57 protein-coding genes and 2 tRNA genes (1 of these 59 running past the window's edge) are annotated in these 57,671 nt (G+C 38.2%); 44 read left to right on the top strand and 15 right to left on the bottom strand.

Annotated features, from left to right (window positions below):
* The 4 genes from EJ994_RS00280 to EJ994_RS00265 form a co-directional block, all read right to left on the bottom strand.
* A protein-coding gene (locus tag EJ994_RS00280) for an efflux RND transporter periplasmic adaptor subunit (protein ID WP_126590697.1) crosses the window boundary here: on the bottom strand, positions 1-178 show its start. Its footprint begins 1,568 nt before the window's first position; 178 of the gene's 1,746 nt are visible here — the first part of the coding sequence; the start codon lies at positions 176-178; the stop codon falls past the left edge of the window.
* Entirely contained in the window at positions 168-3,848 is a 3,681-nt protein-coding gene (locus EJ994_RS00275; RefSeq protein WP_126590696.1) for an efflux RND transporter permease subunit, read from the bottom strand. The genes EJ994_RS00280 and EJ994_RS00275 overlap by 11 nt, the downstream gene beginning before the upstream one ends.
* A 181-nt stretch (positions 3,849-4,029) precedes the next feature.
* Positions 4,030-4,104, bottom strand: a tRNA-Val gene (locus EJ994_RS00270).
* A gap of 97 nt (positions 4,105-4,201) precedes the next feature.
* Positions 4,202-5,086, bottom strand: coding sequence for a dienelactone hydrolase family protein (locus EJ994_RS00265; RefSeq protein ID WP_126590695.1), 885 nt, complete (start codon positions 5,084-5,086; stop codon positions 4,202-4,204).
* 363 nt (positions 5,087-5,449) lie between these two features.
* Between EJ994_RS00265 and EJ994_RS00260 the strand changes: the two genes are divergently transcribed.
* A complete protein-coding gene (locus EJ994_RS00260; protein WP_126590694.1) occupies positions 5,450-6,481 on the top strand; it encodes an NAD-dependent epimerase/dehydratase family protein in 1,032 nt (343 codons plus the stop codon).
* Between the two features lie 212 nt (positions 6,482-6,693).
* On the opposite strand, the gene EJ994_RS17380 is transcribed toward EJ994_RS00260, so the two are convergent.
* A tRNA-Val gene (locus EJ994_RS17380) sits at positions 6,694-6,768 on the bottom strand.
* Between the two features lie 120 nt (positions 6,769-6,888).
* Between EJ994_RS17380 and EJ994_RS00255 the strand changes: the two genes are divergently transcribed.
* Entirely contained in the window at positions 6,889-8,115 is a 1,227-nt protein-coding gene (locus tag EJ994_RS00255; protein ID WP_126590693.1) for a site-specific integrase, read from the top strand.
* 249 nt (positions 8,116-8,364) lie between these two features.
* On the opposite strand, the gene EJ994_RS00250 is transcribed toward EJ994_RS00255, so the two are convergent.
* From EJ994_RS00250 to EJ994_RS00235, 3 genes are all read right to left on the bottom strand, one after another.
* Positions 8,365-10,677 (bottom strand): relaxase/mobilization nuclease domain-containing protein, encoded by a 2,313-nt coding sequence (locus EJ994_RS00250; protein ID WP_126590692.1) that lies wholly within the window; start codon positions 10,675-10,677, stop codon positions 8,365-8,367.
* Positions 10,674-11,060 (bottom strand): plasmid mobilization protein, encoded by a 387-nt coding sequence (locus EJ994_RS00245; protein ID WP_126590691.1) that lies wholly within the window; start codon positions 11,058-11,060, stop codon positions 10,674-10,676. Before EJ994_RS00245 ends, EJ994_RS00250 begins: the two co-directional genes overlap by 4 nt.
* Positions 11,061-12,052: 992 nt before the next feature.
* Positions 12,053-12,430 (bottom strand): hypothetical protein, encoded by a 378-nt coding sequence (locus EJ994_RS00235; protein WP_126590690.1) that lies wholly within the window; start codon positions 12,428-12,430, stop codon positions 12,053-12,055.
* Positions 12,431-12,522: 92 nt separating this feature from the next.
* Here EJ994_RS00235 and xerA point away from each other — a divergent pair, with 92 nt between their 5' ends.
* From xerA to EJ994_RS17375, 11 genes are all read left to right on the top strand, one after another.
* On the top strand, positions 12,523-13,650 hold the full coding sequence (xerA, locus tag EJ994_RS00230; protein ID WP_126590689.1) for a site-specific tyrosine recombinase/integron integrase: 1,128 nt from the start codon (positions 12,523-12,525) through the stop codon (positions 13,648-13,650).
* A 59-nt stretch (positions 13,651-13,709) separates the two neighbouring features.
* Positions 13,710-14,363 (top strand): hypothetical protein, encoded by a 654-nt coding sequence (locus tag EJ994_RS00225; protein WP_126590688.1) that lies wholly within the window; start codon positions 13,710-13,712, stop codon positions 14,361-14,363.
* A gap of 233 nt (positions 14,364-14,596) precedes the next feature.
* Entirely contained in the window at positions 14,597-15,109 is a 513-nt protein-coding gene (locus tag EJ994_RS00220; protein ID WP_164721411.1) for a hypothetical protein, read from the top strand.
* 570 nt (positions 15,110-15,679) lie between these two features.
* The gene (locus EJ994_RS00215; protein ID WP_126590686.1) at positions 15,680-16,207 is read left to right on the top strand and encodes a hypothetical protein; all 528 of its coding nucleotides are present in this window, start codon (positions 15,680-15,682) and stop codon (positions 16,205-16,207) included.
* A 194-nt stretch (positions 16,208-16,401) separates the two neighbouring features.
* Complete coding sequence (locus tag EJ994_RS00210; RefSeq protein WP_126590685.1) at positions 16,402-16,923, top strand: hypothetical protein; 522 nt, start codon at positions 16,402-16,404, stop codon at positions 16,921-16,923.
* Between the two features lie 207 nt (positions 16,924-17,130).
* Entirely contained in the window at positions 17,131-17,787 is a 657-nt protein-coding gene (locus EJ994_RS00205; RefSeq protein WP_126590684.1) for a hypothetical protein, read from the top strand.
* Between the two features lie 68 nt (positions 17,788-17,855).
* Positions 17,856-18,479 carry a hypothetical protein gene (locus EJ994_RS00200; RefSeq protein ID WP_126590683.1) on the top strand — a complete coding sequence of 208 codons (624 nt, stop codon included), beginning with the start codon at positions 17,856-17,858 and terminating at the stop codon, positions 18,477-18,479.
* A gap of 235 nt (positions 18,480-18,714) precedes the next feature.
* Complete coding sequence (locus EJ994_RS00195) at positions 18,715-20,256, top strand: IS1182 family transposase (protein ID WP_126590668.1); 1,542 nt, start codon at positions 18,715-18,717, stop codon at positions 20,254-20,256.
* 53 nt (positions 20,257-20,309) lie between these two features.
* Positions 20,310-21,119 carry a hypothetical protein gene (locus EJ994_RS00190; RefSeq protein ID WP_126590682.1) on the top strand — a complete coding sequence of 270 codons (810 nt, stop codon included), beginning with the start codon at positions 20,310-20,312 and terminating at the stop codon, positions 21,117-21,119.
* Positions 21,120-21,320: 201 nt separating this feature from the next.
* Positions 21,321-22,514 (top strand): SIR2 family protein, encoded by a 1,194-nt coding sequence (locus tag EJ994_RS00185; RefSeq protein WP_126590681.1) that lies wholly within the window; start codon positions 21,321-21,323, stop codon positions 22,512-22,514.
* Between the two features lie 536 nt (positions 22,515-23,050).
* Positions 23,051-23,227 (top strand): hypothetical protein, encoded by a 177-nt coding sequence (locus EJ994_RS17375; protein WP_164721410.1) that lies wholly within the window; start codon positions 23,051-23,053, stop codon positions 23,225-23,227.
* A 753-nt stretch (positions 23,228-23,980) separates the two neighbouring features.
* Here the strand turns inward: EJ994_RS17375 and EJ994_RS17370 are convergent.
* Complete coding sequence (locus tag EJ994_RS17370) at positions 23,981-24,154, bottom strand: hypothetical protein (protein ID WP_164721409.1); 174 nt, start codon at positions 24,152-24,154, stop codon at positions 23,981-23,983.
* A 156-nt stretch (positions 24,155-24,310) separates the two neighbouring features.
* Here EJ994_RS17370 and EJ994_RS00175 point away from each other — a divergent pair, with 156 nt between their 5' ends.
* From EJ994_RS00175 to EJ994_RS00155, 5 genes are all read left to right on the top strand, one after another.
* Positions 24,311-24,991, top strand: coding sequence for an ATP-binding cassette domain-containing protein (locus EJ994_RS00175; RefSeq protein ID WP_126590679.1), 681 nt, complete (start codon positions 24,311-24,313; stop codon positions 24,989-24,991).
* Between the two features lie 221 nt (positions 24,992-25,212).
* Positions 25,213-25,614, top strand: a complete 402-nt coding sequence (locus EJ994_RS00170; protein WP_126590678.1) for a hypothetical protein — start codon at positions 25,213-25,215, stop codon at positions 25,612-25,614.
* 6 nt (positions 25,615-25,620) lie between these two features.
* The gene (locus EJ994_RS00165; RefSeq protein ID WP_126590677.1) at positions 25,621-26,088 is read left to right on the top strand and encodes an RDD family protein; all 468 of its coding nucleotides are present in this window, start codon (positions 25,621-25,623) and stop codon (positions 26,086-26,088) included.
* 175 nt (positions 26,089-26,263) lie between these two features.
* A complete protein-coding gene (locus tag EJ994_RS00160; protein ID WP_126590676.1) occupies positions 26,264-26,797 on the top strand; it encodes a hypothetical protein in 534 nt (177 codons plus the stop codon).
* A gap of 232 nt (positions 26,798-27,029) precedes the next feature.
* Positions 27,030-27,860, top strand: coding sequence for an HNH endonuclease (locus EJ994_RS00155; RefSeq protein WP_126590675.1), 831 nt, complete (start codon positions 27,030-27,032; stop codon positions 27,858-27,860).
* Between the two features lie 5 nt (positions 27,861-27,865).
* On the opposite strand, the gene EJ994_RS00150 is transcribed toward EJ994_RS00155, so the two are convergent.
* Positions 27,866-28,060: a hypothetical protein gene (locus EJ994_RS00150; RefSeq protein ID WP_126590674.1), complete on the bottom strand. Its 195-nt coding sequence runs from the start codon at positions 28,058-28,060 to the stop codon at positions 27,866-27,868.
* Between the two features lie 185 nt (positions 28,061-28,245).
* On the opposite strand from EJ994_RS00150, the gene EJ994_RS00145 reads away from it, so the two are divergent.
* The 9 genes from EJ994_RS00145 (at position 28,246) to EJ994_RS00105 (ending at position 36,160) form a co-directional block, all read left to right on the top strand.
* Positions 28,246-28,461 carry a helix-turn-helix transcriptional regulator gene (locus tag EJ994_RS00145; RefSeq protein ID WP_126590673.1) on the top strand — a complete coding sequence of 72 codons (216 nt, stop codon included), beginning with the start codon at positions 28,246-28,248 and terminating at the stop codon, positions 28,459-28,461.
* A 79-nt stretch (positions 28,462-28,540) separates the two neighbouring features.
* Complete coding sequence (locus tag EJ994_RS00140) at positions 28,541-29,050, top strand: ATP-binding protein (protein ID WP_164721408.1); 510 nt, start codon at positions 28,541-28,543, stop codon at positions 29,048-29,050.
* Positions 29,050-30,537, top strand: a complete 1,488-nt coding sequence (locus tag EJ994_RS00135) for a PIN domain-containing protein (RefSeq protein WP_126590671.1) — start codon at positions 29,050-29,052, stop codon at positions 30,535-30,537. Before EJ994_RS00140 ends, EJ994_RS00135 begins: the two co-directional genes overlap by 1 nt.
* Positions 30,534-30,905, top strand: a complete 372-nt coding sequence (locus EJ994_RS00130) for an ASCH domain-containing protein (protein WP_126590670.1) — start codon at positions 30,534-30,536, stop codon at positions 30,903-30,905. The genes EJ994_RS00135 and EJ994_RS00130 overlap by 4 nt, the downstream gene beginning before the upstream one ends.
* Positions 30,906-31,004: 99 nt before the next feature.
* The gene (locus EJ994_RS00125) at positions 31,005-31,538 is read left to right on the top strand and encodes a hypothetical protein (protein ID WP_126590669.1); all 534 of its coding nucleotides are present in this window, start codon (positions 31,005-31,007) and stop codon (positions 31,536-31,538) included.
* A gap of 233 nt (positions 31,539-31,771) precedes the next feature.
* Complete coding sequence (locus EJ994_RS00120; protein ID WP_126590668.1) at positions 31,772-33,313, top strand: IS1182 family transposase; 1,542 nt, start codon at positions 31,772-31,774, stop codon at positions 33,311-33,313.
* A complete protein-coding gene (locus EJ994_RS00115) occupies positions 33,270-33,875 on the top strand; it encodes a hypothetical protein (RefSeq protein WP_126590667.1) in 606 nt (201 codons plus the stop codon). The genes EJ994_RS00120 and EJ994_RS00115 overlap by 44 nt, the downstream gene beginning before the upstream one ends.
* 902 nt (positions 33,876-34,777) lie before the next feature.
* Positions 34,778-35,242 (top strand): hypothetical protein, encoded by a 465-nt coding sequence (locus EJ994_RS00110; protein ID WP_126590666.1) that lies wholly within the window; start codon positions 34,778-34,780, stop codon positions 35,240-35,242.
* 66 nt (positions 35,243-35,308) lie between these two features.
* Positions 35,309-36,160: a hypothetical protein gene (locus tag EJ994_RS00105; RefSeq protein ID WP_126590665.1), complete on the top strand. Its 852-nt coding sequence runs from the start codon at positions 35,309-35,311 to the stop codon at positions 36,158-36,160.
* Positions 36,161-36,215: 55 nt separating this feature from the next.
* Here the strand turns inward: EJ994_RS00105 and EJ994_RS00100 are convergent, their stop codons facing one another.
* On the bottom strand, positions 36,216-37,787 hold the full coding sequence (locus EJ994_RS00100) for an IS1182 family transposase (protein ID WP_126590664.1): 1,572 nt from the start codon (positions 37,785-37,787) through the stop codon (positions 36,216-36,218).
* 216 nt (positions 37,788-38,003) lie between these two features.
* On the opposite strand from EJ994_RS00100, the gene EJ994_RS00095 reads away from it, so the two are divergent.
* From EJ994_RS00095 to EJ994_RS00085, 3 genes are all read left to right on the top strand, one after another.
* Complete coding sequence (locus EJ994_RS00095) at positions 38,004-38,831, top strand: hypothetical protein (RefSeq protein WP_126590663.1); 828 nt, start codon at positions 38,004-38,006, stop codon at positions 38,829-38,831.
* A gap of 232 nt (positions 38,832-39,063) precedes the next feature.
* Complete coding sequence (locus EJ994_RS00090) at positions 39,064-40,836, top strand: toxin C-terminal domain-containing protein (protein ID WP_126590662.1); 1,773 nt, start codon at positions 39,064-39,066, stop codon at positions 40,834-40,836.
* Entirely contained in the window at positions 40,836-41,336 is a 501-nt protein-coding gene (locus tag EJ994_RS00085; protein WP_126590658.1) for a hypothetical protein, read from the top strand. Before EJ994_RS00090 ends, EJ994_RS00085 begins: the two co-directional genes overlap by 1 nt.
* Before the next feature lie 47 nt (positions 41,337-41,383).
* On the opposite strand, the gene EJ994_RS00080 is transcribed toward EJ994_RS00085, so the two are convergent.
* Positions 41,384-41,749, bottom strand: coding sequence for a helix-turn-helix domain-containing protein (locus EJ994_RS00080; RefSeq protein ID WP_126590657.1), 366 nt, complete (start codon positions 41,747-41,749; stop codon positions 41,384-41,386).
* A 157-nt stretch (positions 41,750-41,906) separates the two neighbouring features.
* Here EJ994_RS00080 and EJ994_RS00075 point away from each other — a divergent pair, with 157 nt between their 5' ends.
* From EJ994_RS00075 to EJ994_RS00055, 5 genes are all read left to right on the top strand, one after another.
* Positions 41,907-43,427, top strand: coding sequence for a hypothetical protein (locus EJ994_RS00075; RefSeq protein ID WP_126590661.1), 1,521 nt, complete (start codon positions 41,907-41,909; stop codon positions 43,425-43,427).
* Between the two features lie 163 nt (positions 43,428-43,590).
* On the top strand, positions 43,591-44,511 hold the full coding sequence (locus EJ994_RS00070) for a tyrosine-type recombinase/integrase (RefSeq protein ID WP_126590660.1): 921 nt from the start codon (positions 43,591-43,593) through the stop codon (positions 44,509-44,511).
* Entirely contained in the window at positions 44,508-45,398 is an 891-nt protein-coding gene (locus EJ994_RS00065) for a tyrosine-type recombinase/integrase (protein WP_126590653.1), read from the top strand. Before EJ994_RS00070 ends, EJ994_RS00065 begins: the two co-directional genes overlap by 4 nt.
* 946 nt (positions 45,399-46,344) lie before the next feature.
* Positions 46,345-47,991 carry a toxin C-terminal domain-containing protein gene (locus EJ994_RS00060; protein ID WP_126590659.1) on the top strand — a complete coding sequence of 549 codons (1,647 nt, stop codon included), beginning with the start codon at positions 46,345-46,347 and terminating at the stop codon, positions 47,989-47,991.
* Complete coding sequence (locus EJ994_RS00055) at positions 47,991-48,491, top strand: hypothetical protein (RefSeq protein ID WP_126590658.1); 501 nt, start codon at positions 47,991-47,993, stop codon at positions 48,489-48,491. Before EJ994_RS00060 ends, EJ994_RS00055 begins: the two co-directional genes overlap by 1 nt.
* Before the next feature lie 47 nt (positions 48,492-48,538).
* On the opposite strand, the gene EJ994_RS00050 is transcribed toward EJ994_RS00055, so the two are convergent.
* Positions 48,539-48,904, bottom strand: coding sequence for a helix-turn-helix domain-containing protein (locus EJ994_RS00050; protein WP_126590657.1), 366 nt, complete (start codon positions 48,902-48,904; stop codon positions 48,539-48,541).
* Positions 48,905-49,061: 157 nt separating this feature from the next.
* Between EJ994_RS00050 and EJ994_RS00045 the strand changes: the two genes are divergently transcribed.
* The 6 genes from EJ994_RS00045 (at position 49,062) to EJ994_RS00020 (ending at position 55,135) form a co-directional block, all read left to right on the top strand.
* Positions 49,062-49,955: a hypothetical protein gene (locus EJ994_RS00045; protein ID WP_126590656.1), complete on the top strand. Its 894-nt coding sequence runs from the start codon at positions 49,062-49,064 to the stop codon at positions 49,953-49,955.
* The gene (locus EJ994_RS00040; protein WP_126590655.1) at positions 49,955-50,581 is read left to right on the top strand and encodes a hypothetical protein; all 627 of its coding nucleotides are present in this window, start codon (positions 49,955-49,957) and stop codon (positions 50,579-50,581) included. Before EJ994_RS00045 ends, EJ994_RS00040 begins: the two co-directional genes overlap by 1 nt.
* A gap of 163 nt (positions 50,582-50,744) precedes the next feature.
* Positions 50,745-51,569: a tyrosine-type recombinase/integrase gene (locus tag EJ994_RS00035; protein ID WP_126590654.1), complete on the top strand. Its 825-nt coding sequence runs from the start codon at positions 50,745-50,747 to the stop codon at positions 51,567-51,569.
* Between the two features lie 14 nt (positions 51,570-51,583).
* The gene (locus EJ994_RS17770; protein ID WP_410504188.1) at positions 51,584-51,664 is read left to right on the top strand and encodes a hypothetical protein; all 81 of its coding nucleotides are present in this window, start codon (positions 51,584-51,586) and stop codon (positions 51,662-51,664) included.
* Positions 51,661-52,551: a tyrosine-type recombinase/integrase gene (locus EJ994_RS00025; protein WP_126590653.1), complete on the top strand. Its 891-nt coding sequence runs from the start codon at positions 51,661-51,663 to the stop codon at positions 52,549-52,551. The genes EJ994_RS17770 and EJ994_RS00025 overlap by 4 nt, the downstream gene beginning before the upstream one ends.
* 946 nt (positions 52,552-53,497) lie before the next feature.
* Positions 53,498-55,135, top strand: a complete 1,638-nt coding sequence (locus EJ994_RS00020; protein ID WP_126590652.1) for an RHS repeat domain-containing protein — start codon at positions 53,498-53,500, stop codon at positions 55,133-55,135.
* Between the two features lie 599 nt (positions 55,136-55,734).
* Here the strand turns inward: EJ994_RS00020 and EJ994_RS00015 are convergent.
* Both EJ994_RS00015 and EJ994_RS17560 read right to left on the bottom strand, forming a co-directional pair.
* The gene (locus EJ994_RS00015; protein WP_241240818.1) at positions 55,735-55,983 is read right to left on the bottom strand and encodes an XRE family transcriptional regulator; all 249 of its coding nucleotides are present in this window, start codon (positions 55,981-55,983) and stop codon (positions 55,735-55,737) included.
* Positions 55,937-56,101 carry a helix-turn-helix domain-containing protein gene (locus EJ994_RS17560; RefSeq protein ID WP_241240817.1) on the bottom strand — a complete coding sequence of 55 codons (165 nt, stop codon included), beginning with the start codon at positions 56,099-56,101 and terminating at the stop codon, positions 55,937-55,939. Before EJ994_RS17560 ends, EJ994_RS00015 begins: the two co-directional genes overlap by 47 nt.
* A gap of 209 nt (positions 56,102-56,310) precedes the next feature.
* Between EJ994_RS17560 and EJ994_RS00010 the strand changes: the two genes are divergently transcribed.
* The 3 genes from EJ994_RS00010 to EJ994_RS17695 are packed head-to-tail and all read left to right on the top strand — an operon-like array spanning position 56,311 to position 57,201.
* Positions 56,311-56,658 (top strand): hypothetical protein, encoded by a 348-nt coding sequence (locus tag EJ994_RS00010; RefSeq protein ID WP_126590650.1) that lies wholly within the window; start codon positions 56,311-56,313, stop codon positions 56,656-56,658.
* Between the two features lie 34 nt (positions 56,659-56,692).
* Positions 56,693-57,040: a hypothetical protein gene (locus EJ994_RS00005; protein ID WP_126590649.1), complete on the top strand. Its 348-nt coding sequence runs from the start codon at positions 56,693-56,695 to the stop codon at positions 57,038-57,040.
* Positions 57,041-57,078: 38 nt separating this feature from the next.
* Entirely contained in the window at positions 57,079-57,201 is a 123-nt protein-coding gene (locus EJ994_RS17695) for a hypothetical protein (RefSeq protein ID WP_262707423.1), read from the top strand.
* Positions 57,202-57,671: the final 470 nt, after the last annotated feature.

Genomic DNA, 57,671 nt, shown 5'->3' with positions numbered 1-57,671 from the left:
GTGGATGCATTGAGCACGTATAGCTAGTTACTGCCAGTGTTTCTTGCGTACGATCATGGTACCTTTCTTCTGTTCCCGAATTAAAAAGAAAATAACCCAACAAAAGACCTATTAGGAGCACCACGGCGTAACCTCCATATTTTTTTAAACTACGTAACTCTAAAATTTTATCGCTCATTACGTTTTAGTTTTAACTCTTCTCTTAAACTATATAGCACGGGTACTATCAACAAAGATACCAAAGTAACCAACATTCCTCCAAAACTGGGAATTGCCATTGGAATCATAATATCCTTGCCTGCGCCTTTTGCCATTAAAATGGGCAGCAGGGCAAGTAAAGTTGTAGCAGTTGTCATTAGACATGGCGTTAGTCTTCTCTTTCCTGCTTCTAGTACCGATGCTCTTATAGTCGCAACATCTTTAGGTTTATTACGATTAAATGTCTGAGTAAGGTATGTCGCCATAACTACCCCGTCATCTGTGGCAATACCGAACAAAGCAATAAAACCTACCCAGATAGCTACGCTTAAGTTTATAGTCTGCATGTTGAACAAATCCCTAACATTTATGCTTCCTAAATCGATATTGAAAAACCAACTTTGACCATACAACCATATGAGTATAAAGCCTCCTGAAAAAGCAACCGCTACTCCCGTGAAAACCATAAACGAGATAGCAACAGACCTAAACTGAAGATACAGAATAAACAAGATAGCAAGTAAGACCAGTGGAATGACGAATGCCAGTGTTTTCTCCGCGTGCAACTGATTTTCATAAGTGCCCGAAAAACGATAACTCACCCCTTCTGGGACCACTAGTAATCCTTGTTCTATCTGATTTTTTAATTTTTCCTTCATATTAGACACGACATCAATCTCAGCGTAACCAGCCTTTTTATCGAAGAGCACGTAGCTCGTTAAAAACCCGTCTTCACTCTTAATAACCTGAGGTCCCTGTTCATATCTAATCGTAACAACTTCGTTAAGCAGGATTGAACCACCATTTTTCAAGGGCAAATATATATTCTCTAAATCTGAAGGATTTGCTCTTAGCTCCCTGGGATATCTTACCCGCACCCCAAAACGCTCCCTACCCTCAATGGTTTGAGTTAAAATTTTACCGCCAATACCAACTTCCAATACTTCCTGTATATCTTCAATTGATATACCAAACCTTGCCGCGGCTACTCTATCTACGTCTAAAAGCATATAAGGTTTACTGATGATCCTATCCGCAAAAACGGAAGCTTCATCAACACCCTCACTGTTCTTTAAATAACGTTCCAGTTGCAGTCCAAATTCTTCTATAACCTTAAGGTTAGGTCCATAGACTTTTATTCCCATTGGAGAGCGCATCCCCGTCTGTAGCATTACCAACCTTGTCTCAATAGGCTGCAGCTGGGGTGCAGAAGTAACTCCTGGTAGGCTTGAAGCATTGACGATAGCATTCCAAATGTCTTCTTTGTTCTTAATTTCGGGTCGCCAATTGCGATAAAAAGCTCCCTCATCATCCTCAATAAGTTCGTTTGCATTTATGCCTGAACCGGAAGCCACCTGACTTCCCCTTTTAGTTTGGAACAAGCCATCCTTGACCTTAAACGAAACTGGTTCGTTGTATTCATCAACAATATATTCCGGTTTGTAAATAATTACATTTTCATACATGGATAACGGAGCTGGATCAAGAGCGGAAGAAACTCTACCCGCCTTACCGACCACTGTTTCTACCTCAGGAAGAGCAGCAACGGCCATGTCTAACTGCTGCAACACACGCTTATTTTCAGTAACTCCGGAATGCGGCATCGACGTAGGCATCAACAAATAAGAACCTTCGTCTAGCTTTGGCATAAACTCCTCTCCAATGTTCTTGTAAACTAAAAAGCCTAAAAGTATCAATAGCGACGGTATACTTAAAAACAGGAGTTTATTTTCCAAAGCCCATTTCAATATAGATTCGTAATAGGCTCTAAAAAGAAGTAGCGCTCCAAGAATTATGAGACAAGTAAGAATTATGAACACTACGCTAAAAAAATAAGGGTATGAAAAACCTAATGGTCGCCAATAGCGTGCCAATAAAATCACCACAGCTATGATTATCCAATAGCGGTTATAATTTTGCGTTTTATCCTTTGGTATAACCTTGTAAAAATTCAGTATTCCTATTACGCCGATACCTACCAAAATTATACCGGGATAATGACCAAAAGACAACATCAAAATTCCGCCTATGAACACAACTATCTGAAAAATAAGGGAATAATTTATTTTTCCACGTCTGCTACCGTACCATTGGGCGATGAACGGAGGTATTAAGAATATGGCGATGAACATAGCCGCTAATAGTGCCGTTGTTTTAGTAAAGGCCAAGGGTGTAAATAGTTTTCCTTCCGCGCCGCTAAGGGCAAATACAGGTATAAAACTTACCAATGTTGTGAGGCCAGCCGTAATAACGGCTCCAGAAACCTCAATGGTAGCTTTATAAACCACTTCGTTGATTGTATTTCCTTCTTTATGGTGCTCTAGGTGTCTTATGATATTCTCTGAAAGTATGATTCCTAAATCTACCATGGTGCCTACTGCTATGGCAATTCCAGAAAGTGCCACTATATTGGCTTCTACATGAAAAACCTTCATTGCTACAAAAACAAGCAACACTGCTAACGGCAGTAAACTGGAAATAACTAAAGAAACCTTTAAATTACGTAACATAATAAGCACCACTAAAATCGTAAACAAAATCTCAAAGGTTAGTGCGTCTCCCAGGGTATTCAACGTATTTTCAATGAGTTTGCTACGATCATAAAACGGCACAATGGTTAGCTTTGAAACCGTTCCATCCTTTAAGGTCTTGGTGGGAAGACCAACGGTAATTTCCTTGATTTTATCCTTAACTGCGTTAATGACTTCCATTGGATTGGAACCATATCTCGCCACAACGACACCGCCTACTACCTCTGCACCTTCTTTATCTAGAATTCCCCTTCTTTCTGCCGGACCTAGCCCTACCTTGGCAATGTCCTTGATTCTGATAGGAGTAAAATCGTTAGATAGTACTTGGGCATTCTCTATATCCGAGGTGCTCTTTATATAGCCAAGACCCCTAACAAAATATTCCGCATTATTGATTTCTATAGTTTTTGCACCAACATCCCTATTATTTTGTTTCACCGCCGTAACCACGTCGGCAATGGAAACTCCAAATTGACGCATCAATTCAGGGTCTAAGTCAATTTGGTACTCCTGTACATAGCCCCCAATAGATGCTACTTCAGAAACATCTTTCGCCGAAGACAATGCATTTTTAACATAGAAATCTTGAATTGTCCTAATCTCATGCAAATCCCAGCCACCTGTAACCTTTCCGTTACCATCCCTGCCTTCTAAGGTGTACCAAAATAGTTGACCTAAAGCTGTAGCATCCGGACCCAAGGTAGGTTTCACGCCACTTGGTAAGAGATTATCTGGCAAACTATTAATTTTCTCTAGAATCCTACTTCTGGACCAATAAAAATCAATGTCATCATTAAAAATGACGTATATACTGGAAAAACCAAATAAAGAGGTACTTCTTATAGTTTTCACACCCGGTACTCCCAACAAATTGGTGGTTAAGGGATAGGTAATCTGATCTTCGATATCCTGAGGAGATTGACCCGACCATTCCGTAAAGATGATTTGTTGATTTTCTCCAATATTAGGAATCGCATCCACGGCAACCGGATAAGAAGGAATTAAAGAATTATTTGCCAAAAAAGGAGTGTGGACTATTCCCCAAAACAAACAAACGAATAGTAACGACCAAGCTACTATTTTGTTCTCTATCAGGAATTTTATGCTTTTGTTTAGCATGATTTTATTGAATTCAATACTTTTTAAAAGTAGAATCTAAAACTTTAAATTACTAACGCATAAAAAACGTATTGATTGTGAAGCAAATAGATAATACACAACATATGCTCTATAAGATTATATGTACTTTTAACAGAATATTCCCGAGGTTTACAAAATCTGTCGTGAAAACAAAAAATTGTGGGATATACTGGATTCGAACCGGTGACCTCTGCCCTGTCAAGGCAGCGCTCTAAACCAACTGAGCTAATATCCCTTAAAAGTGCGCTAAGGTAGAATTAAAATCTGTTTTGATAAAGTAAACTTGGGTCAAAATCATTTCGTTAAATCTTAGCCCATTTGTCTTCAAAAGATTAAGCAAGCTTTTCCCGAAAAAAGTCTATAGTACGTTTCCAAGCGAGTTCGGCAGCTTCCCTATCATATCTTGGCGTAGTATCGTTATGGAATCCATGATTAGCATTTGGATACATATGCGCCATGTATTCCTTTCCATTTTTTTTGAGTGCCTCCTCATAAGCTGGCCAACCTGCGTTAACTCTAGTATCCAACGCTCCAAAATGAAGCAATAACGGTGCTTCGATTTTACTTGTCCCCTCTTTAGGTTGTCCTCCATAAAATGGCACGGCAGCTCCTAAATCATTAACCTCAACAGCCATCATATTAGAAATCCATCCTCCAAAACAAAAGCCTACAACGCCCACTTTACCGTTACACTCGGGATGACTTTTCAAGTGTTTGTAGGCAGCAATAAAATCTTCCAACATTTCATTTCTATCCCTTTCCCTTTGCAGTTTTCTTCCTTCATCGTCATTTCCTGGATAACCTCCCAGAGGAGTAAGGGCATCTGGCGCCAAAGAAATAAAACCTGCTAGACCTGCGCGCCTTCCCACATCCTCTATATGGGGATTTAAACCCCTATTTTCATGCACCACAATAATACCAGGAAGTCGTTTCATGGTATCAACCGGTCTAGATAATAATCCTTTTATGGTCCCCCCTCCTTTTGGGGATTCGTATTGTACAAACTCAGAGTTTAATCGGGAATCATCCTGTGAAATTTGAATCTTCTTTACATAATCCGGAGAAATAAAACTCATTATGGAGGCGACGGTCAATCCTCCTACCGCATAAGTGGATAGTTTATCCACAAAAAGCCTTCGGCTTAGCCTATTATGTGCATAATCGTCATAAAGGTCAAACACTTCTTGTTTAATATCTTCTTTCTTTAGTTTATCCATAACATGTATTTTTAGCTGAAATTATCTTTGTTGATTTAAATTTCTTCATTTAGTAATCAAATTACTTTTTAATTTGCGATAATCCTACATAAAAAAGCACGGTTTATTTATGCTGGAAGAGTTAAATTTGTGAAACATCTCTGCTAAAAAGTTTTGGAGCAAATCCTCTAACTTGATATTTATGAATGTCCTAATACTGTAATCAGATCTTTATTGATAACAAATATTTTGTAGATTACTTATGATCGACTTACTTCATAATCATAAAACCAAAACATATTTCATTTTTATCTTCTTGGTTTCGATAGGATATGAATATAGAAATGACACATTGAGAACTATAGGCTTATAAAGGAAACATAAATGAAAATACTTATTACAGGAGTAGCAGGATTTATTGGTTTTCATCTATCCAAATCACTGGCCAAAAGAGGCGAAGTAGTTATAGGTATAGATAATATTAATGATTATTACGATGTAAAACTAAAATATGACCGTCTCAACGCCTTAGGAATACATTTTGAAAAACCAAATACCGAAGAAAATACCAATGATATACTATTTGTACGTAGTACGAAGTACCATAATTATCGTTTTTCTAGGCTGGATATCACAGATTTAGAGAGCTTGGAAAAACTCTTTGTCGCAGAAGAATTTGATTGTGTTATTCATCTGGCCGCACAGGCTGGGGTACGTTACTCCATTATAAACCCGCATGCTTATATACAATCAAATATTGTAGGCTTTTTAAATATATTGGAATGTTGCAGGCAACACAAAACAGCACATTTAATCTACGCCTCTAGTTCATCGGTTTATGGAAATAGAAGCAAAGTGCCTTTTTCTGAAACCGAAAAAGTAGACGAACCCGTAAGTCTTTACGCAGCGACTAAAAAGAGTAATGAATTAATGGCACACTCATATGCTCATTTATATGGCTTACAGACCACGGGGCTGCGCTTTTTTACGGTCTATGGTCCATGGGGTAGGCCAGATATGGCTCCTATGCTCTTTACAGACGCTATTCACAATAACAGGTCTATAGATGTTTTCAACGATGGTGATATGCAAAGGGATTTTACCTATATCGATGATGTAATCGAAGGAATAGCAAAGCTAACATTGAACTTGGCCGGAAAAAAAGAACTAAGGTCAAGAATATTCAATATTGGCAATTCTAGACCAATTAAACTAATGGATTTTATTTCTGGTCTGGAGAAACAAATGGGAACGGCAGCTATTAAAAACTTCATGCCCATGCAAGATGGTGATGTAAGAATCACCTATGCCGATTCCGACAAATTAAAAAATGCAATTGGTTATCGGCCTAAAACCAAATTAAGCGATGGGTTATTTAAATTCATTCAATGGCATAAGAGTTACTATAATTATTAATGTCTAAGAACCCCTAAAATTTAATATCCATAAACGCTAAAAAAAGGCATTACCTATTTTTTCTCCTCATTACCCAAAATTAGAGATTGAAGAAGACCTGCGTTCTAGATTTGAATCATTTAAATTTTCGTATTGGCAGTAAGTGAAAAACTAATTTCTCATGTGGTAAAAAAGAAAAAGCCTCCGATTTCTCGGAAGCTTTTATTTACTTGTGGGCCCTACTGGATTCGAACCAGTGACCCCCTGCTTGTAAGGCAGATTTTTTTTGACTTCAGATGAATTAAAATTCTAATAAAAACGGGGGTTTTCAGCGACTAGTTGTATATTTAGGTACATTTGAGACCATAAAAAACCACATTCTGCGTGCAATCTGCGTGCACATATGCACGCAGATTTTAACATTTATCATGGCTACCTATATTAAACTCTCATTGGATACACGAAGGAAAGATACCAAAACCTTCCCTTTAATCTTTCGTTTGACCCATAACCGGAAATCTACAAGTATTGGAACGGGGCATAAATTGGCAACTTCCGAATGGGACGAAAAAAGACAAAAAATCAGGCCATCTTTTAAAGGCACGGAATCCCCTTCCCGTTTGAACAATCTTCTGCAAAAGAAAATGGCGCGCATGGTGGATATCCTAACGAAATTGGAAGATGGGGACAAATTGAAATATATGAGCGTTTCCGAAGTAAGGAGCCATATTACCCGTACTACCAAAAAGGTTACTTTTTATCAGTTCGCCGAAAAGCAAATAGCCGACCTGATCAAAGCGAACCGTATCGGAAATGCCAGGGCCTACAAACATGCTTTGAAAGCAGTTAAGAATTTCAGAAACGACAAGGATTTTACATTCGATGAACTGAACCTAGATTTCCTTAACCGATTTGAAAAGCATCATTTGGCCAAGGGTAATAAGCTGGGCGGCCTAAGTGTTTATTTGAGAACTATAAGGGCAATCAACCGGAAAGCCATCAAAGCAGGGGTTGCCGACAAAGAAGGGTATGCTTTTGATGACTATGTCATTCGAAATGGAAAGCCCGAAAAACGGGCTCTTCCTATTAATGCTATCCGTAAAATAGCTGAACTTGATTTGGAAAAGGATACCGCCCTGTTCAGGGACAGAAACATTTTTATGATGAGCTTCCTGCTCAACGGCATGTCCTATGTAGATATGGCCCATCTCAAGCTTTCCAATATCGTTGATGGTCGTATCCGATATTCAAGAAAGAAGACAGATGAACCCTTTAACATAAAAATCCACGGCCAACTCAAACCTTTGTTGACCTATTTTACCAAAGGCAAGAAAAGAAGCGACTACTTGTTAGGTGTTGTCAAGAGTGAAAATCCTATTGAAAGCTACAACCAAATCGTTTGGGCAAGAAAACGGTATAACGATAATTTGAAAAAACTGGCCGAGCTAGCGGGAATTCAAGAAAATATCACGAGCTACGCTGCACGCCACTCATTTGCTTCCGGTGCAAATGAAATGGGAATTCCTCTTACAGCTATTTCTCAAATGTTAGGGCATAAGCGAATAAGCACAACACAAGCGTATTTAGCAAATTTGAGGAAAAGTAAAATGGATGAGTATCAAAATGAAATTTTTGGACAACTTTCAGAAAAATGAATTCATTAATTTCCTTTCAGATAACAACCAAACCCATTGTCTATTCCTTTGAATATTTTTCCGTCCTTCCCAAATCTTACCATAACTAACCTGCGCGTGGATCCTGCGGAGTTTCTTTAGCGTTTCGGTAGATAAGCGTAAAGAAGAAACTCCGTAGGGCGCGACCGAACCTTTGCTCGGCACACCACCCCTCTTCTCTCCCTATCCACAAAAAAGCGCCCATCAGGGCGCAAAATTCCTCTTCAAGTTTTACCATGGAAGTCCCATGCCCATACCTTTCCTTTTGGATTTTGTAAAATCCGTAAATTCATCATTGAACCCGTTATAGACTTCTTCGGTTTTCTTGCCCCTACTGCCCAATAAAGTGCTAACGGCATAAAAACCTTTTCTGAGCAATCGTTTTTGTTGGATATCGGTTTGCCTCGATGATGCCGCGTTCACACTTTCTCGAAGTCCGTTGTCCATATGGTACTGCACTATTTTCCGGTGCAGGTTCGGGTATGCTTTTTCTGCAGTTAGCATAAAGGCGACCTTATCGTACATTCCCCTTTCCATCAAATGCCCTGCCCATAGATTCTTCAGATTGCTCCTACCCTCTTCCAATAGGTCTTGGATGACGGGTTTTTGTTGCTGCAAAACGTTAGTTAAATCGGGAATCGAACCCAAATAAAGGCTTGTTCTTCTGGACAAGGTATGGCTCGATTCGTTGCCTGTATAAATCGACTTTACCCTTAACCCGTCTTTCCCTTTTACAAAATAGAAACCTTTGGCATTGAAGTGTGCAATATAGTCCTTCGGTGATTTTTCAAAAGGCGCATGCATACGTTCGGCATCTTTTACATATGTTTCTAGAGCGACACTCTCATATTGCTTTTTGTAAACAGAATTCATTCTTTTATAAAGCTTAGGGAATATCATCGGCAGGAACATAGCGGTGGCCGTCAGCTTCGGACCGCTTTCGGAAGACTGTTCCGATAACATTTCCAGAATCAAATGGTTTTGACGGACAAAGCCCGAGGACACATAGTTCTCCATAGATTCCGGAAAAGATAGTTTGCCCAACTTTACGGGAATCGTATGCCTGTCAGAATTCGTAAAGGACAATTGGTCATTACAATACTTTATGCCCAAAGCTTGGAACAAAAGACGGACGCTACCTTGCTCCGTGCCGACATTGAAGATTTTATTTTTCAATACCTTGCCTATGAGAGTGAATATGTCTTGCAGAGCGGCCTTCTCCTTCTTGGTCTCGAGTTCATACAACCTTTCCCTGACAATCAGAAAGGTCTTTTTTAGGGCTTTCCTGAATTCCGTCCTTTTATTTTTTGGGATGTAGCATTCCAAAAAAATATGTCTTTCCGAGACCAACAAGTTCGGAACGATATCCCTGAACTTCATATTCTCGATATGTTCGGATAGCAGTCCTTGTTGTTTCTGGGATTTCAGATAGGATGTCGTCAATGCCTCTTTTATAACTTTTTGGACTTCCAATCTGAACTGCTTGCTTTCGATATCGATTTGAGTAGGTTTGTCCCCACTGCCGAAAATGTCCAAACGTTTTTGCATTCGGATATTTCTGGAAAGTTCCCTTGCCCTAAAAACAAAGCGCGATTTGTCAAAGACCGTGTACCCCTCGATAACATCTCCTTTTATGTCCAGTTTGATGTCGATTCCCTGATATTCCTTTAGGACTTCCTCAAGGTCATGTGGTTGGATGGTTCGGAAAAGGTCATAGGTCGTTTCTATCTGTTTCAAGAGGCGTTTGCGTTGCATCGGTAACAACTTCGATTTTGAATGTATGTCGAAGACCTTTTGCAGTTTTGGGCCGCTTAGGTTACGGTGAACCTCGGAGCCATTGATGAAATTTGTTCGATAACCTTTTTGGTTGTCCACTCCGTACTTTACCCCTATCCTTCCAGATTCGTTCTTGGTCTGTTTGACTTCGATATGATAGGGTTTGACCAATCTTTCCAGTTCATCGAAACTGCGCACTTTGTATTTTTGGTTGATGCTGTTGAGTACATCCTGTAAGTAATATTTTGTTCCTTTTTCCGCATCCATTCCGAACTGTAGTTCGGGTAATCGGTATATCGGCAGCTGTCTTTTCTGTTTCGTTGTGGGTGCGGGGGAGAGGCCGTATTTCTTCTCCAGGTGTTGCCGCGTCGACATACTCCTTCTATGGCTGTTGAAGGTGCCGAGTACTTTTCCATCTTCCTTTACATTGGTCGTTACGATATGGACGTGTTCATGCTCGGTATCCGTATGTCTGACAACAACGTAGGGCTGCTCCCTGTAGCCCATATTCTCCATGTACTCTTCGGATATTTTTAGGAAGGTCTTGTCGTCCAAGTGTTCCCCATGGGGAAGGTTCAAGCTGATGTGTGCATAACGGTTTTTTGTAGCGTTGCGCTGTCCCTGAAAATGTAATACGTTTTCAAAGAACTTTGGCGATATGTTCTGCGAAAATATATTGCCGTAACCCAGTATTCGCATTCCCTCTTTTCCAAGAACGTACTTCATCGTTCCTCGACAGGTATCCCCATAAATCAGCTTTGCTATCATCCCAGTTTTTCTTCGTTCGCGATTTCCAAAAGTTGGTAAAGCAATTCATTGGTTTTTTGTATTTCGTTGTGCAAACTACTGTTAGGGCTTCTCAGATTTTTATGGTGTGCCAGCTTGACCAATTGGTTGATATTGTTTCCTATTTTATTGAAATGATAGGCAAGGTTCGAAGTGTCGGGGAGCCTATCCTTTTCCGCTGCCCCTTGTTGCAAGATCAATCTTCTGAGTAGCGGACTTACCGTTCCCCTTTTGGAAATATCCAGTTGGTACGATTCGCATAGTTGCTTCAATTTTTCGTATTCCGTATCGTTGAACCGAAGCATAATATTATGGTGCCGCTTCCTGTTTCCCAATAGTTTTCGACCTCTTTTCCGTTGTTCCATTTTTATTGCTTTTCGGAGCAAAACACTTCGCCAGAAGTAGATAATTCTAAGTTACTTAGAATACACCTCGCTATCCGTTTCACGGATAAATATATATAATCATCATAAAATATAACCAACTTATAATCAATTATTTAACACCTAAAATCAGATAAGATCATTTGGGTTCAAATGGGTACATATAGTAGTTTTAATATGGTCTAATATGGTGTTGAAAAAATGGAAAGAAATACGGAAGTGTTCAGGTTTTTTGTGGGTGGGGAGAGAAAAGAGCAAGCGGCCTTTTCGCCGCTTGTTCTTTTGCGCGGCAGCGAGGGGGTCGTGCAAAATTGAAACGGAAAGACGACCGAAAGCGGGCGGGCGAAGGTCGCCCGCTCGGGAGGATAGGAGTGGAAATTTTGCAAGACTTCCGCAGGAACATGGCCGAACAAGTCTATGTCCTAATTAAAAGATATGAAAATCCTTTGCTTTAAAGTAAACTCAATTTTTAGGGTTTATCCTTCAAAGAAACATAATGAGAAAAAGTGTAGGCTGAAGATTTTTCAAATTCAACCGAAGCAAGAAGAAATTATTTGCATTTAAAAGGCTCCAACACATGCGCCTCAAGATAATCGTTGATAAAATCGCGGTCGTAAAGAATGTGTTTCCTTTCGGGCTGTGAAAAACTTATATGGCCTTCGTAACGCAATTTTTGTAGGGTGGTATCCGATTTTATTCCTAATAACCGCTTTGCTTCTTTTTTGACTATCCATTTATAGTCAGCGTTGATTTCCAATTGGGATTGGACATCCTATCCCATAGGGCGTAAAAAGCTTTTTCCTCGATGCAGATAACATTCATAGATTCCAATATGGTAAATGATTTCCGGTCTTCCCAAATTTGAAAACACCTGACAATAGATGAAAATAGTTTAATCGAAAATCGCACATTTGGATGCAAATTTTAGGCGTCTTTTACAAAGAGGATTTATCGGAATTTTGATTCCTAAAATTCTAATTCATATATTCTTGCCAAGTAACTAGAACATATTTCTCCTTTCCATTTTCATTCTTTTTCAAAAACCCATATTCGTAAACGAATAGATATACCTCCCCTTTTTGGTTTTTCCAATAGTGCGTAAAGAATTTTGGGTTAAAACCTAATTCTATAAGAACCTTAGCTCTGATAGTCACTTTACCGCCTTTATTGAATTCCTTAAGTATCTTTCTGTTGAGTTTTAGTTGGTTATCCACTTTGTTATAAAACCTTTCTGGACTCTCCTTCTCCTTTTTGTACTGATATGCACTTTTACAATGTGAGTCGCAAAATTTCTTATCGGTTCTACCCGTAAGTGCCTTAGCACAATGGAAACATTCTTTATGAATTCTCATTATTGACAAATTAAGTGATATTTATACGTATTCTATTCGATTAAGATACGATTAAATCAAAAGTAACCTCTACTTTGGAAAAAACTATCGTTATGGATTCAAATCGCTCTATCACTTTAAAACACTTGCTTATTGATAATCATAAATGTATTGGTCTTCAGTTCAACACCAACAAAGTTGTACAGGCCTTGATCGATTCATTACCAAACGTATCTTGGAGTAAAGGATTTGGCATGTTCTACATACCGAACAATAAAACCAATCTTGAGCTCCTATTTAAAACATTTCGCGGAGTGGCTTGGGTGAATGGAAATTATTTTTTTGCTGAACGTATTGTTAGTAGGGATAATCCCGAGGTAAATCTGGAAAAAATCAGAAATCGACCTGCGAAAAAAGGCTATAAATACTGTCCTGAAGAGTACTTGCTTAAACTCGAGTTGAAGCGTTATGCAGAAAGTACCGTCCGCAATTATGTTTCTTGCTTTGAGGCTTTTATCAATCATTATTACGATACAGATCCAACTGATCTTAACGAAATGGATGTCCGAAATTATCTACAAAAATTGATTCAAGAGAAAAAATCGAACTCTTATGTAAACTTGGCGGTAAATAGTATCAAATTTTTTTATGAGATAGTTTTAGGTATGCCCAATAGGTTTTACTCTATTGAAAGACCCCGAAAACAGAACCCATTACCGAAGGTTCTATCAAAAGAAGAAGTCATCAATATCATGGAGTGTGCCAATAATATAAAACATAAATGTATTATAGGTCTTCTCTACTCCTCTGGACTTCGTCGTGGGGAGCTTTTGAATCTCCTCGTAACTGATATCGATAGTAAAAGAATGATGATTAATATTAAGAACGCCAAAGGGAATAAGGACAGGTATAGTGTTCTTAGCCCACGCATTCTTAAGGACTTACAAAAGTATTATAAGGAGTATAGACCAAGCAAATACCTTTTCGAAGGAGCAAAAAGAGGTAAATATAGCGGTACAAGCGTATTGAATATAGTTGATGCGGCAGCAAAAAAAGCCGGCATTCTAAAAAAAGTAACCCCGCATATGTTAAGGCATAGTTTTGCGACCCATCTTTTAGAGAGCGGAACCGATATTAGACACATTCAATTACTTCTGGGACATAGTTCTACCAAAACCACAGAAATCTACACCCATGTAGCAGACAGATCATTTATGGACATCAAAGATTTATTATCTTAGTGTGCACATAAGCAGGATAGCATCAATGATGCTATCCAATTGTTGCCACCAATTATAAAATGACGAAAAAGGAAATCTACGAAAAAGCAAATAATGTTATTGGAATTGAAGGTATGTCAGGTAATGAACGCCTTTTTACCAGTGGATTAATGGACCTTTTTGATGCATCGAAAAAGAAGGATAAGTACACTGCAAGAATAATTTTAGAAGCACTAAAATTTGATGAACTTTCAATAGGTAGAATGGTTGGATACTCAACTGACTCTCTAAAATATCCAAACCCTTGGGACTTTCCAAATGAAAACTCAAACGGACAAGTGGACGAAAAAAAAGGGACATTAGAGTACACAAACCTTGTGGAAATTGGAATGGGGGCGCCGATTGGAGGAATCTGTAAACTTTCCTCCATTGAATTGGATAATGTTCTTATAGATAAATGGTGCGGAGGGCCAGCTATCTGGACTCGAAACGGATTGAAAGTGGCGATTCCGATTTGGGAAAAGAATTTCTTTCATGGGACATTTCAGAAAATCGTAATTGTAGATTTGAAAAAGCATACATTGACTAAATACAAAAAGAAATTTCGGGTATTAGATTTAAGGTCATTTAGTGGAGATTTTATTGTTGGATTTGATAGTCCGGTTCATAAAATGAAAAAGCTTGAATTTAACTATCTCACAGAGCCGGTTGAAAAGGTGAGGGGGATAAAATAACTGGTGGCAACAATACCTATAGCAAATAGGGCAAAAATGCTATATTTAAAGGCTTGGGCGTGTTTGCTAAGTCCGCCAAATCTTTTGGATTTGGCAATTAAAAAAGAAAAAATAATTACAAAACAAAAAGCTCTGGCTCGCAGACCAGACGGAAACGAAAAGTTTCCTTGCCTGCCCTACTTGCCATAGCCGAACCGTTAGCTGTAATCTCAAAAAATATCCTCAAAGAAAGTATGAAGGAATATTTAAAACTCACAGATAAATATTTTGGAGCCATTTTCTGTCTACTTTTCGCTGTTGGATGTTTTTATATGCATTTCGACAAGCCGAAATTGAATAGCAAAACGGATTTGATAAATGTTACTGGAATAGTTCAGAATTATTCCTTTATAGACAATTCAGGCTGGAGGTCAGACGGAAAAAGATATATTTTCAAATTCATGGACTATGAGAATGACTTTCAAATTAGCGCGAATCATATAAATCTGTTTGACAAGTCAAGGTTTGAACAAATAGTGAATTCAGGACATAAGCTGTCAATTGAGATTCTCAAGGAACAGCGCGAATTATTAAATGAGCAAAATGAAAGAATATTAGCAATTTCAATATCTGACTCTAAAAACGACTACTTAAAATCTCGAGATGTTATTCTTCGCGAACAAGGGCCTTCCTCTATGATAGCAGGTTTTGGATTTATTGTGGCTGGATTTCTAGCATACATAGTAAAACGTAAGAATCTGACATAAAACTAATGAACTATCTTCTTTTAATTTTGGACTGGAATAGTTCTATTCCTAAAAACGTTTTGATTTTTTTACTTGGTATTACGCTACTAATAATTGGAATCATATGGCTTATCGTTAATGAAAAAAAGAAATGGAAGAAATCTGTGTTCAATAAAGTGGGAGAGTAATTTTGATTTTTGGAGAAGAATGGAATTTGAAATAGATATTTGGGCAATCATTCTAGCAGGCCTTGTAGTAACTATTTATGGATTTGTCCTTTAAAAAATTGACTCAAATGTAAACGGATTACGAGTAAGTTAATGTAGACGGACATCACTCAAATGGTATAAAAAGACATAATGAATAGAAGTGTGCAAAAGAAAGACTACAGCTAACAATACCTAAACGTAATGCGGACTTTAGGATTAAACCGAAAGGTCTGTGTATATTTATAATGTCGCTAAATCTTATGGATTTAGCTTTAGAATAGAAAAAATAAATCGAAACAATAAGCTTTAGCTTCGTACGCAGACGGAAACGAAAAGTTTCCTTGCCTCCGCACTACGCTTAGCCGAACCGTTGTAACAAATTTTGAAAAAGCATTTAACTAACCGACATATTACTCTTGGAATTTACTCCCTACTCTTCATTTTAGTTTTGGGAATCTGGATATGGGAAATAACTGAATTTGATAAATTTTTCAAAAACGTATTTGACGGGAATCAAAAACTGGACTTAGCAAATTTCCTATATGCCCTAAAAATTACTGACATATTTACTGCAGCACTAGCAGCATCAGTATTAGGCATTGGACTCTTTTTAAAAAACAAAGTTGGATGGACTTTAATTTCTGGATGGTTCTTCTTCCTAATTACAAACGGAGTAAGAAGCATAATCGAAAACGGAATAGAAGACGCAACAGATTTTTTTCATGCACTTCTTTTCTTCTTAATTCCGTTAGGTTTTATATTTCTCATGAATAAATACGTCGGAATTAATGAATATCATAAAATTCAAAATAGCGAAAAATTAAAATTGAATTTATTGGCAATCGGAATAGGTATTTTACTTGCTGTGTTCCGCATCGTGAAAAAAAACTTGTTACAACAAAACCTATAAACAATACGGGCTTCGGGCTTAAACGAAAGGTTTGCGTATTTTTATGAGGTCGCGAAATCTTTGGGATTTCGCTTTGATACAAAAAAAGAAAAAACAAAACCAAAAGATTTCGCTTTGTGCGTGGCGGAAAGCAAACGCTAGTTTGCTCCCGTACTGTTCATAGCTCAGTCGTTGTAAAACATTTAATCAAGTTAATGTCCTCAGATAAAACAACCAATTTTTCGCATATTAAATTCGGGTTTCGTGGTGAAGGGATTATCTATAAACTGAATAAAAAGAAATATGAGGTATGGTCTACTTATTTTGAAGGAATTACGATTTTTATCGACGACTTGAGTAACGTTGGTTTGAATGACGAGCAAAAAACCAAAATATTTTCGGAAATTATTCAATTTGTTAATGAAAACGAGAAAGAAAAACCCGTAGTATATTATAATTCAGACTATAAGGACGCCAAATTATGGGAAAAGCTAACGACTAAGTTTAGTTCTCTAATTAAGGGCACCGAGGTATCAACTATTGAAGAGGATAATATTCGCCTTTATAAGAATATGTCTGATAGTTTAAAAACTGGATTAGCGGAACACAATATTAGAGGTCTTAAAATAAGAACAATCAAAGATTTAGATAAGCATTGGGACAAAATAAAATCTAGCGAAAACGCATCCAATAATGAAGTTTCTTTTTGGTACAAACTAAAATCGATATTCAATTAAAAACGTTTTACAACACAACCTATAAACAATACGGGCTTAGCTGCTTAAGATATAAACCCGGAATATCGATCAACACAGCCAAATCTTTTGGATTTGGCATTAAAGAAAAAAAGAAAAAGCAAAACAAAAAGGTTTGGCTAATTGCGTGGCGGAATGTAAGTACTAACTTGCCCCCGTACTGTTCATAGCTGAACCGTTGTAGTGCATATGAAAAAAGCCATTTTTCTAATATTAACATTTATGATTATTAAACCAACTTATGGACAAGAATTGGACGGGAAATGGATTCTGAAAGAAGTTGGTTATAAGGAATTCAAAAAAAATCCTGGAATTCAAATTCTAAACTTTGAAAATAATAATGCGGGACTTTTTACCGAATTGCAATTGACAAAATCTGAATTAGATTTAAAAGTAAGCGATAGCACTCTAATTCTCGAAAATGGAGAAAAGTACGCGGACTTAAAGTTGCTCAATGAAAATTTTTTGAGACTCTTAATTGACGGAACTTTTAACGATGATAAAGTTATTATGGAAATGGACTTCGTTAGACTTTTACCCACTCAAACAGATTTAAATCAAGAAGAAATTGAAAGCTTAAGTTTTGAATTTCAAGAAAAGGGTAAAACAAAAAACAAAATTGCCTTCAATAAAGAACTGTGGGATAAAAAAAGACTTGACGAATTGGAATGGAAAGAAGGCTCAAAAATGATTATAGAGAAATTAGACAAAACCTACTTTATTTCAATCTTTAATCATGGACGTAAAGGAGTAACTTTACCTATTAGCGAAGTAAATGAAGAAATTTTAAAATTCTATTGTGTACCAAATGAAACGGGAGAAGTTATCGCAACTCGGTTGAAATAAATACGCACTACAACAAAACCTATAAACAATACGGGCTTAGGGCTTAAACGAAAGGTTTGCGTATTTTTATGAAGTCCGCAAAATCTTTGGGATTTTGCTTTGCCCAGAAAAAAAGAAAAAACAAAACCAAAAGATTTCGCTATGTGCGTGGCGGAAAGCAAACGCTAGTTTGCTCCCGTACTGTTCATAGCTCAGGCGTTGTAAGCAAGCTGAAAAACGAACTGCGAATGAAACTTAAATTGACTTTTTTACTTCTAATTGGAATTATAATTAACGGATTTGGACAAAATCTGAATATGGTAATTGAAGTAAACGAAAGATTAGTCACTTCCGAAATTTCAGGCGCTTATTTGAATTTTGAAAATACGGATGGAACTAAAAGCAGAAATTTAGTCGGATATCATCCTGGAGAATTGATTCTTCAATCAGAAGATTGGGAAAAAATAGACTCTGACCTGACAAAAGAAATCACTCTGACTTTTGACTATAATACTTTCAAAAGAAACGGACATCAAATCGGGAATTTTGGAATTGAAATGAAAAAGCAAGATTTTGAAAGAAGATATCTGATTTTAAGAGTTTATGATTTTAGAGAAAGGAAATTCAGAAAAAGATATGGATGCCTGACGGATAAAGATTTTATAGCGGAATTAAATTTTCCTCAAGGTGGAATATTAGTACGATGCAGATAAAAAAAGCCAGCTTACAACAATGTATAACCGCAATTACGGTGGATTCGACTACGTCCGAATCCACTAGGAATTGCTAAAGTCTGTGCTAAACCGAAAATTAACGCATATTAACCCGTAACTGACTGTTATACGAGACCGTCAGACTGTCTAAAAACCTCTCCATTCTTGATAACCCTGTTGATTACTTTTAGGCCGGGATCTTGACCTTCGGCACATAGGGTCGTAATTTAAGGATATGAAGTACATAGAAGGAAAAGACCGTAGGCAGTCCTCCCTCTTTCCCATATCCCTGGAGGACGCCATAGACAACGAAAATACCGTAAGGGCCGTGGATACGTTCGTGAACGGCCTGGATATGGAAAAACTGGGGTTCAAGGTACATTTCCCTGAAAACGGCAGGCCGGCGTACCGGCCCGCCACTTTGCTCAAGCTCTATATCTATGGCTACATGAACAAGCTTCGTTCGAGCAGGCAGCTCGAAAAGGAGTGCAGGCGGAACATCGAGGTCATGTGGCTGCTCGAGGGCCTTGCCCCCGACCATAACACCATAAGCAATTTCAGGAAGGACAACCCCAGGGCCATCAAAAGGGTCTTCCGCGCCACCGTCGAGATCGCACGCAACTTCGGCCTTATCGGTGCCACGTTGATCGCCGGTGACAGTACCAAACTGCGCGCCCAGAACAGCAAGAAGAACAACTACAACCAAAAGAAGATAGACCGCCATATCGCCTACATCGACAAAAAACTGGAAGAGTACCAAGGGCAGCTCGAAAAAGGCGACGGGGACAAGGAAAGTATAAAGGACGATATCGACCGACACGGCAAAAGAAGGGAAGGGTACAGAAAATTGGAGAGGGAGCTAAGGGAATCCGGACAGGAACAGATCTCCACCTCCGATCCGGAGAGCCGCCACATGATAGTGCGCAACAACATTACCGAGGTCGCCTATAACCTACAGGCCACCGTGGACTCCGAACATTGTATACCCATCGATTACCGCCTGACGGGCGACAACGACACCAAGGCCATGGGGAACATGCTGCGGCGGGCCAAGACCATCCTGCGGACCGACCGCTTTACCGCACTCTACGACAAGGGGTACCATACCGGGAGCGAGTTCAAGATAGCCGACGACCTGGGCATCGATACCCTAGTGGCCGTTCCCGGAATCGGAAGGGCGTCACAGGCACCCGATCCAGCGTACAATGCCGAACGTTTTGCCTATGACCGGGAGGAAGACACCTATACCTGTCCGCAAGGGCATGTCCTGAAGAGCAACGGAAGCCGGTACAAAGGGCGCAACTATTATTTCAAGCAGTATAGAACGAACGCCTGCAAAGGCTGCCCTGTACGGGAGCTATGCACGACCGCCAAACAGAACGGGAAGATCGTACAGCGAAGCGAGTTCAAGGAACATACCGACGGAAATGCACGGCGAGTGGCACAAAACCAAAATCTGTACAGGAAAAGACAGGCCATCGTAGAGCATCCCTTCGGCACTATCAAAAGGCAATGGGGGTTCGACCATGTAATGACCAAAAGGACAAAGGCAAGGGCCTCGGCCGATGTGGGACTCATATTTATCGCCTACAACCTCAGGAGGATCCTCAACCTGATCGGGAATCAGCCCATTTTGCCGGCATACCTGACTTTAACCGCCATTTTGGGCAACCTAACAAAGGGGTTGGCCCGTTTCCGGACCAAATGCCGTCCAAAAATTATAACCGCACATTTTGGCCCACCAACGGGCAAAAGGATTATTTTCGATTATATTTAAAAAATCCGGCAGGGTTTTTAGACAGACTGCCGTTACCTGCCATATTGCAAAAAATGAAACTTACTTTAATAATTTCAACATTTTTACTTCTTTCATTCGTTTCCTATTCCCAAATTCGGAAGAAGGACTTAAATGGAGAATGGCAATCGAAAAATGACAATGAATTATACTTTAAAACGGACACAATACAACTTCATCAAAACATAAATCATTTCTATCAGAATGAAAAAAGCTGTCACCAAATTAAATGGACTTTGGCTAAGAGCAGTTTTAAAATAAGTGAAGTTAATAATTGTACTGAACCGGGACGTGTTAAAGAATATAATGCAAAAGAAAAACTTAAATTAAAGAATACAGATTTTGGTAAAACATTAGAAATTTTGCGGGATAAAGAATCGATTGACAAGTTTCGAGTTATCTCCTATAACGAAAAAAGAATCGAAAAATATCCCTACGATATTAAAAAGTTGGACTTAATGCGCTTCGACGAGCTTAAGGACGAAAAACTATATAAATATGTGGACTCGCTTATTTTTAAAGTTCTTAAATACAAACCAGAGATTGACCAGAATGGAAATTCTGGACTTACCATCGCTGACTCAAATCCAAACGTAAAAATTATAGTGAGAGATTTTATAGATAAAAATCCTGAGCCACTAATTGTTGTGAATGGCTACCCGATAGAAAATAGAGATATTTTAAAAAAGCTTTTACTAGTTGAAACTTCAGCAATCAAATATTTGACAAAAGAACAGTCCTTAAGTATTTATGGCTCAAGGGCTATTAATGGTGTTATTCTTTTAATTACATCGGAAAAACGATTTAAAACAGTACAGAAAAATACGGCAGGTAACAATGGCTAAACGTAATACGGGGTTTTGGGCAAAATAGAATGGTCTGTGTATATTTATGAAGTCGCTAAATCTTATGGATTTAGCTTTGGACAAGAAAAAATAAAACTAAACAATAAGCTTTAGCTTCGTGCGCAGACGGAAATGAAAAATTTCCTTGCCCCCGCACTACGCTTAGCCGAGACGTTGGCAACAAGCCAAGACAACCAATAAATGAAAGAAACATCGATACTTCTTGGAGCAGGCTTTTCGGTTAATAAGGGTTATCCAACTGCCGACAAACTAAATAAGCGAATTAAGGAATTAAGTCCAAAAGATTTCTGGGTGTCTTCCGATGGTACAGTTTTGTTGAAAAAAAGAACCGAAAAAGACCCAAACGACTACGCAAGTGATTCGAGGCATAAGTATTTTGTTGTTGAACTAATAAAATTTTATCAAAATAAAACTGATGGATTTAATTACGAAGAATTCTACGATTTCTTAAATAATATCGACCCAAATGAACAAGATACAGGTTTCGATGAACTTTGCGACAATTTCAGAAACGAGTATCATAATAAAACAGATAATCTCAATCTAATTAGTCGGACCCAAAACATTTTTAACCAATTAATATCACGTTTTATAGTAGATGGAGAAGGTAAAAGGTTTTATGATTCAATTCACTATAGTAAACCACATTATCCGGGTTATACTGGTTTTTTAAACTGTTTAGAATTCTGGGGTAATGAAGGGTTGACTCATATACATACATTAAATCATGATATATTTCTCGAGACCTTATCACATTCGGATTGGATTCAAGGAAATTTTTCAGACGGTTTTGAAGAAATGGGTTCTAAATATTATGGCGAAATAAAAGGAGGGGTAAAAGTAAGACTATCATATTTTACTAATAATTATACGAATCAATTTAGGCTGTATAAACTACACGGTAGTTTTGACCAAGTTCCCTTTCATTTACAAAATTCAGGAATTGACACATACGTCAAAATTAAATTTGGAATTGGTTTAACCGAATTATATAAAGAAGTAGATGACGGTCAAGGCGGTTTCAGCTATGTCAATGACTGGATAAATTACCATTCGGATTTCTTATCTGGAACAACCTCCAAAATATTAAGATACGGAGAACCTTCCTACTATGATAAAGTCTTTAAAAACTTTAAAAAAAATTTATCGAATTCAAATAAATTAATAATCATAGGGTACGGTTGTGGAGACATTGAAATTAATAATATGATTGAAAAATATTTCAATTTTAAAAATCATCTGATAGTGATAGTTGATCCTTATCCATCAGAGCAAACTAAATTATTTGTAAAAAAATTTAATGCCAAATTAGTTCAGAAGACACCGGACAACCTAAATTTGAAAGACTGCGAAAAGGCCAGTTGCCAACAATGAATATAAAACATAGCTATATCCGGCTGGCTGAGAGACTTTTTGCTCGGGAAGGCCGCCGAATTTTCGGATTCAACTTTTTTGGAAAAACAAGGTAAAAAGCAGATCCGAAAATCCGGCTCCGGTACAACACCAAGGAACTGCGTCCCAAACACGCGCTACGTTTCATATTCGAGGCCGTTGGCATTCATTGCCGAATAACATAGAATAATAATTAAAATCTAAATAAAATATGGAAGATAAAAAACCAAAAAGTAAAAGAAACTTTTATGTCGGAATGTTAGTTGGAGCACTTGTTGTTTTCATTCTCAAGGAATTTATATTACCAATGTTTAATTAGTCCCTCAAGATTGATAAGTAAAAATTACGTCGGATTATTTAACTCTTTTGTGGAATCGTAAACTGGATTGAAAACAAAAAGCCGAACTGAATACGGAATTTAGCAAATTTCGGAATTGCTCACTCAGTCGGAATTGAAAAAATTTACGAAATAAATAGCTGACCGAATTTACTCAAACACTGGGGAAACAATAAAATAAATGAGAAAACAAACAGAATATTTAATAATCGGAATTGGAATAGCTTCTATACTTGCTGGAATTTATGGAGCAGTTAGAACTGGAGAATTAATAGATTCTTTAAGTGGAGTTCTAATTGGAGTTGCATTAATCGGAACTATTATTATCGAACGAAATAAAAAAAGTAAGTCCAAATAAAAACAACGAAATGCCAACAATGTATAACCGCAATTACGGCGGATTCGACTACGTCCGAATCCACTCGGAATTGCTAACGTCTGTGCTAAACCGAAAAGTCTGTGTATATTAACCCGTAACTGACGGTTATACGAGACCGTTACCAGCCATTTTGAAAAAAAAATTGCCAATGAAGGAATATTTTCAACTTCAATTTAGAATGTCTAACAGAAAGTTGACAGAATTTGGATTGCCCCCTTTTTTGGCCTATGCGTTATTAACTATTTCCTTTGTCGGACTTTCTGTTTATTTATTTTCCAAATCAGAATTCGCAGAATATTTATACATCTTATTAGCATTCAGCCTTCTCACGAAATTGACCAACATAAAAAGAAACGAATTTCTAAAGTCTTGTTTTAACCAAAAGGACTATATTAAATTAAGATTATTGGAGAACATAATAATCATTCTTCCGTTCGCTTTATTCTTGATATTTCAAAAATCAATTGTTTTTATCCCTATTCTTATAACTTTAACAATTGTCTTAGCTTTTGTCAATTTTAATACAACTCTTAATTTAACTATACCTACACCATTTTACAAAAAACCGTTTGAATTTACGGTTGGTTTTAGAAACACTTTTTTAGTTTTCCCCTTGGCCTATTCTTTGACCTACATTTCCATTTCCGTTGGGAATTTTAATCTTGGCGTTTTTTCAATGTTATTGGTGTTTTTAGTGTCGCTATCTTACTATTCAAAACTAGAAAATGAATATTATATCTGGTCGTTCAATTTATCGCCGAAAGATTTTCTTATCGAAAAAATAAAAACAGGACTTTTGCACACAACATTATCGAGCACTCCGATTTTGATAGCTTTGGTAATATACTTTAACTCGGAACTAGAAACTTTGCTAACTTTTCTAATATTGGGTTTTGCTTTTCTCATTACTATTATTTTAGCCAAATATTCGGTTTATCCTAATGAAATGAATATTCCGCAAGGATTACTGATTGCTGTTAGTTTAATTTTTCCGCCTATTTTAATCGGTATCATTCCATATTTCTATTTTCAATCCACAAAGCGGTTAAATACCATTCTACAATGATTTACATAGAGAACCTATCAAAACATTATAGTAAAAAACAAGTCCTTAAAAACATTAATTTTTCTTTCGAAAAAGGACAAGTTTATGGAATCGTAGGAGAAAACGGCTCGGGAAAAACTACATTGTTCAGGTGTATTTCTGGGCTTGAAAAATATGATGGACAAATCAAATCGGACTTTAAAATTTTAAAAAACCACTTGGGTCTTCTAATGACGGAACCATTTTTCTTTGCAAAAATAACTGGAACCGAATACATAAGATTACTTGTAAATGCAAGAAATAAGAAACTAAAAAATATTGAAGAAAGTAATATATTCAATCTTCCTTTAAGCCAGTATGCATCGACATACTCTACAGGCATGAAAAAGAAACTGGCGTTAACCGCAATCCTTTTGCAAGGCAACGATTGTATCATTCTTGATGAACCTTTTAATGGCGTAGATATTCAAAGTAATATTTTAATAGCGGAAATAATCCATAAACTAAAAGTGTTGGGCAAAACCGTAATTATTTCATCACATATTTTTTCAACTTTAGCAGAAACCTGTGACGAAATACATCTATTGAAAAACGGGGAATTTATAAAAAGTGTTGTAAAAACGGACTTTACAAAACTCGAAGCAGAAATGAAGGACTTTACAATTGGAAATCGCATAGAAAAACTAAACATTACGTAAAAAAACGGCTGGTAACACCACCTATAAACAATACGGGCTTCGGGCTTAATCGAAAGGTTTGTGTATTTTTATGAAGTGCGCAAAATCTTTGGGATTTTGCTTTGGACAGGAAAAGATAAAACAAAACCAAAAGATTTCGCTATGTGCGGGGCGGAAAGCAAACGCTAGTTTGCTCCCGTACTGTTCATAGCCAAACCGTTACCATACATTTGAGAAAAACTATGAAATTCAATTATTCTAATTCACATTTAAAAGGAAATTTCATTCTTGGAATAGTACAATTGGGAATAGGAATTGCGAGCTTGCTTACAGGTTCAATGGGACTTTTTTTTCAGTATGGATGGATTTTAATCGGAACAGTTACTTTGACTCAAAATTACAAAGGAAGAAAAGCACCTTATTTAATTCTTGAAAATGAAACCCTATTAACTCAATACTTATTCGGATATAAAAAAATTCGAATATCTGAATTTAATGAAGTTGAGAAAAAGAATAACTCTTTGATTTTAAAGAGTGAGAAAAAGAAAAAGAAAGTTTGGACTTGGCTTGCGGAAAAACATACACCTGAATTATTATACGCTGGAATAAACAAAATATTAAGCGAAAGAAAAGAAAAAGAATAAAAGCATATGAACGAAACAAACTTGAATAATAAAATTAAAACCGAACCGAATATTGGAAACAGGTTTACTGCTGGATTAGTGGATTATATTATAATTTACACAGTAACTTTCATTTTGATTTATGCAATTGGTGAACCGAATGACGAAGGTGGATATTCATTAAACGGATTGCCTGCTCTAATACCTATGATTTTTTGGCTGATTATGACTGTTGGACTTGAAATTGGTTTCGGAGCAACACTCGGAAATTCATTAGTCGGCCTTAAACCGATTCCAAAAAACGGAACGAACCGAAAACTGACTTTTGGCGAATCTTTTAAAAGACATTTACTTGACCCAATCGATATGTTCTTTTTTGGGTTGGTCGGAATTGTAACAATTAAGAATACTGATTTAAATCAAAGAGTTGGAGATTTATGGGCGAAAACTATTGTTGTTCCAATTAAATCTCTGACTGAATTAAAAGCGGAATAAAAACGTATGGTAACACCGTGTATAATTAATTGCTTTGGCAAGTGATTATTTGGAAAATTCCTTCGGAATTTTCTCAGGTTCGTATTTGTTTACTAAATTAGTTGCTTAACCACGCAACTAACCATACACAACAACGTTGTGATGCATTTTGAAAAACAATAGAATTAAAGAATAAATGGGTGGATTTTTATTATTGATTGTTCTATTTATTCTACTAATAATTACAATTGTATTTCTAATAATTTGGGCAATTACAAAAAAGAAAGCTTATGGAAAAGCAATCTTATATTTCTGGGGCGGAATCTTCACTCTATACTTTGCTATGTATGCTCTGCACCTAATTAATTCTAAGAAAGTTTTAGAAAAACAGGACTTTTACGGTCATTATACAATTGACCGAAATTACTTTTCTGGAAAACAGGCGGATTGGCAATACGACAATTTCAGGTTTGAGATTAGAGAAAATGATTCAATCTATTTCTATGTTACAGACGGACCTGATATAATGGAAACTTATAAAGGAAAAATATCAACTCTTGCTCCTTATAAATCCGCAAGGCTCGTAATAAAAATGGAAGAACCTAATCATCATATATTGACAACCAACCCAACTATTTATCGAGAAAGTTGGGACTTTTTTATGGTATTTAATTCTCCTAAATTCAGTAATATGTATTTCCGAAAAGGAAAATGGACAAAAATTGACTGAAAATTAGAACGCAAAAAAACGCATCACAACAATGGCTAAACGTAATGCGGACTTTAGGGCAATACCAAAGGTCTGTGTATATTTATAAAGTCGCTAAATCTTTGGGATTTAGCTTTGAACAAGAAAAAATAAAACTAAACCAAAAGCTTTAGCTACGTCGGCAGACGGAAACGAAAAGTTTCCTTGCCCCCACTACGCTTAGCCCAACCGTTAGGTTTCATTTACCCAGACCATGAAATGTATTTTTTGCAAACAGGATGCTACCCATTCCAAAAGTGTTGAACACATAGTTCCAGAATCTTTGGGCAACAAGAATAATGTGTTACCTAAAGGTGTTGTTTGTGATAAGTGCAATAATTACTTTGCTCTCAAAGTAGAAAAGAAGGTACTAGAAACTGATTTCTTTAAAAATTTAAGACATAGGAATGGAATTGAATCTAAAAAAGGAAAAATCCCTAAAGGCAAAGCTTTAATTCCAAAGACTAAATATGAAGCTGATGTAATACTTCACAAGAAAAAAGAAAAACCGATTGAAGTAATCTTAGATACTGAATCATTTGATTTAGTGAGAAACGGAAAGATTAAACACTTGATTCTCCCATTCAATACTAATTTTCAAAAAGATGATAAAACAGTATCTCGGTTTTTAGCAAAAATTGGGCTTGAGATGATGGCTTTGAGGATTTTAGAGAAAGATAAAAATGACCAAGACTTCTTTGCCGAAGAACCTGCATTAGACCCTGTAAGAAATTATGCTCGATTTAATCAACAAAATGAAAACTGGGTATATAGTTCAAGAAAAATATATGAAGAGGATGAAAGCTTCTTTCTTGAAAATGGTCAATCAATGGACATGGTCTTTGAGTGTGATTTTTTGGCAACACAAGCTGGGGAAATGTACTTTGTAATAGCTTTCAAAGGAATAGAATTCGTTCTAAATATGGCAGGTTCATCAATAGAAGGATACGAAAATTGGTTAATCGAAAACAATAACATTAGCCCTTTGTATGCTAAAGGAAAGAACTTTGGTTATAAGCTAACACCTAATTTTATGAAGAAATAAAATCGCTAAGATTTTATTTTTCGCGTTGGATATAGCTTTTGCTTAAAATCTGTAATTTCATCTTTCAATTTCTTATTAGCACCATTCAACAGTTCATTTTGATGTTTCATAATACTCAATAAATCATGCATTGCATTTAAATTTTCCAATTGAACTGAAACGATTTCTTCTAAATCTGATTTGGTATATCTTCTACTCATAACTTAATTTTATTTGCAAATAACATCATTTTTTATTGATGTAAATTTATAACAATAGTTTTAAATACGCAAATTAATTGATGTAATAAGCACTTTAAAGCATGAATTACATCAACTGTTGGTCCGGTTTTTGTTAATTATATTTGTCTGATTCGTTATTAGATTTAACTTATACGCAATATAAAATGGCTAAAAAAGCAATTAATAGACTAAAAGTTGTTTTGGCAGAGCAAGGGCGAACGAACAAGTGGTTAGCAGAAAAATTAGACAAGAATACTGCAACTATATCAAGATGGTGCACAAATGAAATGCAACCTTCTTTAGAATCACTTGTCGAAATTGCCGAGACTTTGAATGTGGATGTAAGACAATTACTACTTCCCACTGCAAGCAGAACGTAAGTAGATTATGTTTTGTAAACCGACTTTTGACATTACAAATGAAAGAGATTAATAGAATTTTAAAACAGAAGCAAACATTTTGAATAGCCTAATATTCATAGGAGGTATTCATGGTGTAGGTAAAGGCACTATTTGCGACAAAATTTGTGAGCAAACAGATTTTGTGCATATAACAGCAAGTGAAATTCTAAGATGGGATGAAATAAGTAAACCTGACAACAAAAAGGTTGAGAACATTCAGAATACACAGGATAGACTAATTGCAGGACTTGATAAAGCATTAAAGAAAAATGAGAATTATTTATTAGATGGTCATTTTTGTTTATTCAATTCAGAAGGTCAAGTTGAAAAAGTGCCAATGGAAACATTTGAGAAAATTGCACCGAAATTAATAGCAATCGTTACCACTAAAATTGACTTAATTAAAAAACGATTGGAAAAGAGAGATAACAAAGGGTATGATTTTGATTTATTAGAAACCATGCAAACTTCTGAAAAAGAGTATGCTCAACAAATTTCGTCAAAATTGAATGTGCCATTTATTGAAATAAAAGATGGCAATTATCAATCCCTAATTGAGATGCTATAATGAAAGCTTTATTAGATACCAATATTGTTATTCACCGTGAAACAAGTAAAATTGTTAACGAGAATATTGGTACTCTCTTTCATTGGCTTGATAGATTGCAACATGCTAAGAGCGTTCATCCAATAACTGTTGACGAACTCAAACGGCATTCGGACGAGGAAGTAGTACGAACAATTGGTATTAAACTTGAAAGCTATCAAGTATTAAAAACTGTTGCCCCTTTACATTCAGATGTTGAAAATATAAGTGAAGATGTTGACACCACGGACAATGATATAAACGACACTTTACTGCTTAATGAAGTATATTGTTCTCGTGTTGATTTACTAATAACAGAAGACAAAAAAATACATCAAAAAGCTCTTTCTCTTGGAATTGATGATAAGGTATTTAGAATTGATTCATTCATTGAAAAAGCAATTGCAGAGAATCCTTCACTTGTTGATTATCAGACACTTTCGGTTAAAAAGGAATATTTCGGAAATATCAATTTAAGTGACTCTTTCTTTGATAGTTTCAGAGAGGATTATTTAGGGTTTGACAAATGGTTTAATAAAAAATCAGAAGAAATATCATACATCTGCTCCTATACTGGTGTGACAAATGCTTTCCTTTTCATTAAACAAGAAGACGAAACTGAAAACTATTCTGACATCACTCCTCCTCTGCCTCCGAAAAAGAGATTAAAAATTGGTACGTTTAAGGTTACCGCAAATGGTTTTAAACTTGGGGAACGGTTCTTAAAAATCATTTTTGATAATGCTTTACAGTTCAAAGTAGAAGAAATCTATGTAACAATATTTGATAAAAGTCCTGAACAAAAAAGACTAATCGAATTACTTGAATACTGGGGCTTTACATTTTGGGGAACAAAAGAATCATCTACAGGAACAGAAAATGTTTACGTAAGACCTTTTGGAAAACCTGCTGATAAAGACAATCCTAAACTCACATTCCCATTTTTATCGAAAGAAGGAAAAGTATTTATAGTTCCCATTTATCCAGAATACCATACTGAGTTATTCCCTGATTCTATTTTGAGAACTGAATCTCCTTTAAACTTTGTGGAGAATGAACCTCACCGAAACGCCATTAAGAAGGTTTACATCTCTCATTCACTCGAACGAAATTTAAGCGCAGGAGATTTAATTGTCTTTTATAGAACTGGTGGCTATTATAAAAGTGTAGTTACTACTATTGGGATAGTAGAAAATGTGATTAATCCATCAACCATAGAAGAATTAAAAACAATTTGTCGAAAACGAACAGCGTTGACAAATGAAGAATTATCAGCCTATTGGGATAGATATAAAAGAAAACCTTTTGTCGTGAACTTTCTTTACGCCTATTCTTTCCCCAATCGACCAAATATGAGCCGACTAATTGAACTCGGAGTTTTAAAAGATAAAGATGATGCTCCAAGAGGATTTAGAGAAATTGGATGGGATTCATTTATAAAAATATATAAAGAAGCATATAAAATATGAAAGTACTATTATCTATAAAACCAGAATACGCAAATAAGATTTTCTCAGGAGAGAAAAAATTTGAATTTAGAAAAAGAGTATTTAAAAATCTTGAAGTGCAAACAGTTGTTGTTTATTCAACAATGCCAGTAGGTAGGATAATTGGTGAATTCTCTATCAAACATATTCACCAAGATTCTCCTGAATCCATTTGGGATAAAACAAAGAGATTTTCAGGTATTGACGAAAACTTCTTTAACGAGTATTATGACGGTAGAGACTTGGCTTTTGCAATAGAAGTTGACAATCCTGTTTTATATGAAGAGCCAATAAATCCGAAGGAAGAGTATGCAAACTTTACAGCTCCACAGTCATTTATGTATTTGTAATGAATAAAAAAAACGAAAACCTAACAATATGTATAGTGCATAGCTACCCTGCGGGATAGCTACGACACCATACATGGAGCGTTGTGCAACATTTGAGAAATGCGAAATACATTGAAAATATTTGGACTTATTTTAATTTGTTTTTGCGCTTGTAAAAATCCAAAAGAGAATACCGATTCCTTTACTAAAACAAAACAAACTGAAACGGTTGAATCAAAAATTGCGATTCTGAGAAACACAGAATATAACAATTGGTTGGAAAAAAATTACGGATTTAAAAGCTGGAATCCAACTGACAAAGACTTGAATTTAGTCCAAGAAATTTTGGATAAAGCAATAGATGATAAAGAATTTGACTTTTTAAAAAAACCAATTAAAGAGAGTATAGAGTCATACTATCGCCAATATGTACCATACGTTAATAAAAATGGAGAAAGACTTGTTGAAATAAATGCATTTTGTGAGATTTTGGAAAACCCACCAAGTCCGGAGAATGGAATTAATGAATGGACAAAAATGGATTGGCACAAAGAATATGTAATGGTTGAAGATGGTGGCCCTTGTTATTGGCGAATTACAATAAACATTGACACGATGGAATTTAAAGATCTTATGGTAAATGGAGTCGCTTAAAAAACGTTGCACAACAATGTATAACCGCAATTACGGCGGATTCGACTACGTCCGAATCCACTCGGAATTGCTAACGTCAGTACTAAACCGAAAATTAACGCTAATTTAACCCGTAACTGACGGTTATACGAGACCGTCAGACTGTCTAAAAACCTCTCCATTCTTGATAACCCTGTTGATTACTTTTAGGCCGGGATCTTGACCTTCGGCACATAGGGTCGTAATTTAAGGATATGAAGTACATAGAAGGAAAAGACCGTAGGCAGTCCTCCCTCTTTCCCATATCCCTGGAGGACGCCATAGACAACGAAAATACCGTAAGGGCCGTGGATACGTTCGTGAACGGCCTGGATATGGAAAAACTGGGGTTCAAGGTACATTTCCCTGAAAACGGCAGGCCGGCGTACCGGCCCGCCACTTTGCTCAAGCTCTATATCTATGGCTACATGAACAAGCTTCGTTCGAGCAGGCAGCTCGAAAAGGAGTGCAGGCGGAACATCGAGGTCATGTGGCTGCTCGAGGGCCTTGCCCCCGACCATAACACCATAAGCAATTTCAGGAAGGACAACCCCAGGGCCATCAAAAGGGTCTTCCGCGCCACCGTCGAGATCGCACGCAACTTCGGCCTTATCGGTGCCACGTTGATCGCCGGTGACAGTACCAAACTGCGCGCCCAGAACAGCAAGAAGAACAACTACAACCAAAAGAAGATAGACCGCCATATCGCCTACATCGACAAAAAACTGGAAGAGTACCAAGGGCAGCTCGAAAAAGGCGACGGGGACAAGGAAAGTATAAAGGACGATATCGACCGACACGGCAAAAGAAGGGAAGGGTACAGAAAATTGGAGAGGGAGCTAAGGGAATCCGGACAGGAACAGATCTCCACCTCCGATCCGGAGAGCCGCCACATGATAGTGCGCAACAACATTACCGAGGTCGCCTATAACCTACAGGCCACCGTGGACTCCGAACATTGTATACCCATCGATTACCGCCTGACGGGCGACAACGACACCAAGGCCATGGGGAACATGCTGCGGCGGGCCAAGACCATCCTGCGGACCGACCGCTTTACCGCACTCTACGACAAGGGGTACCATACCGGGAGCGAGTTCAAGATAGCCGACGACCTGGGCATCGATACCCTAGTGGCCGTTCCCGGAATCGGAAGGGCGTCACAGGCACCCGATCCAGCGTACAATGCCGAACGTTTTGCCTATGACCGGGAGGAAGACACCTATACCTGTCCGCAAGGGCATGTCCTGAAGAGCAACGGAAGCCGGTACAAAGGGCGCAACTATTATTTCAAGCAGTATAGAACGAACGCCTGCAAAGGCTGCCCTGTACGGGAGCTATGCACGACCGCCAAACAGAACGGGAAGATCGTACAGCGAAGCGAGTTCAAGGAACATACCGACGGAAATGCACGGCGAGTGGCACAAAACCAAAATCTGTACAGGAAAAGACAGGCCATCGTAGAGCATCCCTTCGGCACTATCAAAAGGCAATGGGGGTTCGACCATGTAATGACCAAAAGGACAAAGGCAAGGGCCTCGGCCGATGTGGGACTCATATTTATCGCCTACAACCTCAGGAGGATCCTCAACCTGATCGGGAATCAGCCCATTTTGCCGGCATACCTGACTTTAACCGCCATTTTGGGCAACCTAACAAAGGGGTTGGCCCGTTTCCGGACCAAATGCCGTCCAAAAATTATAACCGCACATTTTGGCCCACCAACGGGCAAAAGGATTATTTTCGATTATATTTAAAAAATCCGGCAGGGTTTTTAGACAGACTGCCGTTGGCGGTAATTTAAGCAATATGGAAAATAAGACGACAAAATTCATATACAAAACTTTAATACTTTTTCCAATTGGATTTGGAATCTGGACTTTCATAATCGGTATCGATAGTTTTTATTGGTTTTTCCCAACCATGATGGGGTTTGGGACTGCGTTCGGAATTATTTTTTGGAATTTATTTGATTACGAAAAATTTAACGGAATGGAAATGACCGATTTTCTGGAATCGAGGCATAAATTGAATATGGAAAACAGCGATGAAAACTGGAATCAAATAACTGATTTGACTGAAAAATCAATAATAAAATTAAAGGTGTTGGAAAAGTCTAAAAACTTTTTAAAAATAGAAATTCCAAGAAAACTTTTTCACTCAATATTAACTGCAGAAAAAACAGAAAACGGAATTACTCTGAAAATTCAAAAAAAAGGGATTTTAAAATTTTTACCAGATAATGCTGAAAATTATTACACTATACAAAAGTTTGAAAAGGAAATAAAAACTACCGCCAACAATGGCTATAGCAAATAGGGCGGATAATGATTAATTTTAGGGCTTGGGTTTCTTTACTGAGTCCGCCAAATCTTTTGGATTTGGCAATTAAAAAAATAAAAGTAATTACAAAACAAAAAGCTCTGGCTACACGCGCAGACGGAAACGAAAGGTTTCCTTGCCTGCCCTACTTGCCATAGCCGAGACGTTGCAAACAAGTAATTAAGAGAAAAAGCGAAACGTAAATAATACGGATTTATTAATAGTGTGCGTAGTCTGACTTTATACAAAATTGACTGATTATCACTCATCAGTAAATCAGAATTTAAAGAGTGCTGAATTAGAAAAACAGCGGAACTTACTCAAACACTAAAAAGGTCATAAAAAAAAAGAAAAAAAATGTTGCGGATTTTTAAAGGATACAGAAACCTGTTTGCAACATTGTATAAAAATAATTGCTCCGTTATTTCTTACTCGGAAAATCCTGCGGATTTTCCTCTGGCAAGTTTTATTTGCTATTTTAGCTTCTTAACCACGCAACTATATTTATACGCGACGTTGCAAACAAGTATTTAAGAGAAAAAGCGAAACGTAAATAATACGGATTTATTAATGGTTTGCGTAGTCTGACTTTGTATAAAAACGACTGATTATCACTCATCAGTAAATCGGAATTTAGAAAGTGCTGAATTAGAAAAACAGCGGAACTTACTCAAACACTAAAAAGGTCATAAAAAAAAAGAAAAAAAATGTTGCGGATTTTTAAAGGATACAGAAACCTGTTTGCAACATTGTATAAAAATAATTGCTCCGTTATTTCTTACTCGGAAAATCCTGCGGATTTTCCTCTGGCAAGTTTTTATTTGCTATTTTAGTTTCTTAACCACGCAACTATAATTATACGCGACGTTGTACGCTATTATACAAAAACATTCTAAAATATGAACAAACCACTTCTACTACTATCTTTTCTCTTGATTTTTATTGCGTGCCGACAGGAGACTTCTAATTCAAAAAAAGTTGTGGAAAATGAAAAAACGGAACAGTCGGACTTTATGTGGCTTAGTGTTTCGGACAAGGACAGCGTGAAATTCAAGGGATTTTCTACTCGAGTTTTTAACCAAGGGCGGGATTCTGTCGTTTTCGCACATTATGTAACGGACTTATATGAATCCACGGAGGACGCAAAAAACCCATTATTTAAAAAACAATCGATTCTAGTTTTAAAAGCATTGTCTGAAAAAGCAAATCTTCCGGACTCTATGTATGTGCAAGCAAAGGGAATTTCGAAAGGGACTTTGATTAAGAAAAGCTCTGATTTCAATATTTTTTCTGGATTTGACGGAACTGAATGGCATATAAAAGACGGAGAAATATGGAAAACGATAAAGGATTTCGAAAATTGAATCGGAAAAATAACAGCGTACAACACAACCTATAAACAATACGGGCTTCGGGCTTAATCGCAGGGTTTGCGTATTTTTATGATGTCCGCAAAATCTTATGGATTTTGCTTTTTAGAGGGACAAAGAAAAAACAAAACAAAAAGATTTCGCTATGTGCGTGGCGGAAAGCAAACGCTAGTTTGCTCCCGTACTGTTCATAGCTCAACCGTTAGGCACAATCTTAAACCAATGAAATTCCCTCTACTCTACTTCATGCTTTTGACATTTGGGACTTGTCTTGGACAAAGCTCTCAAATGGACTTGAAAACATACTTTTCGGAATCGGAGATTATGGACTTGAATCTGATTACGGACTTTTTCCAATCTGAGTTTTGTGGAAATACGGACAGGACAAAATTTGGGAGTTGCATAACTAGTTCTTTACCCAAACTTAATGACTGGGAATATAAATATCTCCGGAAAAAAATCAGTTGGAAAAAACAGAAAAAATTATACTCTAAAATCTCGGATTCTACGTTCAACAAAATCTGGGCGATTTGCAATTCAACATTTTTAGTTAGTAAACCAAAATATGAACATAAAATGATTTGCTTCAGCCAAAATCCAGTTATACTTAGCTTCGTAAAGGCTTTAGGTAAATCAAATAGATTCTTAGAAAACTATGCGGAAAAACTAGAAATAGTCGGGGGCTTCAATAACATCAATGATATTTCTATAAGCTTAGTTGACCATTCCGAAGAATGGAATTTAAAAGATAGAAATATTCAAATATTTTTAGCTATTCAATATTTGACCCAAAACGACATGCTAAAAAGAGATAGAAAAGTTGGGCGGTTGGAAAAACGTTATACTCGGGAATTGAGCAAGAAATCGAAAAAGACTGTGCCTAACAATGGTAACCGTTGCACAAGCCTGTGATTTTCAAAATACAGATTGAATACAAGTCCCTTTAAGGGGCTTTTTTCTTGTCGGCTCAGAAACGGAAGTCCAAATTCCGATGCGTCATGGAAGCTTGAAACAGGTTTTGGAGCACACTTTTGGCCAATGCCTTCAAAGCAAGCTGTCCCGCCCCGCTTTTTACCCGTTTTCGTTCGAATTTCAGGTACTTCTTCAAATTATAGGCGATGGCCGAAAGGTGCATCACCTTGTTGGCCTGTGCAAGGCCGATGGTATTTACCTTCCTCAGCCCCATGAACTGTGTGAGCGTGCCGAACACGGGCTCGACCGTACTTTGCCGCTTGCCCTTCATGTACCTCCCCTGTGGACTGTTGACCCTTTCGTTATTACGTTCGTACTCTTCACGGTAATAGGTCACCGAGAACTTCTTCTCCTGTGCACTCTTTCCCAGACACGTGCTACGTATAGGACAATCGGTACAGACATGCTTCCTTGCCCTGTATTCCTTCTTTTTCGTTCCCGTACGGTAGTCCTTGAAAACCTTGGTGAAAGGGATCACCTTTCCTTGTGGACACAGATAACGGTCATGTTCCCCGATGTACTCGAACCCATCGGGACCGCCCTTGTAGGTGCCGTGGGGCGGAATGAAACTCTTCAGTCCCATGGTCTCCAGAAAAGCATAGTTCTCACCGCTACTATAACCCGTATCGGCCACACAGTTCTCGAACACCAAACCCTGTTGCCATAACCTTCTTTGTAAGCGGGGTACGATATCCTGTAGCTGTTGATTGTCCTTTCCGTCGGCATGGTACGCCCTGATGTCGGTGATCACGTGGTGCGCCGTGTCCACGCTCAATTGGGAGAGGTAGTTCAGCTTGCGCGCCTTCCCGGGCTTTACGCTTATCCTGGCATCGGGATCCGTGGGACTGTAATGCGTCTTGTTGCTCGTGTATTTCGACCCCTTGTTCCCGGCACCGGGACGTTGGTCCTGGTCTTTTGCCCATCTCTTGTTACGGCCCTTTATCGCGTCAAGTTCCCTCTTGCTCGCAGTAATACCCCGTTGACCTTCATCCGATTTATCGTTCTTGGATTTACGGTGGGGTCCTTCTCTGTCCATTGAACTGATCGCACGTATCTTTTTCAGATGCTCCTCCAAATCCTCTTCGGGCACCTTCAGCTCCAAGGTATCCATACTTGCGTTCGCCTTTACAGGGGCCGAATCGATCGCCTGCGTATGGCCGCTCACCATACCCCTCTCCACGCACATGGACAGAATATTGGTGAACGCCTCCTCGAAAACGGACTCCGGGAACAGTTGACGGGTCCTGCTTATGGTGCTGTGCCAGGGCAGCTCCTCATCGATGTCATAGCCAATGAAAAATAGGATGTCCAAGCGCATAGAACAATGGTCGATAAGCTTGCGGTCGCTGATGATGTTCTCCAAATAGCCCACCAAACACAGCTTGAAGAAAACCACCGGGTCGATGCTCTTCTGGCCGCTCTCCCCATAATATCCCTTGGTCAACCGATAGAGGAAATCCAGATCGATTGTACCTCTTAAGCGTCTATAAAAATTGTCCTTTGGTATACGTTCGCTGAGCTGGAAGCTCGCGAACAGCTTTTCCTGGTAGCCCTTCTTTCCCTGCATACCTAAAGTTACGATCCATCTCACGATCGGCAATGATTACGACCCGTTTTTTTCCTAACTTGTGCAACAGGCACACCGTGTATAATTCATTGCTAATTATAGCCTACTTACGAAAGTCCTCGCGGACTTTCTATTTGGTTTGTATTTGCTAACTTTAGTGCTTAAACACGCAACGAAATCATACACAAAACCGTTGTGCAACATATTAACAACCGAATGAAATATTTAATAATAATTGGGTTTTTGATTTTAAATTCAGGTATAAATCTAAATGCTCAAACTGCTTCTGACTCTCTTAAATCTAAAATAAAAATGGTAAAAGAAGTTTTGTACAAACCTGAAAATGGACAATTAAAAAAACGAGAAAATCTTTTTGACTCAAACATTAGTTCATATAAGATTTATGACAAAAATGAAAAGGTAATTGAATACGGAAAATATAAAAAAGACGGGACTATCTACGAAAAAACTTTTTATACAAGAAACGAAGAAGGAGTTGCTCAAAAAACAATTAAGAAAAATTCATTGGACGAATTAAAAAGTTATTGGACTAGCCATTATGACTCAAATAATAATTTGATTGAGGTTAAAACATATAATTCGCAAAATAAGCTGACAAATATCCAATCTAATAAGTATGATGAAGACGGAAATAACATTGAGATGTTGCTTAAAAAACCAGAAAGTGAAAATGGATGGAAATATGTTTACAAATATAATTTTGACAACAAAAAAATTGAACAGTTAAGATATAAACCTGATGGTAGTCTAAAAGACAAAAGAACATACTCTTACGATGAAGACGGTAACGAAAATTTGCAAGTCAAATTCAATCCTGATGGAAGTTTTACGAAATTCGTGTCGGAATATGATGAAATGGATAATATGATAGTTCAAAATTGGTTCAACGAACAAGACGAACAAAAACACCAAACATCATTCGAATATGTTTATGACAAAAATGGAAATTGGACTTCTAAAAGGAGAAGTTCAAATGGAGAATTAGGAATGGTTTGGGAAAGACTAATAGAATATTACGAATAAAATACGTTGCACAACAAAACCTATAAACAATACGGGCTTCCGTTATAGTCGCAGGGTTTGCGTATTTTTATAAAGTCCGCAAAATCTTTTGGATTTTGCTTTTTAGCGGGACAAAGAAAAAAAGAAAACCAAAAGATTTCGCTATGTGCATGGCGGAAAGCAAACGCTGGTTTGCTACCGTACTGTTCATAGCTCAACCGTTGCTTGCAATTATGAATTTTTACGCTAACCAATGAATAAATTAACAATTTTCTTTTTCGCTTTTTTAATTTTTTCTTGTCAGGACTCGAAGACGGCAAAGGAAAATGAAAGATTAAAACAAGAAATAGAAAACTTGAAGCGTGAAAGGGAACTGACTAATTCTGTCAAATTTCTATGGACCGTCATTTATTGTAAAACTGCTACCTATTCCTACGACCCCCTGAACCGAATTACAGGCGCTACTGACAATACGAACGATTATAATGTCAGTAACATATCCTACGACAAGAACGGTAATATCCAGACTTTAAATCGAAACGGCTATCAGGGTGGTTCGACGTTTACCGATATGGATATTCTGGACTATGATTACGATAGCGGGAACAAGCTGTTGAAAGTAGCCGATACGGGAAACAAGGTACATGGCTTTAAAGATGGTACAAATACCAACGACGACTTTGAATACGACATTAACGGAAATTTAAAAATTGACCGTAACAAGGGAATCACCTCCATAACCTACAACCATCTGAACCTGCCCGAACAAGTCAACTTCGGGAGCGATAACATCAAATATGTTTACGATGCTTACGGTGTGAAACTGAAAAGGACTTCCAGTACGGGAACGGAAACACTCTACGCCAACGGGTATGTTTACGAAGGAGGTGTCGGGAATGCGCAATTGCAATTTTTCAATCATCCCGAAGGGTATGTAACGCCCGATGGACAAGGCGGATATGACTATGTCTATAACTATACTGACCACCTAGGTTCGGTAAGGCTTAGTTATACCGATGCCGACAATGATGGAAATATCGACCCTGCGAACGAGATAATCGAGGAAAACAACTATTACCCCTTCGGTCTTCTTATGCGCAGTGCCACGGCGACCGTAAGCCCATATGGCAACAGTGCCGCCAAGCGTTGGAAGTTCAACGGCAAGGAACTCGATAATGGTCTTAACATCGATACCTATGATTTTGGGGCGAGGAACTACGACCCCGCGATCGGGCGTTGGATGAACCTTGACCCGCTGGCGGAACAGATGCGGAGGCACTCGCCTTACAATTATGCTTTTGACAATCCTATTTTCTTTATCGATCCTGATGGGATGGCACCAACTTATAATTGGGGTGCTGGTAGATATGAAGACGAAGACGGTAATGAGGTAAGTTGGGATACGGTACAAAAAGAGTACGGTTTAAATTCATCTGGAGAAGGGGATTGTTGTAATGATAACCCAGTAGCTAAAATGATGAAACGAGCAAAAAATGCATTACTTCACGCATTTGGGTTAGATATAAAATCAGCGAGCGATGAGCTTGATGAAGCACAAAGTGAGGAAGATGTAGCATCTGCAATAGCATATTTAAAAGAATCGCAAGAAAATCTTGATACAACCAATGAAAATCTGAAGGATGTTGCTGAAATCCTGGCAACCATTGAGCCAACAGGTTTAACAGGTGTTTATTACGAATATACACTAGGGGACAGTAATTCGGACAAAGCTTTAGCTGTTTTAGCAATAATACCATTTACCAAACTAGCGAAAGGAGCTAAAGTCATTAAATTCATACAGGCTGGAAAGAAAGTTGAAGCTTTGGTGCCAAGCGGTTTTAAAGTCGTGAAAGGTCAATATTCAAGGGGGCAGAAAGTCTATTCTAATGGCAAACTTTTTATTTCACCTGATGTAGACGGACATAATGGAGGTATTTGGAAAGCGGCTAATAGTTTAAGAGATTTGGGCAGTAAAAAGACTAGATTAGGTACATTTGACGGACTTTTTCAAAAAATAGGCGATTAATGACAAAATTCCAAATATCTAAATACGACCCAGCATTTAAAACGGAAGAAGGTAAATATCTAAAGGATGATTGGACTTCGATAAGCGATATCGGTAAGATTTATGATGGTAAATTATTAACTGTCGATGATTATTTGGATGTGGAAGCCAAGTATATCAATGTAATTAAAAAGATTTTAGATGAAACAGAAAGCTCCTATTTGAGGGTAGTTGGTTTAGAAAAGTTTGACGATTCTCTAAATAAAATAGATAACGTCCCTTACGATAATAAAAGTGATGAAATCTATAAATCGTTAGAGGAAGGAAAAGTACTGAATTTAAATGATGCGATTATTTTAACGAAATTAATACTAAGAGAAAATGTATGGTGCTACCTAACTAACAAATACGTTACAATCCAAATTGGAAATGACTATTACTTAAATGTTGCATTAGAGATTAAGCCTAGTTTTTTCAATAGTCTAGATGATGATTTAGGTCTGTTTGTAAGAAGTATCTAAATGTAAAGATTAAACTTAACCGCCCATCGAGGCGGTTTTTTTATGCATTATAGTGCCGCCACGTTCTTGTTGAAAAAGTCCTTGAACTTTGATTTGGTCAGCATGCTATCGATAATACGGAACAGGGCTTTTTTATCCTCTTCTTCCAACTGCTGTATCAGGTTGATACGCTCGGAAACAGATTTATCCACGATACTGACTTCTTCGGGAACATTGCCCGACATATGCACGAGCTCGTCAATACTGACCCCGAAATATTTTGCCAGTTTATCGGCCACCTCGATGGAGACATCACGCTCGCCCTTTTCCATTTTTGAATAGTTGGACGGATGGACGCCTACGGCATTGGCCACTTCCTTCTGCAACAATCCCTTTTGTTCCCTGTACGCCTTTAAGTTCTCAGCTATGTTCATACTGCATATATTGCACATGTTATATATGTGCAGTACAAAAGTAGTCAAATCGTATAGTTTTATCAATATAATAATCAATACGAACATTTATAGTTGTCAATACGGAATCTAATAAGTAGTTTTGCAATAGTCATATTGTCTAAAAATAGTTTGAACTATGCTGAACACCACCAACCCCAATAGCTACGAATACCACACGAAACACTTGCAGGTCAATATCCTCGGGGGAATGAAGACCAATAAGCTTGAAAGTCTGCGCATCACGATGAGCATACAAAAGCCCGAAAGCTACAATGTACTGCGCCACAGCCTCGACCTGTACAACGACAACCAAGTGGAAAAGTTTACCCGAAAAATAGCGGAGCGGTTGGAGATAGGTACGAGCGTAACGAGAAGAACCCTGCAAGACTTAACGAAGGAACTCGAAAACTATAGATTCCTTCTGTTAGAAAAAGAGGCATCCGCCAACGCACCTTACCGAAAAGAACTTAGCGCACGTGAAATCAAAGAAGCCGAAACCTTCTTAAGGTCTAAAGACCTATTGAAAAAGACCAACAAATTAATCGGGCAAAGTGGCGTAATCGGAGAAGAGAACAACAGGCAAACCATGTTTTTAATCTTTACGAGCAGAAAGACAAACAATCCTTTGCATTGCATCAGCTTGGGAAGTTCCGGAACGGGAAAAACACATCTGCAATCAAAAGTAGCAGAACTGATACCGGAAGAAGATAAAGTTGAGATAACGGTTTTATCCGCAAACGCATTTTACTACTTCAACAGAACCGAACTACAACATAAATTGATATTGATAGAAGACTTGGACGGAGCGGAAAGTGTGCTATATCCTTTACGGGAACTGCAATCGAAAAAGCGTATCACAAAAACGGTAGTCCATAAAGACAGCAAGGGAACTACAAAAACAATCCACTTGACCGTCGAGGGCCCTGTAAGTGTTGCGGGCTGTACCACACAGGAAAGTATTTACGAAGATAATAGCAACCGTAGTTTTTTACTCTACATCGACGAGAGCGAAATACAGGATAAAAAAATAATGGATTACCAGCGGTTGATTAGCGCAGGGAAAGTCAATGGCGAAAAGGAACACAATGCCAAAGAATTATTGAAAAACGTGCAACGGGTTCTAAAGCCCATCAAAGTCATAAACCCTTATGCTGAATTTTTGGAGCTGCCAAAATCGGTCTTTAAACCCCGACGGACAAACTCACATTATCTACAGTTCATAGAAGCGATTACATTTTACAAACAGTACCAACGGGAAAAGCAATATGACAAAGATACTGGAGAGGAATACATCGAAACAGAAATCGAGGATATACAGGAAGCCAACGAATTGATTATCGATATTCTACTGCGCAAAAGCGACACCCTTACGGGAGCATGCCGAAACCATTTAGAGAACTTGAAAACCTACCTAATCAATAACAATCAAACGACTTTTACCAACTCGGAAATCCGCAGGAATCTACGCATCAAGGAAAGTACGTTGCGTTGGTATCACAAACAATTATTGGCGGAGAACTACATCCATAGAATCAAAAAGGCAAAGACCAAAAGCTATTGTTTTGAAATCGTTGACCTGGGCGAATACGATAACCTACGAAAGCAAATAGACAAAGCCCTGCAAGACTGTATCGACCGCATAAAAGGCAAAAAATAACAATTGCCCGTCGAGGCTCTCGACCCGCAAAGTCGCAACCAACTCGCAAATATACTTTTTGCGAGGTCAATCGAATAACTATCAGTCAGTTAACTACAACTCGCAATACAACTCGAAAAATGCAACCGACCTATAAAAGTTGGTAGCACCAACAGGCAAAAAAATGAAGAAACTGAAACTAGAGAATCGAAGCTACAAAGAATTATTGATTGCCTTTAAAGACTGGTTAGGGATTTTGGGGTATAGCAGAAGTGCCAAAGAAAGTTATCCGAATTGCTTAAAAGAGTTCCTCCACAACATGGAGGAAAAAGGACATTACAAATTAGATGCCATTACAGCAACTACCATAAAAGACTATTACGATTATCTGAAAGAACGACCCAACCAAAGGACGGACGGCGCACTTAGTAAGGCAGCGCTCAACCAACACCAACAAGCACTTCGAAAATTTAATGAATACCTGAAAAAACATAATGGAAAACCTATGCCCGTGCATCTACGAGCGGAAGCCAAAAAAGAGGAAGGTTGGCAAACGGTACTGACCCAAGAGGAAATAAAGGAACTCTTTGAAGCTGCCGAACATAGTTATGTAATGCGTCATGTATGCCTACGGGATAAAGCGATGTTGGTGGCATTGTACAGTTGCGGGCTACGGGTCAACGAAGCTGTACACCTTGACCGAAGGGATATCCTTTTTGATAGGGAACTGGTCTTTGTTCGAAAAGGGAAAAACTATAAAGAAAGGTTCGTACCCATCAATTATAGAAACCTGAAAATACTGGAAGATTACCTGTACGATGCACGGTTGGAATTTTACAAAGCCAACGAAAGCGAAGCTTTTTTTATCGGACAGCAGGGCAAACGATTGGGGCGGCAAAGTTTTGGTAACCGTTTAGGTATCCTTGTGAAGCTGACGGGAAATAGTGAACTAAAAGAAAAAAAGATTACACCACATACGTTGCGCCATAGCATTGCCACACATCTTTTAGAGCAGGGTGCACCGATGGAAAGCATACAACAATTTTTAGGTCATTCCTCATTGGAGACCACACAGCTCTACACCCATTTAACAGAAAAAGTATGATGGACTTTAGAAAATATCTTGAAAAAGAACGGTTCACTAAAAGCAGTATCAAGACATATACCTTCCAAGCCGAAAAGTTTATGGAATGGATGGAAAAGGAAGGACAAGACCTGATACATTTTAATTATAAAAAAGCGGTCAGCTATGTAGCATATCTGCAAAAACGGCATACCAACATTAGAACGATCAACGGCAAGATAGCTGCCACAAGACAGTACTTCAATTTTCTTGTAGAAAAATGCGAATGCGCCGAAAACCCTTTTGCCGAATTATTGGTCAAGGGCGACAAGACCAAAAAGATGTTGCAGAATATTCTATCGTCCGATGAACTCGAAGATCTGTATTACAGTTACCCTACGGATATGGATATGAGAAGAAGCGGACAACTTGCCGACAAACGCAATAAAGTTATGATCGGGTTGATGGTCTATCAGGGTTTATCGACAACGGATATGAAACGATTGCAAAATGAACATGTACAACCGAAAAAAGGGAAAGTCTATATACCATCGGGTAAAATAGGTGGTCGTAGAGAACTGCCTTTGATGCCTTGGCAGGTCATGGAACTATTGGAATATATAAATGAAATACAACCAGAGTTGGCACGAAGAAAAGGAACGAACGGGGAAGAGCTGTTCCCCGTTACAAACGGTCGGCTTACCGATACCGTTGCCAACATCATAAAAAAACTGCGAAAGGTCAACCACAAAGTCAAAAATATCCATCAGATACGTGCAAGCGTAATCGTAAATTGGCTCTCAAAATACAACCTTAGAAAAGTACAGATAATGGCAGGGCATAGAAGGATAAGCACCACCGAAAAATATGTACAGGAAAATCTACAGCAACTACAACAGGTCATAAACCAGTACCACCCTTTAAGCTAAAAAGGCCCCACAAAACAGAACCCAGTTTTTTGCGAAAAAGCAAAAAGCTCCTGTGTTCTGTTTTGTTCCGCTCGCCACCACTTCTATGGTTTTTAGGTCATATTTTTTGTAGCCAAACCAAAGCAACACTTTACAAGTTGTTCGTGCCTCACAATTGCAAACAGTTGCGCCAACGCTCGAAACAAAAAATCCGCCATAAAAACCATCCCAAGCTAAGTTACATAATTTGCATTATAATACCGCCGCCAGATCCACCGCTGCGCCAAAGCGGTAAGTTATAATGTAAACTATGTAAAATAGCCGCACTTCCACAGCTCAAATCCGAACCAAAAAAAGCTTACTCGGTCGGGACGCTCAATCGTCGCTAGCCTATCATTTTAAAAAAGACCGATTCTCCGCAGCATCGCCAGCCCCTAAATCGTTCTTTTTTAAAACGCTCCCTTGTTTGTCAAATCCCCGAGCTTCGGGAAAACGCCCCGAACTTTATCCAATAGGAAAAGCCATCATCCCCCAAATCTTACCAAAACTAATACTATGAAGTGCGCGGCTTGCGAAAAGGTGCGCGTCGGCAAGAGCGGATATTTTACATAATAAACTTTTATAGTGCCTGACCAGAGAAGTATAAAAGCTATTATGTAACATAGCTTTGGAAAATGACCTTGCCCCGTTGCCGTTCGCAACTCTTTTTTACCGCTGACCGACAATATTAAAATACCGAAAAAGTGTTGTAGGCAACATCAGGGGCTAGGGCATTATGCGGCTGCAAGGAAGCAGGGCAGGTACAGAGGTTTTTGAGGCACGAAAATACTGGACTTGCCCTGCGCGGACTTAATGGTTAGATACTTCCAATCCGTAGGAAAAACCACAATAAAAAGACCTGAAAAACGTTATATTTATCTTAGCTAAAGACAACGTTCTTGAACATACTGAAAAACTTCTTTTTTAGGTGCGTCCGCCGAAAATATGCGACCGCTTTACAAAATTTTGCTATAGTTATAGGTACGACCCCCTGAACCGAATTACAGGCGCTACTGACAATACGAACGATTATAATGTCAGTAACATATCCTACGACAAGAACGGTAATATCCAGACTTTAAATCGAAACGGCTATCAGGGTGGTTCGACGTTTACCGATATGGATATTCTGGACTATGATTACGATAGCGGGAACAAGCTGTTGAAAGTAGCCGATACGGGAAACAAGGTACATGGCTTTAAAGATGGTACAAATACCAACGACGACTTTGAATACGACATTAACGGAAATTTAAAAATTGACCGTAACAAGGGAATCACCTCCATAACCTACAACCATCTGAACCTGCCCGAACAAGTCAACTTCGGGAGCGATAACATCAAATATGTTTACGATGCTTACGGTGTGAAACTGAAAAGGACTTCCAGTACGGGAACGGAAACACTCTACGCCAACGGGTATGTTTACGAAGGAGGTGTCGGGAATGCGCAATTGCAATTTTTCAATCATCCCGAAGGGTATGTAACGCCCGATGGACAAGGCGGATATGACTATGTCTATAACTATACTGACCACCTAGGTTCGGTAAGGCTTAGTTATACCGATGCCGACAATGATGGAAATATCGACCCTGCGAACGAGATAATCGAGGAAAACAACTATTACCCCTTCGGTCTTCTTATGCGCAGTGCCACGGCGACCGTAAGCCCATATGGCAACAGTGCCGCCAAGCGTTGGAAGTTCAACGGCAAGGAACTCGATAATGGTCTTAACATCGATACCTATGATTTTGGGGCGAGGAACTACGACCCCGCGATCGGGCGTTGGATGAACCTTGACCCGCTGGCGGAACAGATGCGGAGGCACTCGCCTTACAATTATGCTTTTGACAATCCTATTTTCTTTATCGATCCTGATGGGATGGCACCAACTTATAATTGGGGTGCTGGTAGATATGAAGACGAAGACGGTAATGAGGTAAGTTGGGATACGGTACAAAAAGAGTACGGTTTAAATTCATCTGGAGAAGGGGATTGTTGTAATGATAACCCAGTAGCTAAAATGATGAAACGAGCAAAAAATGCATTACTTCACGCATTTGGGTTAGATATAAAATCAGCGAGCGATGAGCTTGATGAAGCACAAAGTGAGGAAGATGTAGCATCTGCAATAGCATATTTAAAAGAATCGCAAGAAAATCTTGATACAACCAATGAAAATCTGAAGGATGTTGCTGAAATCCTGGCAACCATTGAGCCAACAGGTTTAACAGGTGTTTATTACGAATATACACTAGGGGACAGTAATTCGGACAAAGCTTTAGCTGTTTTAGCAATAATACCATTTACCAAACTAGCGAAAGGAGCTAAAGTCATTAAATTCATACAGGCTGGAAAGAAAGTTGAAGCTTTGGTGCCAAGCGGTTTTAAAGTCGTGAAAGGTCAATATTCAAGGGGGCAGAAAGTCTATTCTAATGGCAAACTTTTTATTTCACCTGATGTAGACGGACATAATGGAGGTATTTGGAAAGCGGCTAATAGTTTAAGAGATTTGGGCAGTAAAAAGACTAGATTAGGTACATTTGACGGACTTTTTCAAAAAATAGGCGATTAATGACAAAATTCCAAATATCTAAATACGACCCAGCATTTAAAACGGAAGAAGGTAAATATCTAAAGGATGATTGGACTTCGATAAGCGATATCGGTAAGATTTATGATGGTAAATTATTAACTGTCGATGATTATTTGGATGTGGAAGCCAAGTATATCAATGTAATTAAAAAGATTTTAGATGAAACAGAAAGCTCCTATTTGAGGGTAGTTGGTTTAGAAAAGTTTGACGATTCTCTAAATAAAATAGATAACGTCCCTTACGATAATAAAAGTGATGAAATCTATAAATCGTTAGAGGAAGGAAAAGTACTGAATTTAAATGATGCGATTATTTTAACGAAATTAATACTAAGAGAAAATGTATGGTGCTACCTAACTAACAAATACGTTACAATCCAAATTGGAAATGACTATTACTTAAATGTTGCATTAGAGATTAAGCCTAGTTTTTTCAATAGTCTAGATGATGATTTAGGTCTGTTTGTAAGAAGTATCTAAATGTAAAGATTAAACTTAACCGCCCATCGAGGCGGTTTTTTTATGCATTATAGTGCCGCCACGTTCTTGTTGAAAAAGTCCTTGAACTTTGATTTGGTCAGCATGCTATCGATAATACGGAACAGGGCTTTTTTATCCTCTTCTTCCAACTGCTGTATCAGGTTGATACGCTCGGAAACAGATTTATCCACGATACTGACTTCTTCGGGAACATTGCCCGACATATGCACGAGCTCGTCAATACTGACCCCGAAATATTTTGCCAGTTTATCGGCCACCTCGATGGAGACATCACGCTCGCCCTTTTCCATTTTTGAATAGTTGGACGGATGGACGCCTACGGCATTGGCCACTTCCTTCTGCAACAATCCCTTTTGTTCCCTGTACGCCTTTAAGTTCTCAGCTATGTTCATACTGCATATATTGCACATGTTATATATGTGCAGTACAAAAGTAGTCAAATCGTATAGTTTTATCAATATAATAATCAATACGAACATTTATAGTTGTCAATACGGAATCTAATAAGTAGTTTTGCAATAGTCATATTGTCTAAAAATAGTTTGAACTATGCTGAACACCACCAACCCCAATAGCTACGAATACCACACGAAACACTTGCAGGTCAATATCCTCGGGGGAATGAAGACCAATAAGCTTGAAAGTCTGCGCATCACGATGAGCATACAAAAGCCCGAAAGCTACAATGTACTGCGCCACAGCCTCGACCTGTACAACGACAACCAAGTGGAAAAGTTTACCCGAAAAATAGCGGAGCGGTTGGAGATAGGTACGAGCGTAACGAGAAGAACCCTGCAAGACTTAACGAAGGAACTCGAAAACTATAGATTCCTTCTGTTAGAAAAAGAGGCATCCGCCAACGCACCTTACCGAAAAGAACTTAGCGCACGTGAAATCAAAGAAGCCGAAACCTTCTTAAGGTCTAAAGACCTATTGAAAAAGACCAACAAATTAATCGGGCAAAGTGGCGTAATCGGAGAAGAGAACAACAGGCAAACCATGTTTTTAATCTTTACGAGCAGAAAGACAAACAATCCTTTGCATTGCATCAGCTTGGGAAGTTCCGGAACGGGAAAAACACATCTGCAATCAAAAGTAGCAGAACTGATACCGGAAGAAGATAAAGTTGAGATAACGGTTTTATCCGCAAACGCATTTTACTACTTCAACAGAACCGAACTACAACATAAATTGATATTGATAGAAGACTTGGACGGAGCGGAAAGTGTGCTATATCCTTTACGGGAACTGCAATCGAAAAAGCGTATCACAAAAACGGTAGTCCATAAAGACAGCAAGGGAACTACAAAAACAATCCACTTGACCGTCGAGGGCCCTGTAAGTGTTGCGGGCTGTACCACACAGGAAAGTATTTACGAAGATAATAGCAACCGTAGTTTTTTACTCTACATCGACGAGAGCGAAATACAGGATAAAAAATAATGGATTACCAGCGGTTGATTAGCGCAGGGAAAGTCAATGGCGAAAAGGAACACAATGCCAAAGAATTATTGAAAAACGTGCAACGGGTTCTAAAGCCCATCAAAGTCATAAACCCTTATGCTGAATTTTTGGAGCTGCCAAAATCGGTCTTTAAACCCCGACGGACAAACTCACATTATCTACAGTTCATAGAAGCGATTACATTTTACAAACAGTACCAACGGGAAAAGCAATATGACAAAGATACTGGAGAGGAATACATCGAAACAGAAATCGAGGATATACAGGAAGCCAACGAATTGATTATCGATATTCTACTGCGCAAAAGCGACACCCTTACGGGAGCATGCCGAAACCATTTAGAGAACTTGAAAACCTACCTAATCAATAACAATCAAACGACTTTTACCAACTCGGAAATCCGCAGGAATCTACGCATCAAGGAAAGTACGTTGCGTTGGTATCACAAACAATTATTGGCGGAGAACTACATCCATAGAATCAAAAAGGCAAAGACCAAAAGCTATTGTTTTGAAATCGTTGACCTGGGCGAATACGATAACCTACGAAAGCAAATAGACAAAGCCCTGCAAGACTGTATCGACCGCATAAAAGGCAAAAAATAACAATTGCCCGTCGAGGCTCTCGACCCGCAAAGTCGCAACCAACTCGCAAATATACTTTTTGCGAGGTCAATCGAATAACTATCAGTCAGTTAACTACAACTCGCAATACAACTCGAAAAATGCAACCGACCTATAAAAGTTGGTAGCACCAACAGGCAAAAAAATGAAGAAACTGAAACTAGAGAATCGAAGCTACAAAGAATTATTGATTGCCTTTAAAGACTGGTTAGGGATTTTGGGGTATAGCAGAAGTGCCAAAGAAAGTTATCCGAATTGCTTAAAAGAGTTCCTCCACAACATGGAGGAAAAAGGACATTACAAATTAGATGCCATTACAGCAACTACCATAAAAGACTATTACGATTATCTGAAAGAACGACCCAACCAAAGGACGGACGGCGCACTTAGTAAGGCAGCGCTCAACCAACACCAACAAGCACTTCGAAAATTTAATGAATACCTGAAAAAACATAATGGAAAACCTATGCCCGTGCATCTACGAGCGGAAGCCAAAAAAGAGGAAGGTTGGCAAACGGTACTGACCCAAGAGGAAATAAAGGAACTCTTTGAAGCTGCCGAACATAGTTATGTAATGCGTCATGTATGCCTACGGGATAAAGCGATGTTGGTGGCATTGTACAGTTGCGGGCTACGGGTCAACGAAGCTGTACACCTTGACCGAAGGGATATCCTTTTTGATAGGGAACTGGTCTTTGTTCGAAAAGGGAAAAACTATAAAGAAAGGTTCGTACCCATCAATTATAGAAACCTGAAAATACTGGAAGATTACCTGTACGATGCACGGTTGGAATTTTACAAAGCCAACGAAAGCGAAGCTTTTTTTATCGGACAGCAGGGCAAACGATTGGGGCGGCAAAGTTTTGGTAACCGTTTAGGTATCCTTGTGAAGCTGACGGGAAATAGTGAACTAAAAGAAAAAAGATTACACCACATACGTTGCGCCATAGCATTGCCACACATCTTTTAGAGCAGGGTGCACCGATGGAAAGCATACAACAATTTTTAGGTCATTCCTCATTGGAGACCACACAGCTCTACACCCATTTAACAGAAAAAGTATGATGGACTTTAGAAAATATCTTGAAAAAGAACGGTTCACTAAAAGCAGTATCAAGACATATACCTTCCAAGCCGAAAAGTTTATGGAATGGATGGAAAAGGAAGGACAAGACCTGATACATTTTAATTATAAAAAAGCGGTCAGCTATGTAGCATATCTGCAAAAACGGCATACCAACATTAGAACGATCAACGGCAAGATAGCTGCCACAAGACAGTACTTCAATTTTCTTGTAGAAAAATGCGAATGCGCCGAAAACCCTTTTGCCGAATTATTGGTCAAGGGCGACAAGACCAAAAAGATGTTGCAGAATATTCTATCGTCCGATGAACTCGAAGATCTGTATTACAGTTACCCTACGGATATGGATATGAGAAGAAGCGGACAACTTGCCGACAAACGCAATAAAGTTATGATCGGGTTGATGGTCTATCAGGGTTTATCGACAACGGATATGAAACGATTGCAAAATGAACATGTACAACCGAAAAAAGGGAAAGTCTATATACCATCGGGTAAAATAGGTGGTCGTAGAGAACTGCCTTTGATGCCTTGGCAGGTCATGGAACTATTGGAATATATAAATGAAATACAACCAGAGTTGGCACGAAGAAAAGGAACGAACGGGGAAGAGCTGTTCCCCGTTACAAACGGTCGGCTTACCGATACCGTTGCCAACATCATAAAAAAACTGCGAAAGGTCAACCACAAAGTCAAAAATATCCATCAGATACGTGCAAGCGTAATCGTAAATTGGCTCTCAAAATACAACCTTAGAAAAGTACAGATAATGGCAGGGCATAGAAGGATAAGCACCACCGAAAAATATGTACAGGAAAATCTACAGCAACTACAACAGGTCATAAACCAGTACCACCCTTTAAGCTAAAAAGGCCCCACAAAACAGAACCCAGTTTTTTGCGAAAAAGCAAAAAGCTCCTGTGTTCTGTTTTGTTCCGCTCGCCACCACTTCTATGGTTTTTAGGTCATATTTTTTGTAGCCAAACCAAAGCAACACTTTACAAGTTGTTCGTGCCTCACAATTGCAAACAGTTGCGCCAACGCTCGAAACAAAAAATCCGCCATAAAAACCATCCCAAGCTAAGTTACATAATTTGCATTATAATACCGCCGCCAGATCCACCGCTGCGCCAAAGCGGTAAGTTATAATGTAAACTATGTAAAATAGCCGCACTTCCACAGCTCAAATCCGAACCAAAAAAAGCTTACTCGGTCGGGACGCTCAATCGTCGCTAGCCTATCATTTTAAAAAAGACCGATTCTCCGCAGCATCGCCAGCCCCTAAATCGTTCTTTTTTAAAACGCTCCCTTGTTTGTCAAATCCCCGAGCTTCGGGAAAACGCCCCGAACTTTATCCAATAGGAAAAGCCATCATCCCCCAAATCTTACCAAAACTAATACTATGAAGTGCGCGGCTTGCGAAAAGGTGCGCGTCGGCAAGAGCGGATATTTTACATAATAAACTTTTATAGTGCCTGACCAGAGAAGTATAAAAGCTATTATGTAACATAGCTTTGGAAAATGACCTTGCCCCGTTGCCGTTCGCAACTCTTTTTTACCGCTGACCGACAATATTAAAATACCGAAAAAGTGTTGTAGGCAACATCAGGGGCTAGGGCATTATGCGGCTGCAAGGAAGCAGGGCAGGTACAGAGGTTTTTGAGGCACGAAAATACTGGACTTGCCCTGCGCGGACTTAATGGTTAGATACTTCCAATCCGTAGGAAAAACCACAATAAAAAGACCTGAAAAACGTTATATTTATCTTAGCTAAAGACAACGTTCTTGAACATACTGAAAAACTTCTTTTTTAGGTGCGTCCGCCGAAAATATGCGACCGCTTTACAAAATTTTGCTATAGTTATAGGTACGATGCACTCAACCGAATCATAGCAGCTACGGACAACACGAACAACTATAACGTCAGTAACATCGGGTACGATAAAAACGGAAATATTCAAAGCCTGACAAGAAATGGGTATCAGAACAGTTCCAACTTTACGAACATGGACGTTCTGGACTACGATTACGACAACGGTAATAAACTGACAAAAGTTACGGACGGTGGAAACGGTGCCCACGGTTTTAAGGACGGGACGAACACCAACGACGACTTTGAATACGATATTAACGGAAACCTAAAAATTGACCGTAACAAAGGAATTACTTCAATTGAATACAACCACCTGAACCTACCTACTCAAGTTGAGTTTGATAATAGCAGTCAAAAGACTATTACTTATGTTTATGATGCTTTAGGTATCAAACTAGAGAAGAAAACAAATAATAATGGTTCTTTGAATACAACTAAGTATGATGGAGGATTTGTTTATCAAAATGATATTCTTCAATTTTTTCCACATCCTGAAGGTTATGTATCGGTCGAAAATGGCAGCTATAAGTACATTTACAACTATACTGACCATCTTGGTTCAGTAAGACTTAGCTATACAGATGCCGATAACAACGGCAGCATAGACTCTGACAACGAAATAGTGGAAGAAAACAATCATTACCCATTCGGCTTACAGCAAAAAGGCTACAATAATAACGTATCTTCTCTTGGTAATTCCACGGCTAAAAAATGGAAGTATGCGAATGAAGAGTTTGAAGAGGATTTAGGTAAAAATACCATAGCTTATCAATGGAGAGACTACGATCCTACAATTGGTAGGTTTAATAAAATAGATAGGTTAGCCGAGAATTATCATCCTATTTCGCCATATTCTTTTACAGCTAACAATCCTATGGTTTATAGAGAAATACAAGGAGATAGCATAGATGTATCCCAAATAGTAGAATATGACAATGATAACGGAACTAGTATACTTGATAACATAAAAAAAGATTTAAGTACTATTACTGGACTTTCATTCGAGCTTAAAAACGGTAAACTTATTCATACTACAGATGATGATGGAAATGCTATAATTGCTACCGATAGTGACGGAAATCAATTAGGTAGTTCAGAGGCAAGAGGTGCAGTTATAGGCGCTTTAAGTTCCACAGATATTGCAAAAGCACAAATTGTAGATAGTGGAGGCTCTAGAGTTACAAATGATTTAGGAGAAACAGAAGTTGGAGGAAATAATATAAATTTAGATATAGGTCAAATAACAAATCAGTTTATAGGGGGTGCAAGAGAAGTAGATAATCGTACAATGGGCTTTGGTATGACTTTTATACATGAATCACTACATTCAAATGTTGCTGATGGTGGTGCTAATAGAGATTTTGTGGGAGACACAAATGTAGATGTCAGAACGGGGCCAGTAGTAGACAGGATGAACATAATAAGAGGTCAACTAAATTCTCAAGGTTTTAACTTTGGACAGAGACAAACATATGGAGCAAGAAGCTTTAACGTTCAAGGGCAGACAATAAATACAGTTCTATTTGGAGGTAATATTAAGACTGTCCATCCAATGCCTTTAACCAACGGAAGATTTTAGGGCCGAGAATAGAATATTAAAAATGAGGATATGCAAATTAAATATAGAATAGGAGCTTTATTATTGTTTTTGATGTTTTTGGATGCGCTCCATTTAAAATTACCCAAGAAAATTTTAAAAAGAGAATAATTAAAGATTATCCTGAAAAAAGTATTTGCTTTAGAGTGGATGAATCAGGAAAAATACTGAATTCTGTTATGTATAGTTACTATACTAAAAAGCTTGGAAGAGCTATGAAGATTTTCTTACCATAAAGAAAGCGAATAATGATTACAAAAGTTCACTCCAAAATAGTTTTGAAAGCGGAAGTGATTGTGATTTGGTAGTTCTGTCAGGAAGTTCAGGGGATAGTTTATATGCAGCAATCGTCTACCCCTACAAAGCTAATATTAAACAAAGTTCAGAAGAGTATCCTAGATGGTTTTACGAGGGTAGAAATATTTAACTTATTTAGAAAACAAAAATTACAGACAGATACTTTTATATTCACATAATCCACCAATAGATAATCCTTGGATTCATGAAAAAAATAAGAAATCAATGAATAGTAGTTAAGATATCAATCTGAAACAACCGCCACCGAGGCGGTTTTTTTATCTCTAAAGCGAAGCGACATTTTTATTAAAAAAGTCCTTGAACTTCTTTTTGGTCAGGAAGGAATCGATCATCTTGAAGATCATGGAGCGTTCTTCCTCGTCAAGTTCCTGCATCAGCTTTAATTGTTCCTGTGCCTGTTTATCCTCGATGACCACTTCTTTGGGCAGTTCGCCATCAAGGTTAATTACTTGGTCAACGCTAATATTATAAAAACGCTGCCAACCGCTGTAACTCCTTGACGGAAATCTCACGGTTGCCGTTCTCGATTTTGTTGTAGTTGGAATAACCGATATCAAGGGCATTGGCGACTTCCTTTTGGCGAAGCCCCTTATCCTCCCTCAATTTTTTGATGTTATCCGCTAAACCCATAGTAATGTAGTATTTAAACACTATATGCGAAACCCCAATCCTTTGCTCTACAATGTTATAAGGGTATTGTGTATAGTGTTATACACTACAAAAGTAGCGAAAAAGGATATTAATCTACAATAAAGTCGAAATAGTAAATTATATATGTTCGATAAACGAAATATAATTGTATTTTTGGAGTATCGAAAATCGAACAAAATAATCTGGCTATGCTAAACACTACCAATCCCAATAGCTACAAGTACCATACAAAGCACCTACATGTAAATATCCTCGGCGGACTGAAGACCACCAAACTCGAAAGTATGCGAATTACGATGAGCATACAGAAACCCAAAAGCTATAACGTGTTGCGCCACAGCTTGGATTTGTACAACGACAACCAAGTGGAAAAATTTACCCGAAAGATAGCGGAGCGGTTGGAGATAGGTACGAGCGTAACAAGAAGAACCCTGCAAGATTTAACAAAGGAACTAGAGAATCATCGATTCTTATTATTGGAAAAAGAACAGCAGGCTGCTGCCCCAATTATAAAGAACTTACTGCGAGAGAGATAAAAGAAGCCGAAACTTTTTAAAGTCTAAAGACCTATTGAAAAAGACCAACAAATTGATTGGGCAAAGTGGCGTAATCGGGGAAGAGAACAACAGGCAGACCATGTTTTTAATCTTCACGAGCAGAAAGACAAATAATCCATTGCATTGCATCAGCTTGGGAAGTTCCGGAACGGGAAAAACACATTTACAATCTAAAGTATCGGAGTTGATACCGGAAGAGGATAAAGTTGAGATAACTGTATTGTCCGCAAACGCTTTTTATTACTTCAATAGAACCGAACTGCAACACAAATTGATTTTGATAGAAGACTTGGACGGTGCGGAATCTGTGCTATACCCATTACGGGAACTGCAATCGAAAAAGCGAATCACAAAACGGTAGTCCATAAGGACAGTAAGGGAACTACGAAAACAATACACTTGACCGTCGAGGGCCCTGTAAGTGTTGCGGGCTGTACCACACAGGAAAGTATTTACGAGGATAACAGCAACCGCAGTTTTTTACTCTACATCGACGAGAGCGAAATACAGGATAAAAAATAATGGATTACCAGCGTTTGATTAGTGCTGGAAAAGTTAACGGCGAACAGGAACACAATGCCAAAGAATTATTGAAAAACGTGCAACGGGTTCTAAAGCCCATCAAGTCATAAATCCTTACGCTGAATTTTTGGAGTTGCCAAAATCGGTCTTTAAACCTAGAAGAACGAACAGCCATTATTTACAGTTTATAGAAGCATTACCTTTTACAAACAATGGCAGCGCCACAGGCAATATGACAAGGATACCGGAGAGGAATACATCGAGACAGAAATCGAGGATATACAGGAAGCCAACGAACTGATTATTGATATTCTACTGCGCAAGAGCGACACACTTACGGGAGCATGCCGAAATCATTTAGAACGTCTCAAGACGTATTTAATTAATCAAAATCAAACCACATTTACAAATTCTGAAATCCGCAGAAATCTACGCATCAAGGAAAGTACGTTGCGTTGGTATCACAAACA

The organism is Maribacter sp. MJ134 (assembly GCF_003970695.1).
Taxonomy (GTDB): domain Bacteria; phylum Bacteroidota; class Bacteroidia; order Flavobacteriales; family Flavobacteriaceae; genus Maribacter.
This window is presented reverse-complemented; position numbering and strand designations above follow the sequence as displayed.

What these genes read in the sequence shown, in the direction of transcription:
- EJ994_RS00065 (WP_126590653.1), top strand. Translation starts at nt 44,508, where the DNA reads ATGATGGACTTTAGAAAATATCTTGAAAAAGAACGGTTCACTAAAAGC.
- EJ994_RS00155 (WP_126590675.1), top strand. Translation starts at nt 27,030, where the DNA reads ATGAAATGTATTTTTTGCAAACAGGATGCTACCCATTCCAAAAGTGTT.
- EJ994_RS00255 (WP_126590693.1), top strand. Translation starts at nt 6,889, where the DNA reads ATGGCTACCTATATTAAACTCTCATTGGATACACGAAGGAAAGATACC.
- EJ994_RS00170 (WP_126590678.1), top strand. Translation starts at nt 25,213, where the DNA reads ATGAAATTCAATTATTCTAATTCACATTTAAAAGGAAATTTCATTCTT.
- EJ994_RS00245 (WP_126590691.1), bottom strand. Translation starts at nt 11,060, where the DNA reads ATGGAACAACGGAAAAGAGGTCGAAAACTATTGGGAAACAGGAAGCGG.
- EJ994_RS00085 (WP_126590658.1), top strand. Translation starts at nt 40,836, where the DNA reads ATGACAAAATTCCAAATATCTAAATACGACCCAGCATTTAAAACGGAA.
- EJ994_RS00265 (WP_126590695.1), bottom strand. Translation starts at nt 5,086, where the DNA reads ATGGATAAACTAAAGAAAGAAGATATTAAACAAGAAGTGTTTGACCTT.
- EJ994_RS00135 (WP_126590671.1), top strand. Translation starts at nt 29,050, where the DNA reads ATGAAAGCTTTATTAGATACCAATATTGTTATTCACCGTGAAACAAGT.
- EJ994_RS00110 (WP_126590666.1), top strand. Translation starts at nt 34,778, where the DNA reads ATGAACAAACCACTTCTACTACTATCTTTTCTCTTGATTTTTATTGCG.
- EJ994_RS00010 (WP_126590650.1), top strand. Translation starts at nt 56,311, where the DNA reads ATGCTAAACACTACCAATCCCAATAGCTACAAGTACCATACAAAGCAC.
- EJ994_RS00205 (WP_126590684.1), top strand. Translation starts at nt 17,131, where the DNA reads ATGAAAAAAGCCATTTTTCTAATATTAACATTTATGATTATTAAACCA.
- EJ994_RS00150 (WP_126590674.1), bottom strand. Translation starts at nt 28,060, where the DNA reads ATGAGTAGAAGATATACCAAATCAGATTTAGAAGAAATCGTTTCAGTT.
- EJ994_RS00130 (WP_126590670.1), top strand. Translation starts at nt 30,534, where the DNA reads ATGAAAGTACTATTATCTATAAAACCAGAATACGCAAATAAGATTTTC.
- EJ994_RS00195 (WP_126590668.1), top strand. Translation starts at nt 18,715, where the DNA reads ATGAAGTACATAGAAGGAAAAGACCGTAGGCAGTCCTCCCTCTTTCCC.
- EJ994_RS00225 (WP_126590688.1), top strand. Translation starts at nt 13,710, where the DNA reads ATGACGAAAAAGGAAATCTACGAAAAAGCAAATAATGTTATTGGAATT.
- EJ994_RS00120 (WP_126590668.1), top strand. Translation starts at nt 31,772, where the DNA reads ATGAAGTACATAGAAGGAAAAGACCGTAGGCAGTCCTCCCTCTTTCCC.
- EJ994_RS00260 (WP_126590694.1), top strand. Translation starts at nt 5,450, where the DNA reads ATGAAAATACTTATTACAGGAGTAGCAGGATTTATTGGTTTTCATCTA.
- EJ994_RS00040 (WP_126590655.1), top strand. Translation starts at nt 49,955, where the DNA reads ATGGATTACCAGCGGTTGATTAGCGCAGGGAAAGTCAATGGCGAAAAG.
- EJ994_RS17560 (WP_241240817.1), bottom strand. Translation starts at nt 56,101, where the DNA reads ATGGGTTTAGCGGATAACATCAAAAAATTGAGGGAGGATAAGGGGCTT.
- EJ994_RS00235 (WP_126590690.1), bottom strand. Translation starts at nt 12,430, where the DNA reads ATGAGAATTCATAAAGAATGTTTCCATTGTGCTAAGGCACTTACGGGT.
- EJ994_RS00190 (WP_126590682.1), top strand. Translation starts at nt 20,310, where the DNA reads ATGAAACTTACTTTAATAATTTCAACATTTTTACTTCTTTCATTCGTT.
- EJ994_RS00050 (WP_126590657.1), bottom strand. Translation starts at nt 48,904, where the DNA reads ATGAACATAGCTGAGAACTTAAAGGCGTACAGGGAACAAAAGGGATTG.
- EJ994_RS00145 (WP_126590673.1), top strand. Translation starts at nt 28,246, where the DNA reads ATGGCTAAAAAAGCAATTAATAGACTAAAAGTTGTTTTGGCAGAGCAA.
- EJ994_RS00185 (WP_126590681.1), top strand. Translation starts at nt 21,321, where the DNA reads ATGAAAGAAACATCGATACTTCTTGGAGCAGGCTTTTCGGTTAATAAG.
- EJ994_RS00090 (WP_126590662.1), top strand. Translation starts at nt 39,064, where the DNA reads ATGAATAAATTAACAATTTTCTTTTTCGCTTTTTTAATTTTTTCTTGT.
- EJ994_RS00250 (WP_126590692.1), bottom strand. Translation starts at nt 10,677, where the DNA reads ATGATAGCAAAGCTGATTTATGGGGATACCTGTCGAGGAACGATGAAG.
- EJ994_RS00275 (WP_126590696.1), bottom strand. Translation starts at nt 3,848, where the DNA reads ATGCTAAACAAAAGCATAAAATTCCTGATAGAGAACAAAATAGTAGCT.
- EJ994_RS00080 (WP_126590657.1), bottom strand. Translation starts at nt 41,749, where the DNA reads ATGAACATAGCTGAGAACTTAAAGGCGTACAGGGAACAAAAGGGATTG.
- EJ994_RS17375 (WP_164721410.1), top strand. Translation starts at nt 23,051, where the DNA reads ATGAGAAAACAAACAGAATATTTAATAATCGGAATTGGAATAGCTTCT.
- EJ994_RS00175 (WP_126590679.1), top strand. Translation starts at nt 24,311, where the DNA reads ATGATTTACATAGAGAACCTATCAAAACATTATAGTAAAAAACAAGTC.
- EJ994_RS00055 (WP_126590658.1), top strand. Translation starts at nt 47,991, where the DNA reads ATGACAAAATTCCAAATATCTAAATACGACCCAGCATTTAAAACGGAA.
- EJ994_RS00095 (WP_126590663.1), top strand. Translation starts at nt 38,004, where the DNA reads ATGAAATATTTAATAATAATTGGGTTTTTGATTTTAAATTCAGGTATA.
- EJ994_RS00075 (WP_126590661.1), top strand. Translation starts at nt 41,907, where the DNA reads ATGCTGAACACCACCAACCCCAATAGCTACGAATACCACACGAAACAC.
- EJ994_RS00160 (WP_126590676.1), top strand. Translation starts at nt 26,264, where the DNA reads ATGGGTGGATTTTTATTATTGATTGTTCTATTTATTCTACTAATAATT.
- EJ994_RS00035 (WP_126590654.1), top strand. Translation starts at nt 50,745, where the DNA reads ATGAAGAAACTGAAACTAGAGAATCGAAGCTACAAAGAATTATTGATT.
- EJ994_RS00165 (WP_126590677.1), top strand. Translation starts at nt 25,621, where the DNA reads ATGAACGAAACAAACTTGAATAATAAAATTAAAACCGAACCGAATATT.
- EJ994_RS00200 (WP_126590683.1), top strand. Translation starts at nt 17,856, where the DNA reads ATGAAGTCCGCAAAATCTTTGGGATTTTGCTTTGCCCAGAAAAAAAGA.
- EJ994_RS00070 (WP_126590660.1), top strand. Translation starts at nt 43,591, where the DNA reads ATGAAGAAACTGAAACTAGAGAATCGAAGCTACAAAGAATTATTGATT.
- EJ994_RS17370 (WP_164721409.1), bottom strand. Translation starts at nt 24,154, where the DNA reads ATGAGAAAAGCAAAACCCAATATTAGAAAAGTTAGCAAAGTTTCTAGT.
- EJ994_RS00210 (WP_126590685.1), top strand. Translation starts at nt 16,402, where the DNA reads ATGTCCTCAGATAAAACAACCAATTTTTCGCATATTAAATTCGGGTTT.
- EJ994_RS00125 (WP_126590669.1), top strand. Translation starts at nt 31,005, where the DNA reads ATGCGAAATACATTGAAAATATTTGGACTTATTTTAATTTGTTTTTGC.
- EJ994_RS00045 (WP_126590656.1), top strand. Translation starts at nt 49,062, where the DNA reads ATGCTGAACACCACCAACCCCAATAGCTACGAATACCACACGAAACAC.
- EJ994_RS17770 (WP_410504188.1), top strand. Translation starts at nt 51,584, where the DNA reads ATGGAAAGCATACAACAATTTTTAGGTCATTCCTCATTGGAGACCACA.
- EJ994_RS00220 (WP_164721411.1), top strand. Translation starts at nt 14,597, where the DNA reads ATGAAGGAATATTTAAAACTCACAGATAAATATTTTGGAGCCATTTTC.
- EJ994_RS00100 (WP_126590664.1), bottom strand. Translation starts at nt 37,787, where the DNA reads ATGCAGGGAAAGAAGGGCTACCAGGAAAAGCTGTTCGCGAGCTTCCAG.
- xerA (WP_126590689.1), top strand. Translation starts at nt 12,523, where the DNA reads ATGGATTCAAATCGCTCTATCACTTTAAAACACTTGCTTATTGATAAT.
- EJ994_RS00025 (WP_126590653.1), top strand. Translation starts at nt 51,661, where the DNA reads ATGATGGACTTTAGAAAATATCTTGAAAAAGAACGGTTCACTAAAAGC.